Annotated in this window: 52 protein-coding genes, 2 rRNA genes and 1 pseudogene (2 of these 55 running past the window's edge); 19 read left to right on the forward strand and 36 right to left on the reverse strand. The window is 61.1% G+C overall.

Translation table 11 applies throughout. The annotated features are described in order from the left end of the window. Together ASF84_RS07865 and rrf are read left to right on the forward strand one after the other, a co-directional pair. Positions 1 to 2619 (forward strand): 23S ribosomal RNA (locus ASF84_RS07865) (it extends 274 nt beyond the left edge of the window). 134 nt (positions 2620 to 2753) lie between these two features. Further along, a 5S ribosomal RNA gene (gene rrf / locus ASF84_RS07870) occupies positions 2754 to 2869 on the forward strand. 215 nt (positions 2870 to 3084) lie between these two features. Here the strand turns inward: rrf and queD are convergent. Beyond that, the gene (queD, locus tag ASF84_RS28420) at positions 3085 to 3441 is read right to left on the reverse strand and encodes a 6-carboxytetrahydropterin synthase QueD (RefSeq protein ID WP_082481450.1); all 357 of its coding nucleotides are present in this window, start codon (positions 3439 to 3441) and stop codon (positions 3085 to 3087) included. A 183-nt stretch (positions 3442 to 3624) separates the two neighbouring features. Between queD and ASF84_RS07880 the strand changes: the two genes are divergently transcribed. From ASF84_RS07880 to ASF84_RS07905, 7 genes and pseudogenes are all read left to right on the forward strand, one after another. Beyond that, positions 3625 to 3933, forward strand: a complete 309-nt coding sequence (locus ASF84_RS07880) for a PepSY domain-containing protein (protein WP_056836972.1) — start codon at positions 3625 to 3627, stop codon at positions 3931 to 3933. After that, a complete protein-coding gene (locus ASF84_RS07885; RefSeq protein WP_056836974.1) occupies positions 3933 to 4241 on the forward strand; it encodes a PepSY domain-containing protein in 309 nt (102 codons plus the stop codon). The genes ASF84_RS07880 and ASF84_RS07885 overlap by 1 nt, the downstream gene beginning before the upstream one ends. Next, complete coding sequence (locus ASF84_RS07890; RefSeq protein WP_056836976.1) at positions 4241 to 4909, forward strand: response regulator transcription factor; 669 nt, start codon at positions 4241 to 4243, stop codon at positions 4907 to 4909. The genes ASF84_RS07885 and ASF84_RS07890 overlap by 1 nt, the downstream gene beginning before the upstream one ends. Beyond that, positions 4906 to 6228 carry a sensor histidine kinase gene (locus ASF84_RS07895; RefSeq protein WP_056836977.1) on the forward strand — a complete coding sequence of 441 codons (1323 nt, stop codon included), beginning with the start codon at positions 4906 to 4908 and terminating at the stop codon, positions 6226 to 6228. Before ASF84_RS07890 ends, ASF84_RS07895 begins: the two co-directional genes overlap by 4 nt. Before the next feature lie 114 nt (positions 6229 to 6342). Continuing rightward, positions 6343 to 7164: pseudogene (locus ASF84_RS30170) on the forward strand (cache domain-containing protein); the annotation flags it as partial. A 102-nt stretch (positions 7165 to 7266) separates the two neighbouring features. Then, entirely contained in the window at positions 7267 to 8022 is a 756-nt protein-coding gene (locus ASF84_RS30175) for a methyl-accepting chemotaxis protein (RefSeq protein WP_442963038.1), read from the forward strand. A 141-nt stretch (positions 8023 to 8163) separates the two neighbouring features. Next, the gene (locus ASF84_RS07905; RefSeq protein WP_056836979.1) at positions 8164 to 9228 is read left to right on the forward strand and encodes an AI-2E family transporter; all 1065 of its coding nucleotides are present in this window, start codon (positions 8164 to 8166) and stop codon (positions 9226 to 9228) included. Positions 9229 to 9289: 61 nt separating this feature from the next. Here the strand turns inward: ASF84_RS07905 and nuoN are convergent, their stop codons facing one another. From nuoN to ASF84_RS08015, 22 genes are all read right to left on the reverse strand, one after another. Next, positions 9290 to 10759 carry an NADH-quinone oxidoreductase subunit NuoN gene (gene nuoN, locus ASF84_RS07910; protein ID WP_056836980.1) on the reverse strand — a complete coding sequence of 490 codons (1470 nt, stop codon included), beginning with the start codon at positions 10757 to 10759 and terminating at the stop codon, positions 9290 to 9292. 7 nt (positions 10760 to 10766) lie between these two features. Further along, positions 10767 to 12299: an NADH-quinone oxidoreductase subunit M gene (nuoM, locus tag ASF84_RS07915; protein ID WP_056836982.1), complete on the reverse strand. Its 1533-nt coding sequence runs from the start codon at positions 12297 to 12299 to the stop codon at positions 10767 to 10769. Positions 12300 to 12338: 39 nt separating this feature from the next. Next, entirely contained in the window at positions 12339 to 14189 is a 1851-nt protein-coding gene (gene nuoL / locus ASF84_RS07920; protein WP_056836984.1) for an NADH-quinone oxidoreductase subunit L, read from the reverse strand. Next, the gene (gene nuoK / locus ASF84_RS07925; protein ID WP_056836985.1) at positions 14186 to 14494 is read right to left on the reverse strand and encodes an NADH-quinone oxidoreductase subunit NuoK; all 309 of its coding nucleotides are present in this window, start codon (positions 14492 to 14494) and stop codon (positions 14186 to 14188) included. Before nuoK ends, nuoL begins: the two co-directional genes overlap by 4 nt. After that, positions 14491 to 15006, reverse strand: coding sequence for an NADH-quinone oxidoreductase subunit J (gene nuoJ / locus ASF84_RS07930; protein WP_056836987.1), 516 nt, complete (start codon positions 15004 to 15006; stop codon positions 14491 to 14493). The genes nuoK and nuoJ overlap by 4 nt, the downstream gene beginning before the upstream one ends. A gap of 10 nt (positions 15007 to 15016) precedes the next feature. Beyond that, a complete protein-coding gene (gene nuoI, locus ASF84_RS07935; protein WP_056836988.1) occupies positions 15017 to 15565 on the reverse strand; it encodes an NADH-quinone oxidoreductase subunit NuoI in 549 nt (182 codons plus the stop codon). 11 nt (positions 15566 to 15576) lie between these two features. Then, the gene (nuoH, locus tag ASF84_RS07940) at positions 15577 to 16584 is read right to left on the reverse strand and encodes an NADH-quinone oxidoreductase subunit NuoH (protein WP_056836990.1); all 1008 of its coding nucleotides are present in this window, start codon (positions 16582 to 16584) and stop codon (positions 15577 to 15579) included. Further along, the gene (gene nuoG, locus ASF84_RS07945) at positions 16581 to 19307 is read right to left on the reverse strand and encodes an NADH-quinone oxidoreductase subunit NuoG (protein WP_056836992.1); all 2727 of its coding nucleotides are present in this window, start codon (positions 19305 to 19307) and stop codon (positions 16581 to 16583) included. Before nuoG ends, nuoH begins: the two co-directional genes overlap by 4 nt. Before the next feature lie 140 nt (positions 19308 to 19447). After that, a complete protein-coding gene (gene nuoF, locus ASF84_RS07950; protein WP_056836995.1) occupies positions 19448 to 20806 on the reverse strand; it encodes an NADH-quinone oxidoreductase subunit NuoF in 1359 nt (452 codons plus the stop codon). Beyond that, entirely contained in the window at positions 20803 to 21300 is a 498-nt protein-coding gene (nuoE, locus tag ASF84_RS07955; protein WP_056836998.1) for an NADH-quinone oxidoreductase subunit NuoE, read from the reverse strand. The genes nuoF and nuoE overlap by 4 nt, the downstream gene beginning before the upstream one ends. Before the next feature lie 2 nt (positions 21301 to 21302). Then, positions 21303 to 23084: an NADH-quinone oxidoreductase subunit C/D gene (gene nuoC / locus ASF84_RS07960; RefSeq protein ID WP_056837000.1), complete on the reverse strand. Its 1782-nt coding sequence runs from the start codon at positions 23082 to 23084 to the stop codon at positions 21303 to 21305. Between the two features lie 72 nt (positions 23085 to 23156). Further along, on the reverse strand, positions 23157 to 23831 hold the full coding sequence (locus ASF84_RS07965; protein ID WP_056837002.1) for a NuoB/complex I 20 kDa subunit family protein: 675 nt from the start codon (positions 23829 to 23831) through the stop codon (positions 23157 to 23159). A 10-nt stretch (positions 23832 to 23841) separates the two neighbouring features. Beyond that, entirely contained in the window at positions 23842 to 24255 is a 414-nt protein-coding gene (locus ASF84_RS07970; RefSeq protein WP_056837004.1) for an NADH-quinone oxidoreductase subunit A, read from the reverse strand. A 454-nt stretch (positions 24256 to 24709) separates the two neighbouring features. Next, entirely contained in the window at positions 24710 to 26035 is a 1326-nt protein-coding gene (aceA, locus tag ASF84_RS07975) for an isocitrate lyase (RefSeq protein ID WP_056837006.1), read from the reverse strand. Between the two features lie 593 nt (positions 26036 to 26628). After that, complete coding sequence (locus tag ASF84_RS07980; protein ID WP_056837009.1) at positions 26629 to 27369, reverse strand: secretin N-terminal domain-containing protein; 741 nt, start codon at positions 27367 to 27369, stop codon at positions 26629 to 26631. A 145-nt stretch (positions 27370 to 27514) separates the two neighbouring features. Next, a complete protein-coding gene (locus ASF84_RS07985; protein ID WP_056837011.1) occupies positions 27515 to 27940 on the reverse strand; it encodes a GNAT family N-acetyltransferase in 426 nt (141 codons plus the stop codon). Next, entirely contained in the window at positions 27933 to 29099 is a 1167-nt protein-coding gene (locus tag ASF84_RS07990) for a ribosomal protein uL16 3-hydroxylase (protein ID WP_056837012.1), read from the reverse strand. Before ASF84_RS07990 ends, ASF84_RS07985 begins: the two co-directional genes overlap by 8 nt. Before the next feature lie 61 nt (positions 29100 to 29160). Next, positions 29161 to 30531, reverse strand: coding sequence for an adenylosuccinate lyase (gene purB / locus ASF84_RS07995; RefSeq protein WP_056837014.1), 1371 nt, complete (start codon positions 30529 to 30531; stop codon positions 29161 to 29163). Between the two features lie 128 nt (positions 30532 to 30659). Beyond that, positions 30660 to 31280 (reverse strand): high frequency lysogenization protein HflD, encoded by a 621-nt coding sequence (gene hflD / locus ASF84_RS08000; RefSeq protein ID WP_056837016.1) that lies wholly within the window; start codon positions 31278 to 31280, stop codon positions 30660 to 30662. Further along, positions 31280 to 32410 carry a tRNA 2-thiouridine(34) synthase MnmA gene (gene mnmA / locus ASF84_RS08005; RefSeq protein WP_056837018.1) on the reverse strand — a complete coding sequence of 377 codons (1131 nt, stop codon included), beginning with the start codon at positions 32408 to 32410 and terminating at the stop codon, positions 31280 to 31282. The genes hflD and mnmA overlap by 1 nt, the downstream gene beginning before the upstream one ends. Positions 32411 to 32469: 59 nt before the next feature. Next, complete coding sequence (locus ASF84_RS08010) at positions 32470 to 32916, reverse strand: NUDIX hydrolase (protein ID WP_056837020.1); 447 nt, start codon at positions 32914 to 32916, stop codon at positions 32470 to 32472. A gap of 81 nt (positions 32917 to 32997) precedes the next feature. After that, a complete protein-coding gene (locus ASF84_RS08015; RefSeq protein ID WP_056837022.1) occupies positions 32998 to 35223 on the reverse strand; it encodes an NADP-dependent isocitrate dehydrogenase in 2226 nt (741 codons plus the stop codon). A gap of 459 nt (positions 35224 to 35682) precedes the next feature. Between ASF84_RS08015 and icd the strand changes: the two genes are divergently transcribed. Further along, positions 35683 to 36939, forward strand: a complete 1257-nt coding sequence (gene icd / locus ASF84_RS08020) for an NADP-dependent isocitrate dehydrogenase (RefSeq protein WP_056837024.1) — start codon at positions 35683 to 35685, stop codon at positions 36937 to 36939. A gap of 91 nt (positions 36940 to 37030) precedes the next feature. Here icd and cspD read toward each other — a convergent pair whose 3' ends face one another. Next, complete coding sequence (gene cspD / locus ASF84_RS08025; protein ID WP_056837941.1) at positions 37031 to 37300, reverse strand: cold shock domain-containing protein CspD; 270 nt, start codon at positions 37298 to 37300, stop codon at positions 37031 to 37033. 236 nt (positions 37301 to 37536) lie between these two features. Here cspD and clpS point away from each other — a divergent pair, with 236 nt between their 5' ends. Both clpS and clpA read left to right on the forward strand, forming a co-directional pair. Further along, positions 37537 to 37911 carry an ATP-dependent Clp protease adapter ClpS gene (gene clpS / locus ASF84_RS08030; protein WP_056837026.1) on the forward strand — a complete coding sequence of 125 codons (375 nt, stop codon included), beginning with the start codon at positions 37537 to 37539 and terminating at the stop codon, positions 37909 to 37911. Positions 37912 to 37941: 30 nt separating this feature from the next. Next, positions 37942 to 40215: an ATP-dependent Clp protease ATP-binding subunit ClpA gene (clpA, locus tag ASF84_RS08035; protein ID WP_056837028.1), complete on the forward strand. Its 2274-nt coding sequence runs from the start codon at positions 37942 to 37944 to the stop codon at positions 40213 to 40215. Positions 40216 to 40328: 113 nt separating this feature from the next. Here clpA and infA read toward each other — a convergent pair whose 3' ends face one another. The 3 genes from infA to aat all read right to left on the reverse strand — a co-directional run bounded on the left by infA (position 40329) and on the right by aat (position 42094). Next, positions 40329 to 40547: a translation initiation factor IF-1 gene (gene infA / locus ASF84_RS08040; RefSeq protein WP_002553999.1), complete on the reverse strand. Its 219-nt coding sequence runs from the start codon at positions 40545 to 40547 to the stop codon at positions 40329 to 40331. Between the two features lie 102 nt (positions 40548 to 40649). Continuing rightward, positions 40650 to 41357 (reverse strand): arginyltransferase, encoded by a 708-nt coding sequence (locus tag ASF84_RS08045; RefSeq protein WP_056837030.1) that lies wholly within the window; start codon positions 41355 to 41357, stop codon positions 40650 to 40652. Between the two features lie 47 nt (positions 41358 to 41404). After that, on the reverse strand, positions 41405 to 42094 hold the full coding sequence (aat, locus tag ASF84_RS08050; protein ID WP_056837032.1) for a leucyl/phenylalanyl-tRNA--protein transferase: 690 nt from the start codon (positions 42092 to 42094) through the stop codon (positions 41405 to 41407). A gap of 422 nt (positions 42095 to 42516) precedes the next feature. On the opposite strand from aat, the gene ASF84_RS08055 reads away from it, so the two are divergent. From ASF84_RS08055 to cysG, 6 genes are all read left to right on the forward strand, one after another. Continuing rightward, on the forward strand, positions 42517 to 45048 hold the full coding sequence (locus tag ASF84_RS08055) for a DNA translocase FtsK (protein WP_056837033.1): 2532 nt from the start codon (positions 42517 to 42519) through the stop codon (positions 45046 to 45048). Positions 45049 to 45118: 70 nt separating this feature from the next. After that, entirely contained in the window at positions 45119 to 45742 is a 624-nt protein-coding gene (lolA, locus tag ASF84_RS08060) for an outer membrane lipoprotein chaperone LolA (protein ID WP_056837035.1), read from the forward strand. Positions 45743 to 45761: 19 nt separating this feature from the next. Further along, positions 45762 to 47087, forward strand: a complete 1326-nt coding sequence (locus ASF84_RS08065; RefSeq protein ID WP_056837037.1) for a replication-associated recombination protein A — start codon at positions 45762 to 45764, stop codon at positions 47085 to 47087. Continuing rightward, entirely contained in the window at positions 47084 to 47458 is a 375-nt protein-coding gene (gene crcB, locus ASF84_RS08070; RefSeq protein ID WP_056837039.1) for a fluoride efflux transporter CrcB, read from the forward strand. The genes ASF84_RS08065 and crcB overlap by 4 nt, the downstream gene beginning before the upstream one ends. A 16-nt stretch (positions 47459 to 47474) precedes the next feature. Further along, positions 47475 to 48755: a serine--tRNA ligase gene (gene serS, locus ASF84_RS08075; RefSeq protein WP_056837041.1), complete on the forward strand. Its 1281-nt coding sequence runs from the start codon at positions 47475 to 47477 to the stop codon at positions 48753 to 48755. Continuing rightward, on the forward strand, positions 48756 to 50150 hold the full coding sequence (gene cysG / locus ASF84_RS08080) for a siroheme synthase CysG (RefSeq protein ID WP_056837043.1): 1395 nt from the start codon (positions 48756 to 48758) through the stop codon (positions 50148 to 50150). A gap of 172 nt (positions 50151 to 50322) precedes the next feature. Here the strand turns inward: cysG and ASF84_RS08085 are convergent, their stop codons facing one another. From ASF84_RS08085 to ASF84_RS08125, 9 genes are all read right to left on the reverse strand, one after another. Next, positions 50323 to 51324, reverse strand: a complete 1002-nt coding sequence (locus tag ASF84_RS08085) for a glutathione S-transferase family protein (RefSeq protein ID WP_056837045.1) — start codon at positions 51322 to 51324, stop codon at positions 50323 to 50325. A gap of 103 nt (positions 51325 to 51427) precedes the next feature. Then, complete coding sequence (locus tag ASF84_RS08090) at positions 51428 to 52429, reverse strand: glycosyl transferase family protein (protein ID WP_056837048.1); 1002 nt, start codon at positions 52427 to 52429, stop codon at positions 51428 to 51430. After that, positions 52426 to 52761: a TusE/DsrC/DsvC family sulfur relay protein gene (locus ASF84_RS08095; protein WP_056837050.1), complete on the reverse strand. Its 336-nt coding sequence runs from the start codon at positions 52759 to 52761 to the stop codon at positions 52426 to 52428. The genes ASF84_RS08090 and ASF84_RS08095 overlap by 4 nt, the downstream gene beginning before the upstream one ends. Continuing rightward, positions 52758 to 53042: a sulfurtransferase complex subunit TusB gene (tusB, locus tag ASF84_RS08100; protein ID WP_056837051.1), complete on the reverse strand. Its 285-nt coding sequence runs from the start codon at positions 53040 to 53042 to the stop codon at positions 52758 to 52760. The genes ASF84_RS08095 and tusB overlap by 4 nt, the downstream gene beginning before the upstream one ends. Then, positions 53042 to 53401 carry a sulfurtransferase complex subunit TusC gene (gene tusC / locus ASF84_RS08105; protein WP_056837052.1) on the reverse strand — a complete coding sequence of 120 codons (360 nt, stop codon included), beginning with the start codon at positions 53399 to 53401 and terminating at the stop codon, positions 53042 to 53044. Before tusC ends, tusB begins: the two co-directional genes overlap by 1 nt. A 1-nt stretch (position 53402) precedes the next feature. After that, positions 53403 to 53795: a sulfurtransferase complex subunit TusD gene (gene tusD, locus ASF84_RS08110; RefSeq protein WP_056837054.1), complete on the reverse strand. Its 393-nt coding sequence runs from the start codon at positions 53793 to 53795 to the stop codon at positions 53403 to 53405. Positions 53796 to 53932: 137 nt separating this feature from the next. Continuing rightward, the gene (locus ASF84_RS08115) at positions 53933 to 55288 is read right to left on the reverse strand and encodes a purine-cytosine permease family protein (RefSeq protein WP_056837056.1); all 1356 of its coding nucleotides are present in this window, start codon (positions 55286 to 55288) and stop codon (positions 53933 to 53935) included. A 2-nt stretch (positions 55289 to 55290) separates the two neighbouring features. Further along, positions 55291 to 55977 carry a cysteine hydrolase family protein gene (locus ASF84_RS08120; RefSeq protein ID WP_056837058.1) on the reverse strand — a complete coding sequence of 229 codons (687 nt, stop codon included), beginning with the start codon at positions 55975 to 55977 and terminating at the stop codon, positions 55291 to 55293. A 515-nt stretch (positions 55978 to 56492) separates the two neighbouring features. Beyond that, positions 56493 to 57083, reverse strand: coding sequence for a TetR/AcrR family transcriptional regulator (locus ASF84_RS08125; RefSeq protein WP_056837060.1), 591 nt, complete (start codon positions 57081 to 57083; stop codon positions 56493 to 56495). A 132-nt stretch (positions 57084 to 57215) separates the two neighbouring features. Here ASF84_RS08125 and ASF84_RS08130 point away from each other — a divergent pair, with 132 nt between their 5' ends. Beyond that, positions 57216 to 57671, forward strand: the beginning of a protein-coding gene (locus ASF84_RS08130; protein WP_056837062.1) for an MFS transporter. It continues 786 nt past the right edge of the window; 456 of the gene's 1242 nt are visible here — the first part of the coding sequence; it begins with the start codon at positions 57216 to 57218; its stop codon lies off the right edge, out of view.

Here is a 57671-nt window from a genome sequence, read left to right on the forward strand (position 1 = left end):
TTGGTTTGAGATTAGTGGAACGCTCTGGAAAGTGCGGCCGTAGTGGGTGATAGCCCTGTACACGAAAATCTCTTATCAATGAAATCGAGTAGGACGGGGCACGAGAAACCTTGTCTGAACATGGGGGGACCATCCTCCAAGGCTAAATACTACTGACTGACCGATAGTGAACCAGTACCGTGAGGGAAAGGCGAAAAGAACCCCGGAGAGGGGAGTGAAATAGATCCTGAAACCGTATGCGTACAAGCAGTGGGAGCCCACGTTGTTGGGTGACTGCGTACCTTTTGTATAATGGGTCAGCGACTTATATTCAGTGGCGAGCTTAACCGAATAGGGGAGGCGTAGCGAAAGCGAGTCTTAATAGGGCGACAGTCGCTGGGTATAGACCCGAAACCGGGCGATCTATCCATGGGCAGGTTGAAGGTTAGGTAACACTGACTGGAGGACCGAACCGACTACCGTTGAAAAGTTAGCGGATGACCTGTGGATCGGAGTGAAAGGCTAATCAAGCTCGGAGATAGCTGGTTCTCCTCGAAAGCTATTTAGGTAGCGCCTCATGTATCACTGTAGGGGGTAGAGCACTGTTTCGGCTAGGGGGTCATCCCGACTTACCAAACCGATGCAAACTCCGAATACCTACAAGTGCCGAGCATGGGAGACACACGGCGGGTGCTAACGTCCGTCGTGAAAAGGGAAACAACCCAGACCGTCAGCTAAGGTCCCAAAATCCTGGTTAAGTGGGAAACGATGTGGGAAGGCTTAGACAGCTAGGAGGTTGGCTTAGAAGCAGCCACCCTTTAAAGAAAGCGTAATAGCTCACTAGTCGAGTCGGCCTGCGCGGAAGATGTAACGGGGCTCAAACCAGGTACCGAAGCTACGGGTATCACCTTAGGGTGATGCGGTAGAGGAGCGTTCTGTAAGCCTGTGAAGGTGAGTTGAGAAGCTTGCTGGAGGTATCAGAAGTGCGAATGCTGACATGAGTAACGACAATGGGAGTGAAAAACTCCCACGCCGAAAGACCAAGGTTTCCTGCGCAACGTTAATCGACGCAGGGTTAGTCGGTCCCTAAGGCGAGGCTGAAAAGCGTAGTCGATGGAAAACAGGTTAATATTCCTGTACTTCTTGTTACTGCGATGGAGGGACGGAGAAGGCTAGGCCAGCCTGGCGTTGGTTGTCCAGGTTTAAGGTGGTAGGCTGGRATCTTAGGTAAATCCGGGATYCTAAGGCCGAGAGCTGATGACGAGTGTTCTTTCAGAACATGAAGTGGTTGATGCCATGCTTCCAGGAAAAGCTCCTAAGCTTCAGGTAACAAGGAACCGTACCCCAAACCGACACAGGTGGTTGGGTAGAGAATACCAAGGCGCTTGAGAGAACTCGGGTGAAGGAACTAGGCAAAATGGCACCGTAACTTCGGGAGAAGGTGCGCCGGTGAGGGTGAAGGACTTGCTCCGTAAGCTCATGCCGGTCGAAGATACCAGGCCGCTGCGACTGTTTATTAAAAACACAGCACTCTGCAAACACGAAAGTGGACGTATAGGGTGTGACGCCTGCCCGGTGCCGGAAGGTTAATTGATGGGGTTAGCGCAAGCGAAGCTCTTGATCGAAGCCCCGGTAAACGGCGGCCGTAACTATAACGGTCCTAAGGTAGCGAAATTCCTTGTCGGGTAAGTTCCGACCTGCACGAATGGCGTAACGATGGCGGCGCTGTCTCCACCCGAGACTCAGTGAAATTGAAATCGCTGTGAAGATGCAGTGTATCCGCGGCTAGACGGAAAGACCCCGTGAACCTTTACTATAGCTTTGCACTGGACTTTGAATTTGCTTGTGTAGGATAGGTGGGAGGCTATGAAGTGTGGACGCCAGTCTGCATGGAGCCATCCTTGAAATACCACCCTGGCAACTTTGAGGTTCTAACTCAGGTCCGTTATCCGGATCGAGGACAGTGTATGGTGGGTAGTTTGACTGGGGCGGTCTCCTCCCAAAGAGTAACGGAGGAGTACGAAGGTGCGCTCAGACCGGTCGGAAATCGGTCGTAGAGTATAAAGGCAAAAGCGCGCTTGACTGCGAGACCCACACGTCGAGCAGGTACGAAAGTAGGTCTTAGTGATCCGGTGGTTCTGTATGGAAGGGCCATCGCTCAACGGATAAAAGGTACTCCGGGGATAACAGGCTGATACCGCCCAAGAGTTCATATCGACGGCGGTGTTTGGCACCTCGATGTCGGCTCATCACATCCTGGGGCTGAAGCCGGTCCCAAGGGTATGGCTGTTCGCCATTTAAAGTGGTACGCGAGCTGGGTTTAGAACGTCGTGAGACAGTTCGGTCCCTATCTGCCGTGGACGTTTGAGATTTGAGAGGGGCTGCTCCTAGTACGAGAGGACCGGAGTGGACGAACCTCTGGTGTTCCGGTTGTCACGCCAGTGGCATTGCCGGGTAGCTATGTTCGGAAAAGATAACCGCTGAAAGCATCTAAGCGGGAAACTTGCCTCAAGATGAGATCTCACTGGRACCTTGAGTYCCCTGAAGGGCCGTCGAAGACTACGACGTTGATAGGTTGGGTGTGTAAGCGCTGTGAGGCGTTGAGCTAACCAATACTAATTGCCCGTGAGGCTTGACCATATAACACCCAAGTCATCTGCAGCGCAGTGGCGGTGTGTGAAGACGATTYAGCCGAAAGCTGTAGACACATTCATTTTGCTTGTCACAACCCCGAATTTGCCGAAACGCCGAAAGGCGCGTCGGCCACCGAATTTCTTGACGACCATAGAGCATTGGAACCACCTGATCCCATCCCGAACTCAGCAGTGAAACGATGCATCGCCGATGGTAGTGTGGAGCTTCTCCATGTGAGAGTAGGTCATCGTCAAGATTCAAACCCAGAACCCCTGATCGCCTGCATCGCCGATGGTAGTGTGGAGCTTCTCCATGTGAGAGTAGGTCATCGTCAAGATTCAAACCCAGAACCCCTGATCGCYYTGCGATCGGGGGTTTTGCTTTGCGCGAAGGAAAATATCCGCTCAGGTGGCAGTTTTTGTTGATACAAAAAAACCGCCTCAAGAGGCGGTCTTGTTACAAACGAACCACTCAATCACCACGATATTCGCAGCCGCTGGTGCAGGTTTCGTGGATTCTGATAGCGCTAAGCTCCGGCAGCAGTGGCTTGAGCTCAACCCATATCCACTTCGCCAGGTTTTCACTGGTCGGGTTTTCCAGACCGGGAATGTCATTGAGATAGTTGTGATCCAGGCGCTCATACAACGGCTTGAAGATCGCTTTTATCTCGGAAAAATCCCTGATCCAGCCGGTATGAGGATCAACCGGACCAGACAGATGGATGCCGACCCGGAACGAGTGCCCATGCAGGCGCCCGCACTTATGACCTTCAGGGACGTGGGGAAGGCGGTGTGCGGACTCGAAAGTAAATTCCTTGAAAATTTCCAAAATCTTGACTCTATAAACGAAATGCAGGAAGCGAGTTTAACAGCAAAGACCTGAAACACCATGAGCACCACGCGCACGTGCAGCTCCTGGTTGATGGCAGGTGGCCAGAACCATTCAGTTTGAGTTAAGTTGGCAGCGCTATCGTAGGACCCGTGAATAGCCATTCCACTCATGGAGCCAATGATGAAAACGTTTGCAACACGGCTGGTCATCCCTGTCCTGGCCATGACCGCCACACTCGCTGTCGCACATGACATCGGGCCGGACGAAGCGCTGAGGCTTCAAGGGACCGGTATCATTCAGTCGTTTGAAAAGCTCAACGCTGTAGCATTGGCAGCCCACCCGGGTGCCACCATTACCGACACCGAGCTGGAAAACGAATACGGTAAATATGTGTACCAACTCGACCTGCGTGATGCCAAGGGGGTCGATTGGGATCTGGAAATCGATGCCGCAACCGGCAAGATTCGCAAGAATCATCAGGATGACTAATGAGCTTCAACAAGCGTCACTTGGCCCTGTTCGGGCTGATTGCAGTGTGTACATGTGCACAAGCGCGGGATCTGGACCAGGACGAGGCCCTGCAACTGCGCCAGCGTGGCATTATCCTGCCGCTGGAACAGTTCATCGAGCAAGCTCTGGCGCGTCATCCTGGCTCGCGGCTGCTGGAGGCCGAACTGGAAGAGAAAAACGGAATCTACGTCTACGAATTCGAGCTGCTGACAACCCAGGGCATTGTTCGCGAACTCAAGTTCGATGCCCGCGATAGTCGACTGCTTAAAGATGAGGAAGATGACTGATGCGGTTGCTGCTGGTGGAAGACCATGTCCCGCTTGCCGATGAGCTTTTATCGACGTTGACACGACAAGGCTATGCAGTGGACTGGCTGGCTGATGGCCGGGATGCCCAGTACCAAGGCCTGAGCGAGCCCTACGACCTGATTGTGCTCGACCTTGGATTGCCTGGCGTACCCGGCCTGGAAGTCCTGGCGCATTGGCGTTCCAACGGCCTCGCCACGCCGGTCCTGGTACTCACCGCCCGCGGCTCGTGGTCGGAGCGTATCGAAGGGCTCAAGGCCGGGGCCGATGATTACCTGACCAAGCCTTTTCACCCTGAAGAGCTGCAACTGCGTATTCAGGGATTGCTGCGTCGTGCACGAGGCCTGGCCAATCAACCGAAACTGGAATCGGCAGGCTGGCATCTGGATGAAGGCCGGCAATCCGTATCGCGTGACGGCGTCGACATCCAGCTCACGTCCGCCGAGTTTCGCCTGTTGCGCTATTTCATGCTGCACCCCGAGCAGATCCTGTCCAAGAGCCATCTGTCCGAGCATCTCTACGATGGCGAGAACGAGCGCGACTCCAATGTCATTGAGGTGCACGTCAATCATCTGCGGCGCAAACTGGGCCGGGCCGTGATCGAAACCCGCCGTGGCCAGGGCTATCTGTTCGGCGGAACGGACGCTTGAGGTCGATCCAGCGTCGCCTGAGCCTTGGCCTGATCGCCGTCATGCTGGTGATTGGCTTGATTATGGCGCAGACCAGCCTGTGGCTGTTCGAGGTGGGCCTGCAGCGTTATCTGGAGTCCGGCTTACGTAATGAGAGTGAAAACCTGCTGGCCGCGCTGGTGCGTGGTCCGGCAGGCTTTCAGCTGGATGAGCAGCGGTTGTCGGGTGCCTATCACAGGCCTTTCTCCGGGCACTATTTTCGCGTCGATTTTGCCGATGGGCACTGGCGCTCGCGGTCATTGTGGGACTTTGAATTGCCACAGCCGCAAGCCAACGGCCTGCATGCCAATCTTGAGCTGGGTAATACCGGCCAGTCGCTGTTGATGCTGACGGCCGACTATCGCAAGTTCGGCCAGCCCATATCCATTACCGTGGCCCAGGACTACACGCCGGTACGCAAGAGCTTCCAGCGCATGCAGCAGATCGGCATGGGGCTGGGCCTGGCGGCATTGATCCTCGTGCTTATCCTGCAGCGCGTCACCGTGCGTCGGGCGCTGCGTCCGCTCAACGTCGTCCGCGAGCAGATTTCCCAACTGCAGCAAGGGCAACGCTCGCAACTGGATAACCAGGTGCCGCTGGAGCTTGCGCCTCTGGTCGACCAGATCAATCACCTGTTGATCCATACCGAAGACAGCCTCAAGCGCTCGCGTAACGCATTGGGCAATCTTGGCCATGCCCTCAAGACGCCTTTGGCGGTCATGCTCAGCCTGGCGTCCAGTCAGCAACTGGATACCCATCCCGCATTGCGCAAGACGCTGCGAGAGCAGCTTCAACAGATCCAGCAACGTCTTGAGCGTGAACTCAATCGTGCCCGCCTGTCTGGCGATGCCTTGCCGGGTGCCCGTTTCGACTGCGACCTGGAACTGCCGGGGCTGTTTTCCACCCTGCAGATGATTCACGGCGAACACCTGCAACTGACCTATGATGTACCCGCAGGGTTGTTTCTGCCCTGGGATCGCGAGGACCTGCTTGAGCTGCTCGGCAACCTGCTGGACAACGCTTGTAAATGGGCCGACAGTGAAGTACGCCTGGGCCTGGGCCAGAGCCCTCGGGGCACTTGGCTGCTGGTCGAGGACGATGGCCCGGGAATTCCCGAGTCGCGCCGCGAGGCGGTCTTCAGCCGCGGCACACGCCTGGATGAGCAGACCCGCGGGCACGGCCTGGGGCTGGGAATTGTGCGCGACATCGTCGAAGCCTGGGGGGGCACATTACAGTTGCTGGCAAGTCCGATGGGGGGCTTGCAAGTACGCATTGATCTGCCGGAGCGCCTTTCATCCTGAACACCTGCCATTGAGCGTTTTCAATCTTCAAATTCCTCAACCTGTCAGCACAGGAGCCGATAACCATTCAAGAGCTTGGGTTTTTACAACAACAATAACCACAAGGCATTTCTCATGCGTCTAAATCTCAAAGCCAAAGTGCTGTTACTGGCCGTCGTGCCTGTGCTGTTGTTCGCTCTGATCATCAGCGCTGCCACGGTCTATATTCTCCAGCAACAAGCCGAGCTGGAAGTCAGCGATACACGTGAGCGCCTGCTTGAAGAAGCCAAGACCAACCTCAAGGATCATGTGTCGATTGCCATCAGCGCCATCAAGCCGATGTACGACGCGGCAGCGCCGGGGGACGAGACCGCCAAGGCCAGCGCCATCAAGTTGTTCTCGGCCGTCAGCTACGGCAAGGATGGCTACCTGTTCGGCTACAACTCCGAGGTGATCCGCATCTTTCGAAGCAACAGCACCGATGGGCTGGGCAAAAGCTTCAATGATGTCCGCGATCCCAATGGCGTTTATCTGAATCGTGAACTGGTTGCCGTGGCCAAGAACGGCACTCACTACGTGCGCTACGCCTCCGCCCTGCCAGGCAAGACCGAACCGGTGCCGAAGGTGGGCTACACCGAATACCTGCCCAAATGGGATCTGGTCGTGGGCAGCGCGGTCAACCTGGACGGTATTGAAGCGCAGGTTGCTCAAGTCAGACAAAGCATCGAGGCCCGCTTGCAGGAAATGCTCTACAGCATTGTCGGCATCACCGTACTGCTGCTGGTGATCATCAGCATGGTGGGTGTCGTGGTAAGCGGCACGCTCTTGCGTCCTCTGCGGCTCATGAAAGCCAATCTGGACGATATTGCTGCCGGTGAGGGTGACCTGACCAAGCGCCTGAAAATCACCAGCCAGGACGAGTTGGGCGAACTGGCCGGCTCCTTCAACCGCTTCGTCGACAAGATTCATGGCCTGGTACGGCAGATGACCGAAGTGACCACGCAACTGACCGGGCTGGTGGCCGAGGTGTCATCGCAGGCGCAGCGTTCCGAGGTGGCCATGGACCGGCAGCGCTACGAAACCGACCAGGTGGCCACCGCCATCAACCAGATGTCCGCTGCCGCCCAGGAAGTCGCCAAGAGCGCGCAGAATGCCTCCACGGCAGCACAACAGACCGACGAGCAAGGCCGTGCGGCCAAGCGTGTGGTCGACGGCAGCATCGCGCAGATTCACTCGTTGGTCGATGACATCCGCAAGAGCGGTGTCTCACTCGACAGCCTGCAGCAGGATGTTTCCTCGATCGTCAGTGTACTCGGTGTCATTCGTTCCATTGCCGAGCAGACCAACCTGTTGGCCCTCAATGCGGCCATTGAAGCCGCGAGGGCAGGGGAGGCCGGGCGTGGCTTTGCAGTCGTGGCCGACGAAGTCCGGGCCCTGGCCAGTCGCACCCAGCAAAGCACCCAGGAAATCCAGGCGATGATTGCCCGTTTGCAGCAGGGCACTTCCGAGGCGGTCGGGGCCATGCGCCGCTCCAGTGAAGCCGGCGACGGCACCTCGGTGCAGGCCAATGAGGCCGGCCGTTCGCTGGTCACCATCGGTGAGCTGATCGCGACCATCAACGCGATGAATGCCCAGATCGCCAGTGCTGCCGAAGAACAGACAGCCGTGGCCGAAGAGATCAACCGCAGCGTGCACCAGATCGCCGTGGCCGTGGACAGTGTTGCCGATGAAACCCGTCAGGGTGCACAGACTTCGCGCAGCCTGGCCGAACTGGGCCAGCGCCTGGGTGCCCTGGCGACACAGTTCCGGGTCTGAATCCAACCGGTGCGGGTGCTCCGGCCCCCGCCGTTCCTGTTAAATCCAGCGAATTGCCATGACCTACGGCACTCGTATCTGTCCCGGCTGACTAAGGCTCTAGAGCGAGCATAGCGCCCGTCCTGACGACATGGATGAGACATGAACGAAACCAACCTGCAAAACAAGACCCTGCTGTTGTTAGTGACACTGGTCACCATTGCCTTTATCTGGATCCTGCTGCCGTTCTACGGTGCCGTATTCTGGGCCGTGATCCTGGGGATCATCTTTTCGCCCCTGCAACGGCGCCTGCAACTGCGCTTTGGCCGGTCGCGTAACCAGACCAGCCTGATTACCCTGACCATATGCCTGATCATTGCCATTTTGCCGGTCATCGTGATCAGCGCCATGCTGGTTCAGGAAGGGGCACTGCTCTACAAGAATATAGAAAGCGGCCAACTGGACATTGCCAGCTACCTGAACGAATTCAAGGGCATGCTGCCGGCGTCCGGGCAAAACCTGCTCGACCGCATGGGCATGGGCGATTTCAACGGCCTGCGTGACAAGATTGCCAAGGGCGCCATGCAAGGCAGCCAGTACCTGGCCACCCAGGCGTTCAGCTTTGGCCAGGGCACGTTCGATTTCGTGGTGGGCTTCTTCATCATGCTGTACCTGTTGTTTTTCTTCCTGCGCGATGGCCAGGAACTGGTGCGCAAGATCCGCAATGCCGTGCCTCTGGCCGAACAGCACAAGCGTCGCCTGCAACTGAAGTTCAACCGGGTGGTGCGTGCCACGGTCAAGGGCAATGTCCTGGTGGCGGTGACCCAAGGCGCCCTGGGCGGTCTGATCTTCTGGTTCCTGGACATTCCCAGCGCCTTGCTCTGGGCGGTGATCATGGCATTTCTGTCGCTGTTGCCAGCGGTCGGTGCAGGCATCGTCTGGGCACCTGTGGCGGTGTACTTCGTGGCCAGCGGGATGATCTGGCAAGGCGTGGTGCTGACATTGTTCGGTGTGCTGGTCATCGGCATGGTCGACAACGTGCTGCGCCCCGTGCTGGTCGGCAGGGATACCCGCATGCCCGACTACCTGATCCTGATCAGCACCCTGGGCGGCATGTCGGTATTCGGCCTCAATGGCTTTGTCATCGGTCCTTTGATCGCAGCACTGTTCATCTCGTGCTGGGCACTGTTTACCGAAACCAAGAAACGCGTGCAATTGCCTGGCTGAGCAATCTGGCGGCGAAAAAAAACCCTGCTTCGATAGCAGGGTTTTTTTATGCAGGGAACAATCAGCCCGGCACATGCAGCCCGGAGCTGATGACCAGATCCAGCAGTGGTTGCGGGTACACGCCCAGTACGAAGGTCATGATCGCCACGGCCAGCAGCATCACGCCACCGGTACGCTGTGCCCAGTTGAAGGCAGCATCGTGGCGCGGCATCTTGTTGTCCACCAGGTACATGGTGACCATCACCCGCAGGTAATAGAACACGCCGATGGCACTGCCCAGCACCAGTGCGCCCACCAGCCACCACAGCTGCGACTCGACGCCGCTGGCAATGATGTAGAACTTGCCGATAAAGCCTGCGGTGAGCGGGATACCGGCCAGCGACAGCATCATCAGGGTCATGACGGCGGTGAGGTACGGACGGCGCCAGAACAGGCCGCGGTATTCGAACATCGCATCGGCATCACGACCGCTGTAAGGCGAGGACATCATGGTGATCACACCGAAGCTGCCCAGCGACGTCAGCACGTAAGTGGTCAGGTACACGCCGATGGCTTCGACGGCCATGCCCTTGCTCGCCACTAGGGCGATCATCAGGTAACCGAAGTGGGCAATCGAGGAGTAACCCAGCAGACGCTTGAGGTTGTTCTGCACCAGGGCCAGCAGGTTGCCGACCAGGATCGAGGCAACGGCCACCACGGCCAGCACGGTTTCCAGCACACCGCTGCTGGCCACCGGTGAGATCTGGAACAAACGCACCAGCACCGCGAAGACCGCCACCTTGCTGGCCGTGGCCAGGAACGCGGCCACCGGCGCCGGGGCGCCTTCGTAGACGTCCGGCGTCCACAGGTGGAAAGGCACCAGCGACAGTTTGAAGGCCAGGCCCACGACCATCATGCCCAGGCCCAGGCTGGCGATCGGGCTTGGCAAGCCGGTGGCTGCCAGCGCCTTGCCGATGCCGTCGAAGCTCAGGCTGCCGGACTCGGCATACAGCAACGCCATGCCGAACAGCAGGAACGCAGAGCCGGCGGCCGAAAGCACCATGTACTTGATGCCGCCTTCCAGCGAGCGCTTGTTGAAGAAGGCGTAGGCCACCAGACCATAGACCGGCACCGACAGCAGCTCCAGGCCAATGAACAGACCTGCAAGGTGCTGTGCACAGACCAGCACCATGCCACCGGCGGCGGCCAGCAGGATCAGCAGGTACAGCTCTTCGCGGTTGCCTGGGTAGCCGACCTTGTCATCACCCAGATAGGCGTGAGCCATGGTCACGCAGGCCAGGGTAGAGGCCAGGATCAGTGCCATGTAGAAGCAGGCGAATGCGTCTACGTGCAGCAAGGGCGTGACCACCAGTGGTGCGACTTTCAGCGCCGGGTAGACCGACAGCAGTGCCAGGTTCAGGCCGGCCACGCTGAGCAGGAAGGTTTGCGAGTGATTGCGCCGCCATGCGATGGCCAGCATCACCACCACGATGGTGATACTGGTGATCAGCAGGGGGCCAAGCGCAATAAAGTGTTGAATCGTCAGGTCCATAGCGCTCTTACCGGGCCGAAGCGAGTTGAGTGAAGGCAGTGCCAAGCCATTGCTGCACGCCGTGCATGGTCGCCGCCGACGTGTCCAGGAACGGCTGCGGGTAGACCCCGAGCACGATCAGCAGGACGGCAAGCCCCAGCACCATGAGCATTTCCCGCGCATCCATGCCTTTGTAGACCTGTTCGGAACTGGAAGGACCGAAGTAAGCGCGGTGGATCATGATCAACGAATAGACTGAACCGAACACCAGGCCGGAGGTGGCAATGGCCGTGATCCATGGCGAATGCACGAAACTGCCCAGCAGGATCAGGAACTCACCAACGAAGTTGCCGGTGCCCGGCAGGCCCAGGGACGCGGCCGCAAAGAACAGGCTGATGGCCGGCAGGTAAGGGATACGCGACCACAAGCCACCCATCTGGCGCATGTCACGGGTATGCAGGCGCTCATACAGCTGACCGCTGAGGATAAACAGCGCCGCTGCCGACACGCCGTGGGCGATCATCTGGATCACCACGCCCTGCAGGGCCTGCTGGCTGCCCGAGTAAATACCGATCAGCACGAAACCCATGTGCGAGACGCTGGAGAACGCGATCAGGCGCTTGATATCGCTCTGCGCAAACGCCAGGAAGGCACCGTAGAAGATACCGATCAGGCCCAGGGTCATGGCGATCGGCGCAAACTCGGCCGAGGCGTTGGGGAACAACGGCAGTGCAAAACGCAACAGGCCATAGGCCGCGGTCTTCAACAGGATACCCGCCAGGTCGACAGAGCCTGCGGTCGGTGCCTGGGCGTGAGCGTCAGGCAGCCAGGAGTGCAGCGGCACCACCGGCAGCTTCACCGCGAAGGCGATGAAGAAGCCCAGCATCAGGATGTACTCGGTGCCGGGTGCCAGTTGGGTCTTGAGCAGCTCTGCATAGGCAAAGGTCAGGGTGCCGGTCTGGTTGTAATGCACCAGCACCAGGCCCAGGATCGCCACCAGCATGATCAGGCCACTGGCCTGGGTGAAAATGAAGAACTTGGTCGCCGCGTAGATCCGGGTCTTCTTGCCGTCCGACGAACTATGACCCCAGAGCGCGATGAGGAAGTACATCGGCACCAGCATCATTTCCCAGAAGAAGAAGAACAGGAACAGGTCGATGGCCAGGAACACGCCGACCACACCGCCCAGGATCCACATCAGGTTCAGGTGGAAGAAGCCGACCTTGCGCTGGATTTCCTTCCACGAGCACAGCACCGACAGGACGCCGAGCAGACCGGTGAGCAGGATCATCAGCAGCGACAGGCCATCCAGGGCCAGGTGCAGGCTGATGCCGAAGCGCGAGATCCAGTCGGCCTGGAACTCCAGGCTCCACTGGGGTGCCGCGCCGGGGGCCGGCGACAGGGTGTAGTTGCCGGTGGCCCACAACCACAGGCCGAGACCCAGCAGCAGGGACATGGTCGCCAGCGCGATCCAGCGTGGCAGTGTGGCGCTGACGCGCTCACACAACCAGCAGAGCAGGCCGCCGATAAAGGGGATCAGGATTAGCCAAGGCAGAATCATGACGGGCTCAATTCCTTTCGCAAATTCGCAAGGTTCATGTCAGACCGCAACCAGGACGGCGCCCAGGACCAGAACGGCTCCCACGGCGATCGAGGCGGCGTACCAACGAAGCTGGCCGGTTTCGGTACGGCTCATGGACACATGACCGCCTTTGACCAGACGCGGGATCAGACCAATGATGCGGTCGAACGGGTCGCTGCGCAGCATATGGCTGATCGCCAGGTAAGGCTTGACGAACAGTTTGTCGTAGATCCAGTCAAAGCCCCAGGCGGCGAACCACCAGGCCGAAAGCAGGCGCCCTATACCACTGTTGGCGATGGCCGTGACCAGCGTGCGCTTGCCCAGGAACAACACCGCTGCCAGCAGGATACCGGCGATGGCAATGGCTCCCGAGGCGATTTCCAGGCTGTGCTTGGCATCGCCGCCGGCATGGCCGACGCTTTGTGGCAGTACACCGGCCAGGGGTGGCGTGATCAAGGCGCCGACGAAGGTCGACAGCACGATCAGCACCGACAGGGGCAGCCAATGCGAAATGCCGTGGCCCGCATGCGCTTCGGTCTTGGCCTCGCCATGGAAGGCGATGAAGATCAGGCGGAAGGTGTAGATCGAGGTCATGAATGCACCCAGCAGGCCGGCATACAGCAAGCCGTTGTGACCGCTGGCGAAGGCTTCCCAGAGAATCTCGTCCTTGGAATAGAAACCGGCTGTCAGCAGCGGCAGGGCCGCCAGGGCGGCACCCCCGACGATGAAGCTGGCATAGGCCAGTGGCAGCTTCTTCCACAGGCCGCCCATCTTGAAGATGTTCTGCTCGTGATGGCAGGCCACGATCACCGCACCAGAGGCCAGGAACAGCAGGGCCTTGAAGAACGCGTGGGTCATCAGGTGGAAGATCGCGCCTTCCCAGGCACCTACGCCCAGGGCCAGGAACATATAGCCGATCTGGCTCATGGTCGAGTAGGCGAGAATCCGCTTGATGTCGGTCTGTACCAGGGCTGCAAAGCCGGCCATCACCAGGGTGACGCCACCGACAATACCGACCAGGTGCAGGACGTCCGGCGCCAGGACGAACAGGCCGTGGGTCCGGGCGATCAGGTACACGCCTGCGGTCACCATGGTCGCCGCGTGGATCAGTGCCGAAACCGGCGTCGGACCGGCCATGGCGTCCGCCAGCCAGGTCTGCAGCGGCAATTGCGCCGATTTACCGACCGCACCGCCCAGCAGCATCAGGGTGGCCAGCACGATCCAGAAGTCACCGGCCTTGAAGTGCTCCGGTGCCCGTACCAGCAGTTCCTGGATGTTCAGGGTGCCCAGTTGCTGGAACAGGATGAACAGGCCGATGGCCATGAAGACGTCACCGACACGGGTGACGATGAACGCCTTGAGTGCCGCATCGCCGTTCTTGCGATGGCTGTAGTAGAAGCCGATCAGCAGGTAACTGCACAGGCCCACGCCTTCCCAACCGAAGTAGATGAACAGCAGGTTGTCGCCCAGGATCAGGAACAACATGCTGGCAATGAACAGGTTGGTGTAGGAGAAGAAGCGCGAGTAGCCCTCTTCACCGCGCATGTACCACGAGGCGAACAGGTGGATCAGAAAGCCGACGCCGACCACCACGCCCAGCATGGTCACCGACAGGCCGTCCAGGTACAGCGCCAGGTTGGGGCTGAAGCCGTCGACGTCCATCCAGCGCCACAGCACCTGGGTGTAGTGACCGCCCTCCGGTGGTGCCACGTTGAACTGCCAGATGATCCAGGCGGTGACGATGGCCGACAGGCCGACCGAACCGACGCCGATCAGCGCCGAGAGGTTTTCCGAGAAGCGTCCACGCGAGAACGACAGCAGCAGGAAACCGATCAGGGGAAATACGAAAGTCAGGAAAAGAAGGTTCATCCGCGCATCTCGCTGGCAGCATCGATATCGAGAGTGTGGAAGCGGCGATACAGCTGCATCAGGATCGCCAGGCCAATACTGGCCTCGGCGGCCGCCAGGCTGATCACCAGAATGAACATCACTTGTCCATCCGGCTGGCCCCAACGGCTACCCGCCACCACAAATGCCAGGGCGGCTGCGTTCATCATCACTTCCAGGCTCATCAGCACGAAAAGGATGTTGCGCCGCACCATCAGGCCGACCAGGCCCAGGCAGAACAGGACACCGGCAACCGCCAGGCCATGTTCGAGAGGAATAGCATTCATGGCTTGGCTCCTTCTTCACGAGGCTCGTTGCGGCCCAGGTGGAATGCGGTCACGGCTGCTGCCAGCAACAGCATCGAGGCCAGTTCCACGACCAGCAGGTAAGGGCCGAACAGGCTGATGCCCACGGCCTTGGCGTCCACGGTGGTGTGGCCAAGGCCGGCACCGCTCGGGTTGCTGAACAGCACATACAGCAATTCGGCGAGCAGCAGGCCACCGAGAAACACCGGCCCTCCCCAGATGCCGGGTTTGAGCCAGGCGCGTTCCTGTTGGACCGAAGCCGGCCCAAGGTTGAGCATCATGACCACGAACACGAACAACACCATGATGGCGCCGGCGTAGGCGATGATTTCCAGCACGCCGGCGAAAGGTGCGCCGAGGCTGAAGAAAGTCATGGCCACGGCAATCAGCGAAATGATCAGGTAGAGCAGGGCATGCACCGGATTGGTGTTGGTGATGACCCGCAGGGTCGACACCACAGCAATACCGGATGCGAAATAGAAAGCGAATTCCATCTGTACTTCCTTATGGCAGCAAGCTCTTGACGTTGATCGGTTCGGCTTCATTCTGCGCGGAGCCCTTGGGCTTGCCGGCAATGGCCATGCCGGCAACGCGATAGAAGTTATAGTCGGGATTCTTGCCGGGGCCGGAAATCAACAGGTCTTCCTTCTCGTACACCAGGTCCTGACGCTTGAAGTCAGCCATTTCGAAATCCGGCGTAAGCTGGATCGCGGTGGTCGGGCAGGCTTCTTCACACAGGCCGCAGAAAATGCAGCGCGAGAAGTTGATGCGGAAGAACTCCGGGTACCAGCGACCGGCTTCATCCTCGGTCTTCTGCAACGAAATGCAGCCGACCGGGCACGCCACGGCGCACAGGTTGCAGGCCACACAGCGTTCTTCGCCGTCGGGGTCGCGGGTCAGGACGATGCGGCCGCGATAGCGCGGCGGCAGGTACACGGCTTCTTCCGGATATTGCAGGGTGTCACGCTTGCGGAAACCATGGCCGAAGACCATGACCAGGCTGCGCAACTGGGTACCGGTACCCTTAACGATGTTGCCAATATATTTGAACATGGATCAGTACCTCACTGAACCGAGCCTGCCGGCGTGTTGAGCAACACGACCGCGGCAGTCACCAGCAGATTGATCAGGGTCAGCGGCAGGCAGAATTTCCAGCTGAAATCCATCACCTGGTCATAGCGCGGGCGCGGAATCGAAGCGCGCAGCAGGATGAACAGCATGATGAAGAACGCGGTCTTCAAGACGAACCAGACGAAGGGGATCTGTGGCAGCAGGCCGAACGGGCCGTGCCAGCCACCGAAGAACAGGGTCACCAGCAGCGCCGAGATCAGCACGATGCCGATGTACTCGCCGACGAAGAACATGCCCCATTTCATGCCGGCATACTCGATGTGGTAACCGTCGGCCAGTTCCTGTTCCGCTTCCGGCTGGTCGAAGGGGTGACGGTGAGTCACGGCCACGCCGGCGATGAAGAAGGTACAGAAACCGAAGAACTGCGGAATGATGAACCACAGGTTCTGCGCCTGGTAATCGACGATGTCGCGCATGTTGAACGAGCCGACCTGTACCACGATGCCCATCAGCGCCAGGCCCATGAACACTTCGTAGGACACGGTCTGGGCCGAGGCCCGCAGGCTGCCGAGCAACGCGTACTTGTTGTTGCTCGACCAGCCGGCGAACAGCACCGCGTACACCGACAGGCCCGCCATGGCAAAGAAGAACAGCAAGCCGATGTTCAGGTCAGCCACACCCCAGGTCGGGGTGATGGGGATGACCGCGAAGGCGATCAGCAAGGCGCTCATGGCCACCACCGGTGCCAGGGTGAAGATCACCTTGTCGGCAAACGGTGGCATCCAGTCTTCCTTGAAGAACATCTTGAGCATGTCGGCGGCGATCTGGAACATGCCGAACGGGCCGACACGGTTCGGCCCGTAGCGGTCCTGCCACCAGCCCAGCAGGCGGCGCTCGACAAAGCTGAGCAGCGCGCCGCAGACCACCACGGCCAGCAGGATCACGATGGCCTTGACCACCGCGATGATTGCATCGATCACTTCAGGGGTGAACCAGCTCATTGCGCTGCCTCCTGCAGGCCGTCGACGGCCTGGCCGCTGAATGCCGGTGGAATACCGGCCAGGCCTGCCGGCAAGCCGACCAGACCCGTGCCCAGCTCTTCATTGATGCGCAGCGGCAGACGCAGGGTCTTGCCGGCTACGTTCAACGTCAGCAGAGCGCCTTCATTGACACCCAGGCGGTCGGCCTCGGCCTTGGCCAGGGCCACGTAGGCTGCTGGAATGCGCTCTTGTACCGGGGCGGCTTTCGAGGAGTTCTCCTCACTGCCGAACAAGTGGTAGAACGGCACGGCCTGCCAGGTGCCCTGGGCGGGCGAGAACGCACGCGGTACGCCGCCGAACCAGCTCAGGCGATCATCGCCATTGCTTTCGATCAGGCGCGTGCCCGGGTCACCGGCACGCAGATGGCCACCTACTTCATCCTGGAACTTGTTCCAGGCCTGCGGCGAGTTCCAGCCCGGCGACCAGGCAAACGGCACCTGCTGGCGCGGTTCGGCCGAGCCCGAGTAGCCTTCCATCGAGAACGCGAACGCGGTGTCCTTGTCCTGCGGCGTGCGCGGTTCATGCACGCTGATGTTGGCGCGCATGGCCGTACGACCGCTGTAGCGCAGTGGCTCGCGGGCCAGCTTCATGCCCTTGATGCGGAACGAAGCGGACGGCGCGGCGTTGATGATACCGGCCAGGCGCGGCGTGCTGTTGGCGCAGGCTTCAGTGACCTGGTCCAGTTGCGTCCAGTCCACCGGCTGGTTGAGCAGGGTCGAACGCAGCGCGTGCAGCCAGCGCCAGCCTTCGTGCACCAGGATGCTGGCGTCCAGGTAGGTCGGATCGAAGACCTGGAAGAAACGCTGGGCACGGCCTTCCAGACTGACCAGGGTGCCGTCGCCTTCGGCGAAGCTGGCGGCCGGCAGGACCAGGTGGGCGCGGTCGGTGGTGGCGGTTTTCTGGTGATCAGCCACGATCACCACCTTGGCGGCGCTCAGGGCGGCATCGACCAGGGCGGCATCGACACGGGTGTACAGGTCGTTTTCCAGTACGACGATGGCGTCGGCCTTGCCGTCGATCACCTGTTGCAGTGCGGCATTGACCGAGTCACCACCGAGCAGGGCCAGGCCCATGCTGTTGGCTTCCGGCACCACCAGGCTGATCGAGCCTGGCTTGTCGCGCAGCTTGAGCGCCTTGGCGATGTTGGCGGCGGCTTCGATCAGGGCCTTTGAGCCCAGCGAACCACCGGAGATGATCAGCGGACGCTTGGCGGCCAGCAGGGCATCGGCAATGCGCTGCACCAGCTCGCGCGCTTCAGGCTCCAGGCCTTCGACGGCCGGGGCGCTGGCGTCGATGGCATGGGCCACGGCAAAGCCCAGGCGGGCCAGGTCGTCTGGCGCTGCATGCACGCATTCGGCGGCCACGTCGTCCAGGCGGGTTTCGGCCAGGCTGGCAATGAACAGCGGGTTCAACTCGTCCTGGGCGATGTTGCGTACGGCCGCATCCAGCCACGGTTGCACTTTCATGGCCGCAGCCATGTCACGCGCCTTGCCCTTGACGGCCTGGCGCAGTGCCAGCGCCACACGGGCAGCGGTCTGGGTCAGGTCTTCGCCAAGCACGAAGACAGCATCGTGGTCTTCGATCTCGCGCAGATTCGGAATCGGCAGCGGACTGTCGTTCAGGACCTGCACGATCAGGCGCACGCGCTCCAGCTCACCGGCTTCCATGCCGCTGTAGAAGTGCTCGGCACCGACCAGTTCGCGCAGCGCGTAGTTGCCTTCCAGGCTGGCACGGGGCGAGCCGATGCCGACGATGTTGCGGCCACGCAGCAGATCGGCGGCGGTGTCCAGCGCCTCGTCCAGGCTCAGGCGCACCTGCTCCTGACCACGGCTCAGCAAGGGCTGGCGCGGGCGATCGGTGCGGTTGACGTAGCCATAGCCGAAGCGGCCACGGTCGCACAGGAAGTACTGGTTGACCGAACCGTTGAAGCGGTTCTCGATACGGCGCAGTTCGCCATAACGCTCGCCGGGGCTGATGTTGCAACCGCTGGAGCAGCCGTGGCAGATGCTCGGCGAGAACTGCATGTCCCATTTGCGGTTGTAGCGCTCGGAGTGAGTCTTGTCGGTGAACACACCGGTCGGGCAGACCTCGGTGAGGTTGCCGGAGAACTCGCTTTCCAGCGCACCGTCTTCGACGCGACCGAAGTACACGTTGTCGTGGGCGCCGTAGACACCCAGGTCAGTACCGCCGGCATAGTCCTTGTAATAGCGCACGCAGCGATAGCAGGCGATGCAGCGGTTCATTTCGTGGGAAATGAACGGCCCCAGCTGCTGGTTCTGGTGGGTGCGCTTGGTGAAGCGATAACGGCGCTCGTTGTGACCCGTCATCACGGTCATGTCTTGCAGGTGGCAGTGACCGCCTTCTTCGCAGACCGGGCAGTCGTGCGGGTGGTTGGTCATCAGCCATTCGACGACACTGGCGCGGAATGCCTTGGATTCGTCATCGTCGATGGAAATCCAGGTGTTGTCGGTGGCAGGCGTCATGCAGGACATGACGATACGACCACGGGTGTCGTTCTCGTCGTTGTACTGCTTGACCGCACACTGGCGACAGGCACCGACGCTACCAAGCGCGGGGTGCCAGCAGAAATACGGAATGTCGAGGCCCAGTGACAGACAAGCCTGTAGCAGGTTGTCCGCACCGTCGACTTCGAGCGCTTTGCCGTCTACGTGGATAGTGGCCATGGTTCAAAGTTCTTCGTTGGCCCGTTGTCAGCGGGCGTGGCTAATGGAATCTCGGTGGTACCCGCCTCGGTCAGCCCTGAGCAACAAGGGCGTCGGCCGGTACGAAACCGGCGGCCTGGGGCCGCCGGCCTTGTGTCTTGTTATGCCCCGACCACGGTCGGGATCTTGCCGGGCATCGGCAGGCCTGCGCTGGCAGGTGCCACACCGGCTTCGAATTCCGACCGGAAGTACTTGATCGCGCTGCCCAGAGGCTCCACTGCACCGGGTGCGTGAGCACAGAAGGTGCGGCCAGGGCCAAGGAAGTTGACCAGGCCCAGCAGGGTCTCGATGTCCTCGGCACGGCCCTGGCCTTTTTCCAGGGCGCGCAGCATCTTCACGCTCCAGGGCAGGCCGTCGCGGCACGGTGTGCAGAAGCCACAGGATTCCTGGGCGAAGAACTCTTCCATGTTGCGCAGCAGCGAGACCATGTTGACCTTGTCGTCGACGGCCATGGCCAGGCCCGTACCCATCCGCGTGCCGACCTTGGCGATGCCGCCGGCGTACATCTGCGCATCCAGGTGCTCGGGCAACAGGAAGCCGGTGCCGGCGCCGCCTGGCTGCCAGCACTTGAGCTTGAAGCCATCGCGCATGCCGCCGGCGTAGTCTTCGAACAGCTCACGGGCCTGCACGCCGAACGGCAGCTCCCACAGGCCGGGGTTCTTGACCTTGCCGGAGAAGCCCATCAGCTTGGTGCCGTGGTCTTCGCTGCCTTCGCGGGCCAGCGACTTGTACCAGTCGTTGCCGTTGTTGACGATGGCCGGCACGTTGCACAGGGTCTCGACGTTGTTCACGCACGTCGGCTTGCCCCACACGCCGACAGCGGCAGGAAAGGGCGGCTTGGAGCGCGGGTTGGCGCGGCGGCCTTCCAGGGAGTTGATCAGTGCAGTCTCTTCACCGCAGATATAACGCCCGGCGCCGGTGTGCACGAACAGCTCGAAATCGAAACCGCTGCCCAGGATGTTCTTGCCCAGCAGGCCGGCGGCCTTGGCCTCTTCAACCGCACGGTTGAGATGGCGGGCGGCCGTCACGTATTCGCCACGCAGGAAGATATAGCCACGGTAGGCTTTCAGCGCGCGGGCGCTGATCAGCATGCCTTCGATCAGCAGATGGGGCAGTTGCTCCATCAGCATGCGGTCTTTCCAGGTGTTGGGCTCCATCTCATCCGCATTGCACAGCAGGTAGCGGATGTTCATGGATTCGTCTTTGGGCATCAGGCCCCACTTCACGCCCGTGGGAAAGCCCGCGCCGCCGCGACCCTTGAGGCCGGAGTCCTTGACCGCCTGGACGATCTCGTCGGGCGACTGTTGGGTCAGCGCCTTGCGCGCCGCCGCGTAGCCATCCTTACTCTGGTATTCGTCGAGCCAGACCGGCTCSCCGTCGTCACGCAGACGCCAGGTCAGGGGGTGGGTCTCAGCCGTGCGCGCAATACGGTTGGCCGGGCCGAAGGAAGTCAGGGTCATGGGTAAGCCTCCAGCATCTGGGCGACGCCGCCGGGCTGCAGATTGCCGAAGGTGTCGTCATCGACCATCACCGCCGGCGCCTTGTCGCAGTTGCCCAGGCAGCACACCGGCAGCAGGGTGAAGCGGCCGTCGGCGGTGGTCTGGCCCGGGGCGATGCCCAGGGAGCTCTTGATCTCTTCGACGATCGACTCGTGACCGGCGATGAAGCACACCATGCTGTTGCACACGCGAATGATGTGGCGACCAACCGGCTGGCGGAAGATCTGGCTGTAGAACGTCGCCACGCCCTCTACATCGCTGGCCGGAATGCCAATGACTTCGCTGATCGCGTAGATCGCGCCATCCGGCACCCAGCCGCGATGCTTCTGCACGATCTTCAGGGCTTCGATGGACGCCGCGCGCGGGTCCTCGTAGTGATGCATCTCATGCTCGATGGCCGAGCGCTCGGTTTCGCTGAGGACGAAACGGTCAGTCTGGATAAGTGGGCTGTTCATGCTTAGCGGTCCACGTCGGCCATAACGAAATCGATACTACCCAGGTACGCAATCAAGTCGGCGACCATGCTGCCTTTGATCACCGAAGGGATCTGCTGCAGGTGCGGGTAGCTTGGAGTGCGGATCCGGGTACGGTAGCTCATGGTGCCGCCGTCGCTCGTCAGGTAATAGCTGTTGATACCCTTGGTCGCTTCGATCATCTGGAAGGATTCGTTGGCCGGCATGACCGGGCCCCACGAAACCTGCAGGAAGTGAGTGATCAAGGTTTCGATGTGCTGCAGGGTGCGCTCTTTGGGCGGCGGCGTGGTCAGCGGGTGATCCGCCTTGTACGGGCCTTCGGGCATGTTGCGCATGCACTGGTCGATGATGCGGATGCTCTGGCGCATTTCCTCGACGCGGACCATGCAGCGGTCGTAGGCATCGCCGTTGGCGGCCAGCGGCACTTCGAATTCGAAGTTCTCGTAGCCCGAATACGGACGCGCCTTGCGCAGGTCGAAATCACAGCCGGTGGAGCGCAGGCCGGCACCGGTGACGCCCCATTCCAGGGCTTCCTTGGTGTTGTAGGCGGCAACGCCGATGGTCCGGCCCTTGAGGATGCTGTTCTGCAGGGCGGCCTTGGTGTACTCGTCCAGGCGCTTGGGCAGCCAGTCGACGAAGTCCTTGACCAGTTTTTCCCAGCCGCGTGGCAGGTCGTGGGCGACGCCACCAATACGATACCAGGCCGGGTGCAGGCGGAAACCGGTAATGGCTTCGATCACCGTGTAGGCACGCTGGCGGTCGGTGAAGGTGAAGAACACCGGGGTCATGGCGCCCACGTCCTGGATATAGGTACCCAGGAACAGCAGGTGGCTGGTGATGCGGAAGAACTCGGCCATCATGATGCGGATGGTGTCGACCTTCTGCGGCACCTTGATGCCGGCCAGTTTCTCGACCGCCAGCACGTAGGGCAGGTTGTTCATCACCCCGCCCAGGTAATCGATGCGGTCGGTGTACGGAATGTAGCTGTGCCAGGACTGGCGCTCGCCCATCTTCTCGGCACCACGGTGGTGGTAGCCGATGTCCGGAACACAGTCGACGATTTCTTCGCCGTCGAGCTGCAGCACGATACGGAACGCACCGTGGGCCGAAGGGTGGTTGGGACCGAGGTTGAGGAACATGTAGTCCTCGTTCTCGGCCGAACGCTTCATGCCCCAGTCTTCGGGGTTGAAGCGCGCCGCTTCCTCTTCAAGCTGCTGCTTGGCCACGTTCAGGCTGTAGGGATCGAACTCGGTGGCGCGGGCCGGGAAGTCCTTGCGCAGCGGATGACCTTCCCAGGTCGGCGGCATCATGATGCGGGTCAGGTGCGGGTGGCCCGGGAAGTCGATCCCGAACATGTCCCACACTTCGCGCTCGTACCAGTTGGCGTTGGGCCAGATACCGGTCACGGTAGGCACGCTGAGGTCGCTCTCGGACAGGGCCACCTTGATCATTACGTCACTATTACGCTCTACCGACAACAGGTGGTAGAACACCGTGAAGTCGGCGCCCGGCAGGCCACGGCGATGGGTGCGCAGGCGCTCGTCAACGCCATGCAGGTCGTAGAGCATGGAGTAGGGCTTGGCGACCTGACGCAAAAAGGTCAGGACTTCGACCAGCCGGGCACGCTGGACCCACAGCACCGGCATGCCGGTACGGGTCGGCTGGGCAGTGAAGGCCTCGGCGCCAAAGCGGGTATTCAGTTCATTGACGACATCTTGGTCGTCAGCCTTGTACGGCGGGATGTACAGAGCGGTGTCTGCAGTCATAGGTCTCAATCACTTCGGTCAACGTACAGAGTCGACCCGCGTTCTCGTTTTGTTATGTAAGAACGGGGGGTGTCAGACTTCGTCGGGGCTGCGCAGGTTGGTGACCTGGATACGCTCTTCGCGACGCTGAACCTTCGTCGAGGGCATCTCGGCGCGATATACGCCTTGATCGCCGACAACCCAGGACAGCGGGCGCCGCTCTTTCCCGATCGACTCCTGCAACAGCATCAAGCCTTGCAGGAACGCTTCGGGGCGGGGCGGGCAGCCGGGCACATAGACATCCACGGGCAGGAACTTGTCCACGCCCTGAACCACCGAGTAGATGTCATACATGCCACCGGAGTTGGCGCACGAACCCATGGAAATGACCCATTTGGGCTCGAGCATTTGCTCGTAGAGACGCTGGATGATCGGCGCCATCTTGATGAAGCAGGTCCCGGCGATGACCATGAAATCCGCCTGGCGCGGCGAGGCCCTGATCACCTCGGCACCAAAGCGCGCGATGTCATGGGGCGCCGTGAAGGCGGTGGTCATTTCCACGTAGCAGCACGAAAGGCCGAAGTTATACGGCCACAGGGAGTTCTTGCGACCCCAGTTGACCGCATTGCTGAGCACATCTTCGAGCTTGCCCATGAAGATGTTCTTGTGGACCTGATCTTCTAGGGGGTCGGAAACGGTTTCCCGTTCACCGATCGGATACTGCTCGTTAGGCGCATCCGGGTTGATTCTGGTGAGATTGTATTGCATTGCCAAAGCCTCATTGTTTTAGCTTCGCCTGCCGTTTACGACGACCTTCGGGTGCCCAATCGAGCGCCCCCACCCGCCATAGATAAACAAGACCCGCCAACAGAATTGCTATGAAAACGAGCGCTTCGACGAATCCGGCCCAGCCGCTTTCGCGTACCGACACAGACCATGCAAAGAGAAAGAGGGCTTCGATATCGAAGATCACGAACAGCATCGCGACCAGATAGAATTTTGCGGAAAGACGCAGGCGGGCACTGCCGGTGGGCAGCATCCCGGACTCGAACGGTTCGTTCTTGCTGCGGCCCCAGGCGCGGCTGCCGAGCAGGCTCGACAGGCCGAGCATGAATGCACAGAGGCCAACGACACCCAAAAGGAAAATGGCGAAGCCCCAGTTGTGGGCAATCAGACCTGTCGATTCGGACATGCTGGCAATCCTTAGTCAGAGAACGGGCGTCTCTGAGTGCTTGAGAAATGGGTAGAGAGCAGTGACGAAATGTCGCAGCGAGATCAGTCCGCTGATTTTATGTGCAAATACAGTGCAAGTAAATTTTCTATATCAAATTTATTCTTTGAATCGATCGTTCATACCGTTTGCACCAGGCTGCAGGCCACGCAGACCGGGGATTTCAATGGATTCGACCCAGTATGTTTGGTTATTACGGAAAAGCAGAAAAGCAAAACAGAATGATAATTAATATCATTTGATAGGGTGTTTCATTAATACTGCCGAGTGTGCGCGCCGACCTGTTTAAAGCACTAATAAGTAACATCATGACAGATGTCGGGCATTGCTGTGCGTCAATGTCGCGCCACGTCGCTGCAAAACGCACAAGCCGCCCTGGTGGACGGCTTGTGCTGAGGCTGGGTGACGGCGTCTGTCAGTGGAACTGATCCTGCTCTGTCGAGCCGGTCAGGGCGGTCACCGATGAGGCGCCCCCCTGAATCACGGTGGTCATGTCATCGAAATAGCCGGTGCCCACTTCCTGCTGGTGCGCGACAAAGGTATAGCCCTTGGCGGCGTCGGCAAATTCCTGCTCCTGCAGCTTCACGTAGGCGGTCATGTCGTTGCGGGCGTAGTCGTGCGCCAGGCTGAACATGCCGTGCCACATGTTGTGAATGCCGGCCAGGGTAATGAACTGGTGCTTGTAGCCCATGGCCGAGAGCTCGCGCTGGAATTTGGCGATGGTGGCATCGTCGAGGTTCTTCTTCCAGTTGAAGGACGGCGAGCAGTTGTACGACAGCAACTGATCCGGGTACTCCTTCTTGATCGCCTCGGCAAAGCGCCGTGCTTCGTCCAGGTCCGGCTTGGCAGTCTCGCACCACACCAGGTCAGCGTACGGGGCGTAGGCCAGGCCGCGGGCAATGGCCTGGTCCAGGCCTGCGCGGACCTTGTAGAAACCTTCCGGGGTGCGGGCGCCGGTGACGAACGGCTGGTCGTACGGGTCGCAATCGGAGGTCAGCAGGTCGGCCGCGTTGGCGTCGGTGCGGGCCAGGATAATGGTCGGGACCCCGGCCACGTCGGCCGCCAGGCGTGCCGCCACCAGCTTCTGTACCGCTTCCTGAGTGGGGACCAGCACCTTGCCGCCCATGTGGCCGCATTTTTTCACCGAGGCCAACTGGTCTTCGAAGTGAACGCCGGCGGCACCCGCTTCGATCATGTTCTTCATCAGTTCATAGGCATTGAGCACGCCACCGAAGCCGGCCTCGGCATCGGCCACGATCGGCGCGAAGTAATCGATGTAGCCGTCATCGCCGGGGTTCTTGCCGGCTTTCCACTGGATCTGGTCGGCGCGGCTGAACGAGTTGTTGATACGACGCACGACGGTGGGCACCGAGTCGACCGGGTAGAGCGACTGGTCGGGGTACATGGACTCGGCCGAGTTGTTGTCGGCAGCCACTTGCCAGCCGGAAAGGTAGATGGCCTGGATGCCGGCCTTGACCTGTTGTACAGCCTGGCCGCCGGTCAGGGCGCCCATGCAGTTGACGAAATCCTTGTCGGGCCGGAAAGACGGCCTGGCGCCCTGGGTCACCAGATTCCAGAGTTTCTCGGCGCCCAGCTTTGCAAACGTGTGTTCCGGTTGAACCGAGCCACGCAGGCGGACGACATCAGCAGCAGAATAGGTTCGGGTCACGTTGGTCCAGCGCGGATTTTCAGCCCAGTCTTTTTCCAGAGCCGCTATTTGTTGTTCGCGTGTCAGTGCCATGTTGATAAACCTCATTTCCTGGGTTTTTCAGGCGTGAAAACGATCGCGCCAATTGCTCGCTATGTTTCAGGCCGCCTGATGCGGGGTATGTCCTGCTCCGCCAAAACGCCTCGTTTATCGAAGGCACGGGTGATGGCTGCTCACTGATCGGAAAACGTACTGCTGGTTGCGTTTGCATCGGATGGCGACAGATGAACGAATGGCTCAGGGTGATGAGCAGGCGTTACGGGCGTGGTCGAGAGGCGCCTCTGGCTCGTGGTTGCCGTGTGCGTCGCTCATTCCGGAATGCCTTTGTGCCTGACAGCGCTACCGTCCCTCGGGACAACTTCGTTCCAGTCGCAACCTCGTCAAACTGCCTTGTGGGCGGTCAGGACACGAAGCGGCCCGCACGGTAAGTATGGGCGCGCCCCGGAAGCGCATGAAGGCTTCTGATCAGCGGGAGCGAGGCCATCATGCCGTGGTGTTTTTGACCCGTCAAACGTTTTGTAGTGCTTTTTTGGTGTCACTACATCTTTGGTCTAATATGACCGCCGGGTCACTGCAAGGCCCGCCGGTTCTGGGTCGGGCACCCTGAAGCCGGTTATCCGGCGCCCTTACTCGAGCGCATCGACCTTGACGCGCAGCAGCATGTCGTCACGCCCCTGGGTCGAGTAGTAACGGGCATTGGCCTGACGATCGGCCACCGACTGGTTCTGGCTGCCCGCCAGGGTGATCCATTCGCCCAGGCGACCGCTGACCGTGCTGTCGGTGCTCTGCACCTTGATGGCGTCGGGCCGTTCCTGGCTCACGCGGTCCCGGTTGGTGCTGATGGTCAGGTGCACGATGTCGCCTGTCACGCTGGCCGTGACGTAGAAGCCCTGCGTCACGTTGCGGTACTGGGTCTCGCTTTGCGAATAACCGTAGCTGTCGGTGCGCGAGGTGGTCAGCGGAATACTCTGGCCGGTCTGGATCAGGGCCGGGCTGCCTTCGGTGGTCTGGATCTGTTGCAAGGCGCCTTCGCGGCTGTCGGTGCCGTAGCTGATGACGCGCCCGCCGCCGGCGCTGTTGTGATTCTGCGCGGCCTGGTCACTGGTATCGACGCTGATCAACAAACGTTTCGGGGCGGTGTCGAGTTGCGAGAGCAGGGCGCGAAGTTCGTCGATCTTGCGCGATTCAGCATTGACGATCAACTGATTGCCATGGGCGTTGACCGAGCCTTCCTGGCCCAGGAAATTACGCGCCACCGGCAGCAGTTCGTCACTGGTTCGGTAGTTGAGCGGCACGATTTCAGTGGCGGCCAGCGTCCAGGTGCTCGACAACAGCAGCAGTGAAGTCAACAAGGGGCGTATGAACATGTCCTTTACTCCGCGAGAGCGTATCCAGGCCTTGAGTGTGTCACTTTGTCAGCCGATAGCAAAACGCCCCGACTCCCTTGGCTGGCGCTTGCACGCAGGCCATGGGAGGCGGGGCGTTGCTTATGTAGTGCTTGTGTAGGGATGCCTACACAGTCTCGCGGCGCATATCGACATGCGGCAGGCCTGCTTCGAGAAACTCGTCGCTGACCACATGAAAGCCAAAGCGTTCGTAGAACGCCGCAGCCTGCACCTGGGCACTGAGCTTCTGCTGCGTGAGACCGCGTTTCTCGGCCTCCAGCAGCACGGCGCCGAGCAGGGCTTCACCGACTTTCAGGCCGCGCCAGTCCTTGAGCACCGACAGGCGTCCGATTTCGCCGTCAGGCAACAGACGCGCGGTGCCGATCGGGTAATCGCCTTCAAAGGCGAGGAAGTGGGCGGCGTCGGCATCCTCTGCATCCCACTCCAGCTCCGGCGGCACCGCTTGCTCGGCGATAAAGACGCTTTCACGAATGCGCCGGATGGCAGCATTGTCCTTGTGCCAGTCTGCAACCGATACACTGATTTTATTCATCGGCAAATCCCAGGCTTCCTTGTTTGAGCAATTCGCAGAGCAATGTCCGTCCGTCCTCGTCTGCCAGCCACGGACCGAGGTTCTCGATATGCAGGGCGTCGGCCGCGCAGACCAGCTTCAGCAGGTCGCGCAACTTGCCAGGCAGCAGGCGGCTCTGACCGCTGGCGAACAGTAACAGATCGTCATCGACATTCGACCAGGCCATGCGCGCGCTCGGGTTGCGAATGATGATCGCGCCCTGTTCCAGGCTGTCGAGCAGGTCAGTCTCTTCCAGTTCTTCACCGCTGACCAGTTCAGGGTAGCGCGGCTCGGTCATGAACTGGCCGAACCAGGTCAGCAGCAGGCGCTCGTCGCTCATGTGCTCGGCCAGCAGGCCCTTGAGGCGGGCCAGTGCGTCGTGCTGGATCTGGTGCGGATCGCTCACGGGCTGGGCATCGGCGTCAGTGTAGCGCTCCTCGTCAGGAATGAACTGACTGAGGAAATCGGTGAAATGCGTCAGTACTTCGGCAGCGCTCGGGGCGCGGAAGCCCACCGAATAGGTCAGGCACTCGTCCACGGCAACGCCCCAATGGGCCAGGCGCGGCGGCAGGTAAAGCATGTCGCCCGGCTCCAGGGTCCATTCCTCGGTGCCTTCGAACTCGGCCAGGATGCGCAGGTCAGCGTGCTTGATCAGGGGGCTGTCGCTGTCGCACATCTGGCCGATCTTCCAGTGCCGCTGGCCGTGGCCTTGCAGCAGGAATACATCGTAGTTGTCGAAGTGCGGGCCGACGCTGCCGCCAGGTGCGGCGTAGCTGACCATGACGTCGTCAATGCGCCAGCTGGGCAGGAAGCGGAAGTTTTCCAGCAGTTCGCCCACTTCCGGGACGAATTGATCGACGGCCTGGACCAGCAAGGTCCACTCGCGCTCGGGCAGGGTGCTGAAGGCATCTTCGGCAAACGGGCCGCGACGCAGTTCCCACGGGCGCTCGCCCTGTTCGATGACCAGGCGCGATTCGACCTCTTCTTCCAGAGCCAGGCCTGCCAGCTCGTCCGGATCGATCGGGCTCTGGAAGTCCGGCAGGGCCTGGCGGATCAGCAGGGGCTTTTTCTGCCAGTAATCACGCAGAAAAACACGCGCGCTCATGCCGCCCAGAAGTTGAAGAGGAGTATCAGGATTCATTTGTAAGCCCTTGAAATGAAAACGCCCGGCACAGCCGGGCGTGTGCAGAAGTTGTTGCGGTTCAGATACGCTTGGCTTGTGCCACGGCGTTACCGATGTAGTTGGCCGGGGTCAGCTGCTTCAGCTCGACCTTGGCCTGCGCCGGCATGTCCAGGCCATCGATGAAGGTCAGCAGTGCTTCAGGGCTGATGCCTTTGCCGCGTGTCAGCTCCTTGAGCTTCTCGTACGGGTTCTCGATGTTGTAGCGGCGCATGACGGTCTGGATCGGCTCGGCCAGCACTTCCCAGCAGGCGTCCAGGTCGGCGGCGATGCGTTGCTCGTTCAGCTCCAGCTTGCTGATGCCCTTGAGGCTGGCCTCGTAGGCGATCACGCTGTGCGCAAAGCCCACGCCCAGGTTGCGCAGCACGGTGGAGTCGGTCAGGTCGCGCTGCCAGCGCGAGATCGGCAGCTTGCTGGCCAGGTGCTGGAACAGCGCGTTGGCGATGCCCAGGTTGCCTTCGGAGTTCTCGAAGTCGATCGGGTTGACCTTGTGCGGCATGGTCGAGGAACCGATTTCGCCAGCGACAGTGCGCTGCTTGAAGTAGCCCAGCGAGATGTAGCCCCAGATGTCGCGGTCGAAGTCGATCAGGATGGTGTTGAAGCGGGCAATGGCGTCGAACAGCTCGGCGATGTAGTCGTGCGGTTCGATCTGCGTGGTGTACGGGTTGAACACCAGGCCCAGCTCGTCTTCGATGAAGGCGCGGGCGTTGGCTTCCCAGTCGATGTCCGGGTAGGCCGACAGGTGGGCGTTGTAGTTGCCCACGGCGCCGTTGATCTTGCCCAGCAGTGGCACGGCGGCCACCTGGGCGATCTGGCGCTCCAGGCGGTAGACCACGTTGGCCAGCTCCTTGCCCAGGGTGGTCGGCGAAGCCGGCTGGCCATGGGTGCGCGACAGCATTGGCACGTCGGCAAAGCGCTGGGCCAGTTCGCGGATGGCCTCGGCGATCTGGCGCATCAGCGGCAGCACCACGTTGTCGCGACCTTCGCGCAGCATCAGGGCGTGGGACAGGTTGTTGATGTCCTCGCTGGTGCAGGCAAAGTGAATGAATTCGCTGACCGCATTCAGTTCAGGCAGCTTGGCGGCCTGTTCCTTGAGCAGGTATTCCACAGCCTTGACGTCGTGGTTGGTGGTGCGCTCGATCTCTTTGACGCGCTCGGCGTGCTCGATTGCAAAATTGTCGGCCAGTGCGTCGAGAATGGCGTTGGCTTCGGCCGAGAAGGCTGGCACTTCGGCGATTTGCGGATGGGCTGCCAGGCGCTGCAGCCAGCGTACTTCCACCAGGACGCGGAAGCGGACCAGGCCGTATTCGCTGAAGATAGGGCGCAAGGCCTGGGTCTTGCCGGCATAGCGGCCGTCAACAGGGGAAACCGCGGTGAGCGAAGAAAGCTGCATGGGGTGCTCTCGGACAGTCGGCTTTGAAAAGGGCGCATATCATACATGAAATTGCCGGCCGACTGGGGACAGTCGACCAGCGTAGATAGCGTCGAGCCTGAAGGTTGAAAAAGGAGAGGCGCGGCGTTTCAGCCGTGCATCAACGTGTAGAGTTCTTTCAGTAGCTTGCGACGGCTGAACACCAGTTGCCAGCGATGGCCGCCAACTTGTCGCCACAGGCGTGCCGAGCGAATGCCGGCCAGCAGCAGGGCGCGAATGCGCGAGGCATTGCTGGGTTGCTGCAGGTTGCGCATGTCGCCATGCACCTGGATGCGCTGGCGCAAGGTGCTCAAGGTGTCCTGATACAAGGCCCCGGCGGCGGCGATCACATTCTCGTGAGCGATGCCGAAATGCTCGACCTGTGACTGGATCTGCGGCAAGCGCTTGCCGATCACGCCCAGCATGTCGTCGCGCTTGGCCAACTGGCGCTCAAGGCCCAGCATCGACAAGGCATAGCGCAACGGTTCGCGCTGCAGGGTGCCCGGGTCGCGCTCCAGGGCGCTGGCCAGGGCGCGGTAGCCCTCGCGCAGGCACTGGTCATTGCCGCCGTATACATCCAGGGTGTCCTTGGGGTCGAGCACCAGCAGGCTGCCGAGCATGCAGCCCAGGTCCGCCTCGCTGACCTGGCCGGTCTTGGCCAGGCGGTCGACCAGGATGGCGGCCTGGAAGACGCCGCCCAGGGCGATCAGTTGTTCCTGAATCGGGGTCATCAAGGCTTGTCCTTGCTGTTCCAGGGTTCGGCCGTTTCGATCACGCCGCCGCCCAGGCAGATTTCGCCATCATAGAACACCACCGATTGTCCGGGGGTCACGGCGCGTTGAGGTTCATCGAAGAGCGCGCGGTAGCCGCCAGCGGTCTTTTCCAGGGTGCAGCCCTGGTCGCCCTGGCGGTAGCGCACCTTGGCCGTCAGGCGGCGCGGGCTGTCGAGGTCGACCGGGTTGACCCAGTAGATCTGCGAGGCCAGCAATGCGCGGGAGAACAGCCATGGATGGTCATTGCCCTGGCCGACGATCAGCTCGTTGGTCTCCAGGTCCTTTTCCAGCACATACCAGGGCTCGTCGCCGGCATCCTTCAGGCCGCCGATACCCAGGCCCTGGCGCTGACCGATGGTGTGGTACATCAGGCCGCTGTGGCGGCCGATGACTTCACCTTCGGTGGTCTTGATCTCGCCGGGCTGGGCGGGCAGGTACTGGCGCAGGAAATCGGTGAAGCGCCGCTCGCCGATAAAGCAGATGCCGGTGGAGTCCTTTTTGCGCGCCGTGGCCAGGCCGTGTTGCTCGGCAATGGCGCGTACTTCGGGTTTTTCCAGTTCGCCGACCGGGAATAGGGTGCGGGCAATCTGTTCGCCGCCCACGGCATGCAGGAAGTAGCTCTGGTCCTTGTTCGGGTCCAGGCCCTTGAGCAGCTCGGTGCGCCCGTCGATGTCGCGCCGGCGCACATAATGGCCGGTGGCAATCAGGTCGGCGCCCAGGCTCAGGGCGTAGTCGAGGAAGGCCTTGAACTTGATTTCCCGGTTGCAGAGGATATCCGGATTGGGCGTGCGGCCGGCCTTGTACTCTTCCAGGAAATGCTCGAATACATGGTCCCAGTATTCGGCGGCGAAGTTGGCCGTGTGCAGCTTGATGCCGATCCGGTCACACACGGCCTGGGCATCGGCCAGGTCTTCGCGGGCGGTGCAGTATTCCGTGCCGTCGTCTTCTTCCCAGTTCTTCATGAACAGGCCTTCCACCTGATAGCCCTGCTGCAGCAGCAGGACGGCGGAAACGGAAGAGTCCACGCCGCCGGACATGCCAACAATGACGCGTGGTTTTTCAGTGTTCGAAAGGGCTGGATCAGACATGAGCGTTCAACGGCTATGGTGAAAAGGACGCGATTCTATCAGGCCGCAAGTGTCGCGTCTCACGCCTTGTCGCGCAGCAGGGCGAGACTGAAGCGTTCGCCGGTCAGGTAATCGTCCACGCAGCGCAGCACCAGTTCACTGCGCCAGCGTGGCTGTTGCTCGAGCAATTGCTCGCGGCTCAGCCATACCGGGCCGATGATGCCTTCGTCCAGGCGATAGTCGGGATGATGGCGCAGCGCCCTGGCGGCAAAGCAGATACGCTGGTAGGTCACGCCATTGCTGGGGGCGGTGTACAGGTAGATGCCGACCACGCCGGTCAGCTCCACATCCCAGCCGGTTTCTTCCAGCGTCTCGCGCACGGCGGCCTGTTGCAGGCTTTCGTTCGGGTCCAGGTGGCCGGCGGGCTGGTTGAGCACCGGCTGGCCTTGTTGCAGTTCCTCGACAAACAGGAAGCGTCCCTGATCTTCGATGACGGTGGCAACGGTGACATGGGCTTGCCAATTCATGGGCCTTTCTCCAGAAGCAATGGCGGTAAAAACAACAACCCCGGCACGTGGGCCGGGGTTGTTGTGTATCAGTGTTGCACCTTACAGCGCGGCGATGGCTGCGTTGAAGGTCTCGCTAGGGCGCATGGCCTTGCTGGCCAGCTCTGGCTTGGCGAAGTAGTAACCGCCAATTTCAACCGGCTTGCCTTGTACCGCATTGAGCTCGGCAACGATTTTTTCTTCGTTGTCGGTCAGGGTCTTGGCCAGGGGAGCGAACTGCGCCTTGAGGGCGGCGTCGTCATCCTGGGCAGCCAGTGCCTGGGCCCAGAACAGGGTCAGGTAGAAGTGGCTGCCGCGGTTGTCGATGCTGCCGACCTTGCGCGAAGGCGACTTGTTGCGGTCCAGGAACTCGCCAGTGGCCTGGTCGAGGGTCTTGGCCAGCACCAGTGCCTTGGGGTTGTTGTAGGCGTGGCCCAGGTGTTCCAGGGAAGCGGCCAGGGCCAGGAATTCACCCAGCGAATCCCAGCGCAGGAAGTTCTCTTCGACAAACTGCTGCACGTGCTTGGGGGCCGAGCCGCCGGCGCCGGTTTCGAACAGGCCGCCACCATTCATCAGTGGCACGATCGACAGCATCTTGGCGCTGGTGCCCAGTTCCATGATCGGGAACAGGTCGGTCAGGTAGTCGCGCAGCACGTTGCCGGTGACCGAGATGGTGTCCTGGCCGGCGCGGGTGCGCTCCAGGGTCAGCTTCATGGCGTCGACCGGGGTCAGGATCTGGATGTCCAGGCCTGCGGTGTCGTGGTCGCGCAGGTACTTCTGCACTTTCTCGATCATCACGCCGTCGTGGGCGCGAGCCGGGTCGAGCCAGAAGATCGCCGGGGTATTGCTGGCGCGCGAGCGGTTGACCGCCAGCTTGACCCAATCCTGGATCGGTGCGTCCTTGGCCTGGCACATGCGCCAGATATCGCCGGCTTCGACGTTCTGTTCCATCACGGTATTGCCCTGGGCGTCGCTGACGCGCACCACACCGGCCGTCTTGATCTGGAAGGTCTTGTCGTGCGAGCCGTATTCTTCGGCTTTCTGCGCCATCAGGCCCACGTTCGGCACGCTGCCCATGGTGGTCGGATCGAAGGCGCCGTGTTTCTTGCAGTCTTCGATTACGGCCTGGTAGATGGTGGCGTAGCTGCGGTCCGGGATGACGGCCTTGGCGTCGTGCAACTGGCCATCGGTGCCCCACATCTTGCCCGAGTCACGGATCATCGCTGGCATCGAGGCGTCGACGATCACGTCGCTCGGCACGTGCAGGTTGGTGATGCCCTTGTCGGAGTTGACCATCGCCAGTTGTGGGCGGGCAGCATAGACCGCCTGGATATCGGCCTTGATTTCAGCCTGCTTGTCGGCTGGCAGGCTGGCGATGCGCTCGTACAGGTCGCCGATGCCGTTGTTCAGGTTGAAGCCGATTTCCTTGAGCACGTCGGCGTGCTTGGTCAGCGCGTCCTGATAGAACTCTTCGACGATCTGTCCGAACATGATCGGATCGGAGATCTTCATCATGGTGGCTTTCAAGTGCACCGAGAACAGTACGCCTTGCTTCTTGGCGTCTTCGATTTCGGCGGCGATGAAGCTGCGCAGGGCTTTCTTGCTCATGACCGAGCAGTCGATCACTTCACCGGCCTTGACGGCGGTTTTTTCCTTCAGGACGGTGGCGGTGCCGTCCTGGGCGATCAGTTCGATCTTCAGGCTGTTGTCGGCCTCGACCAGGGCGGCTTTTTCGCTGCCGTAGAAGTCGCCGCTGCTCATGTGCGCGACGTGGGCCTTGGAGTCGCTGCTCCAGGCACCCATCTTGTGCGGGTGCTTGCGTGCGTAGTTCTTGACCGACAGCGGGGCGCGGCGGTCGGAGTTGCCTTCGCGCAGGACCGGGTTCACGGCGCTGCCCTTGACCTTGTCGTAGCGGGCGCGGACGTCTTTTTCCGCGTCAGTCGATGGGTTTTCCGGGTAGTCAGGGATGGCGTAGCCCTGGTCCTGCAGTTCTTTGACAGTGGCCTTCAGTTGCGGAACCGAAGCACTGATGTTGGGCAGTTTGATGATGTTGGCTTCTGGCGTGGTCGCCAGTTTGCCCAGCTCGGCAAGATGATCCGCAATTTGCTGGTCGGCGCGAAGCGCTTCGGGGAAGCTGGCCAGTACCCGGCCTGCCAGCGAAATGTCACGGGTCTCGACGTCGATGTCGGAAGACGCGGTGAACGCTTCGATGATGGGCAGCAGCGAGTAGGTGGCCAGGGCCGGGGCTTCGTCAGTAAAGGTGTAGATGATCTTCGAGCGGTCGGACATTCGTATTAACTCTCTGTTTTGCTGAGCATGCACAAAATCCCGATGCGCGCCGTATGGGCACTCTGCCCATGCTTGCGTCATGAGCCCGGGTCGGGATTGCTTCGCGGTGATGGTGGGTGCATCAGTCGAGCGTCAAGCAGTCGGGCACCTGTGTCCCGACGCAGATCGGAGCGGGTGTCATGCATCCGGACGGCCCCGCACCAGTGATTCGAGTTCCATGACTCGGCAGTCACGCCGGGGAGTATATCAAACCCTGAATCCCAAGCATTAATGCTATGCGGCCAATTGGCGCATGCCAATACGGCCTTGGTCGAACGCAAGCGCTCTGGAACAGGGGTTTTGGCGAATTTTAAAAGTCCTTGGGCGATGCCGTGCTGAGCGGTATTTGTCAGTCTGCCAAGGCGTGACTAGGCTTTATGGCGGTCAGGCTGTCCAATCAACTGCGTATTGGAGCTCAGCATGCAATACAAGAACGTTACAATTCCCCCTGCCGGCGAGCGCATCACGCTCAACCCCGATCACTCCCTGAATGTCCCCGATCGACCGATCATTCCTTATATGGAAGGTGATGGTATCGGTGTGGATATCACTCCGGTCATGCTCAAGGTCGTGGAGGCTGCTGTCGAAAAAGCCTACGGCGGCGTGCGCCAGATTGCCTGGATGGAAGTCTATGCGGGCGAAAAGGCCACGCGCATCTACAGTCCGGACACCTGGCTGCCCGACGAAACCCTGCAGGCGGTCAGGGACTTCGTGGTGTCGATCAAGGGTCCCCTGACCACGCCGGTCGGTGGCGGCATCCGCTCGCTCAATGTCGCCTTGCGTCAGCAACTGGACCTGTACGTGTGCCTGCGGCCTGTGCGCTGGTTCGCCGGGGTGCCCAGCCCCGTCATCAGGCCGGGCGAGGTCGACATGGTGATCTTTCGCGAAAACTCCGAAGACATCTATGCCGGTATCGAGTGGCAGGCCGGCTCGGTGCAGGCCGACAAGGTCATCCGGTTTCTCAAGGAGGAAATGGGCGTGCACCGGCTGCGGTTCGATCATGAATGCGGCATAGGCATCAAGCCGGTGTCCCGTGAGGGCACGGTGCGCCTGGTGCGCAAGGCCCTGCAATATGCCGTTGATCATGATCGACGTTCAGTCACGATCGTGCACAAGGGCAACATCATGAAATACACCGAAGGTGCCTTCAAGGAGTGGGCCTGCGAAGTGGCCGTTGGCGAGTTCGGTGCGACCCTGCTTGAAGGTGGGCCCTGGATGCGCTTTACCAATCCAAAGACCGGGCGCGAGATCATCGTCAAGGACGTGATTGCCGATGCCATGTTGCAACAGGTGCTGCTGCGACCGGCCGACTATGATGTGATCGCCACGCTGAATCTCAATGGCGATTACCTCTCCGATGCCCTGGCCGCCCAGGTCGGCGGGATCGGTATTGCACCGGGTGCCAATCTGGCCGATGACGTCGCCATGTTCGAGGCCACCCACGGCACGGCCCCGCGCTATGCAGGCAAGGACCAGGTCAATCCGGGATCGTTGATTCTGTCGGCAGAAATGATGCTGCGCCATCTGGGCTGGGAGGAGGCGGCGGATCTTGTGATCAAGGGGCTTGAGGGGGCGATCTTGGCCCGAACCGTCACCTATGACTTCGAGCGGCTGATGGACGGCGCCACGCGTGTGTCGTGCTCGGGATTTGGCGAGGCGATCATCTCGCACATGTGACCGATAGAGGGATCAAGGCCGGATGGCCGGTTCAAGCATCTGGACCGGCCATCCGGCAGTCTGGCATGACTGGCGTTTGTGGTGGTTCGCCTCAGGCAGGCACGTTTGAAGCCTTGACGGTTGCACTCGATGTTTCGACCGATTTGTCAGCACTGGCTGTCGCGGGCGAAATCTCTACAGCGTGCAAGCCCTTGGGCCCCTGGATAATCTCAAATTGCACTGGTTGCCCGGCCTTGAGCGTCTTGTAACCATCCATTTTAATAGCTGAATAATGTGCGAACAGGTCTTCATCCCGGCCGTCGGCAAGGATAAATCCATAGCCTTTTGCATTATTGAACCACTTGACTTTACCACTGAGCATAGCCATATCCCTCTGCAAAGGACTCCGTCTGGAGTATCATCCACCTCAATCCGCCTGACCTGAAAAATTTTGGTTGACTGCGCGGACCCTTTTTACCCAATGTGGGCTCTATTGTTTGTAACACCGTTTAGCTGATAGTCAAGGTCATGCGGCAGTCCATGTCATGAAAGCCGGTTCGACAGCGGCCACTTGCTATTGGTTCAATCCGACTTTTTCGAAATGAACATTCTTTCCCCATGCATGCAATCAGCAAGATTCGACTAACATTCAATCAGGATGGTCCTCGGTCAAACGAGGGCGCGCACGAGGACGATGCGTCGGGCGTAGCGGTACAGGACGCCAAGCCGACTCTGCAGGCGCCACCGATGTATAAGGTGATTTTGTTCAACGATGATTACACCCCGATGGATTTCGTTGTCGAAGTGCTGGAGGTGTTTTTCAACCTGAATCGTGAGCTGGCCACCAAGATCATGCTGGCCGTCCATACAGAGGGACGGGCAGTCTGCGGATTGTTTACCCGCGACATCGCCGAGACCAAGGCCATGCAGGTCAACCAATACGCCAGGGAGAGCCAGCATCCACTACTCTGTGAGATCGAGAAGGACGGTTAAACGCCGACCACTTGGGTATGAGGTGAAGCTATGTTAAACCGTGAACTCGAAGTCACCCTCAATCTGGCCTTCAAGGAAGCGCGTTCCAAGCGTCATGAGTTCATGACCGTCGAACACCTTCTGCTGGCCTTGTTGGACAACGAGGCTGCAGCCACCGTCTTGCGTGCCTGCGGCGCAAACCTCGATAAGCTCAAGCGTGATCTGCAGGAGTTCATCGACTCCACCACACCCCTGATCCCGGTTCATGACGAGGATCGTGAGACCCAGCCTACGCTCGGGTTCCAGCGCGTGCTGCAACGCGCCGTATTCCATGTGCAAAGCTCCGGCAAGCGCGAAGTCACCGGTGCCAACGTACTGGTAGCGATCTTCAGCGAACAGGAAAGCCAGGCCGTGTTTCTGCTCAAGCAGCAGAGCGTGGCCCGGATCGATGTCGTCAACTACATTGCCCACGGAATCTCCAAGGTTCCCGGGCACGGCGAACACTCTTCCGAAGGTGAGCAAGATATGCAGGACGACGAGGGCGGTGAGGCTTCTTCCTCGGGCAATCCTCTGGATGCCTATGCCAGCAACCTGAACGAGCAGGCGCGCCAGGGGCGTATCGACCCGCTGGTCGGCCGCGAGTCCGAGGTCGAGCGCGTGGCGCAGATCCTCGCCCGTCGTCGCAAGAACAACCCTTTGCTGGTCGGTGAGGCCGGTGTCGGCAAGACCGCCATCGCCGAGGGCCTGGCCAAGCGCATCGTCGACAATCAGGTGCCCGACCTGCTGGCCAACAGTGTCGTCTATTCCCTTGATCTGGGTGCGCTGCTGGCAGGCACCAAGTACCGCGGCGACTTCGAGAAACGCTTCAAGGCGCTGCTCAACGAGTTGCGCAAGCGCCCGCATGCCATTCTGTTCATCGATGAAATCCACACCATCATCGGTGCCGGTGCGGCCTCGGGTGGCGTGATGGACGCCTCCAACCTGCTCAAGCCGCTCTTGTCCTCGGGTGATATCCGCTGCATCGGCTCGACCACGTTCCAGGAATTTCGCGGCATCTTCGAGAAGGACCGTGCGCTGGCCCGGCGCTTCCAGAAGGTCGACGTCTCGGAGCCGTCGGTCGAGGACACCATCGGCATCCTCAGGGGGCTCAAGGGGCGCTTCGAGCAGCATCACGACATCGAGTACAGCGACGAGGCCCTACGTGCCGCAGCCGAGCTGGCCTCGCGCTACATCAATGACCGGCACATGCCGGACAAGGCCATTGATGTTATCGACGAGGCGGGCGCCTATCAGCGCCTGCAGCCGGTCGAGAAACGCGTCAAGCGCATCGAGGTCCTGCATGTCGAAGACATCGTGGCCAAGATCGCGCGGATTCCGCCCAAGCATGTCAACAGCTCCGACAAGGAGCTGCTGCGCAACCTGGAACGTGACCTCAAGCTCACCGTGTTCGGGCAGGATGCGGCCATCGACTCGCTGTCCACGGCCATCAAGCTGTCCCGTGCCGGCCTGAAGTCACCCGACAAGCCTGTGGGTTCGTTCCTGTTTGCAGGTCCCACCGGCGTCGGCAAGACCGAGGCGGCGCGTCAGCTCGCCAAGGCCCTGGGTGTGGAGCTGGTGCGCTTCGACATGTCCGAATACATGGAGCGGCATACCGTTTCGCGGCTGATCGGTGCGCCGCCAGGCTATGTCGGTTTCGATCAGGGTGGTCTGCTCACCGAGGCCATTACCAAGCAGCCACATTGCGTGCTGTTGCTCGATGAGATCGAAAAGGCGCACCCCGAGGTCTTCAACCTGCTGCTGCAGGTCATGGACCACGGTACGCTGACCGACAACAACGGGCGCAAGGCGGACTTCCGCAATGTGATCCTGATCATGACCACCAACGCCGGTGCCGAGACCGCCTCGCGGGCCTCGATCGGTTTCACTCATCAGGATCACTCCTCCGATGCCATGGAAGTGATCAAGAAGAGCTTCACGCCCGAGTTCCGCAACCGCCTGGACACCATCATCCAGTTCGGCCGGCTCAGTCATGAGGTCATCAAGAGTGTGGTGGACAAGTTCCTCACCGAGCTGCAGGCGCAACTGGAAGACAAGCGGGTCCTGCTCGAGGTCTCCGATGCAGCGCGCAGCTGGCTGGCGCAGGGTGGCTACGACGCGGCGATGGGTGCAAGGCCGATGGCGCGTCTGATTCAGGACCGGATCAAGCGTCCGCTGGCCGAAGAGATCCTGTTCGGTGAGTTGTCCGATCATGGCGGTGTGGTGCATATCGACATCAAGGATGGCGAGATCACCTTCGACTACGAAACCACTGCAGAAATGGCCTGACGGTATGGCCCGTCCCGCGAGGGGCGGGTCATGTGCAGGCGGTGTTTGATGAGCGTGCTCCAGAAACGACAAAGCCCGGCAATGCCGGGCTTTTTCGTCTGAGGCAACCGTGCTTAACGAGCGCGGTAGGTGATGCGGCCCTTGCTCAGATCGTAAGGCGTCAATTCAACGCGCACCTTGTCACCGGTCAGAATGCGGATGTAGTTTTTGCGCATCTTGCCGGAGATGTGCGCAGTTACGACGTGCCCATTTTCCAACTCCACGCGAAACATGGTGTTGGGCAGGGTGTCGACGACAGTGCCTTCCATTTCGAAGCTGTCTTCTTTCGACATGCAGTAAAGCCCTCGGGTATCAAATTGAGTGGCCCGGTGCAAGTGGCGCCAGGCAAAAGCGGCGTGCATTGTGCCCGAAAAATGCCTGCTACGCCAAGGACTTCAGTACAGAGTGACCCATCTTTGATTTGTCAGCAGCTCGATGGGGCGGTATTGGGTCTTGTAATTCATCTTCTTGCAGTTCTTTATCCAGTAGCCCAGGTACACCGCATGCAGGTTCAGGCGCGCAGTTTCGGCAATCTGCCAGAGGATGGCATAGCGCCCCAGGCTGCGGCGTTCTTCACCAGGCTCGTAGAAGGTATACACCGCGGACAGTCCGTTGGGCAGCATGTCGGTGGCGGCCACTGCCAGCAACCGGCCCTCGGCACGGAATTCGTAGAAGCGCGAAAATGGCAGGTCGCGCACCAGGAAAGTGATGAACTGATCGCGGCTGGGCGGATACATGTCGCCGTCGGCGTGGCGCTGCTCGATGTAGCGCTGGTAGAGGTCGAAGTATTCCTGGGTGAAGGTCGGCTTGACGCCGCGCACCTGCAGGTCGGCGTTACGCTTGATGATGCGCTTCTGCTGGCGATCCGGTACGAACAGGTCCACCGGAATACGTGCCGGTATGCAGGCACTGCAGTTCTGGCAGTGCGGCCGGTAAAGATGATCGCCGCTGCGACGAAACCCCATGTCCGACAGGTCGGCATACACCTGCACATCCATCGGCTGACTGGGGTCCAGAAACAGGGTGGTGGCCTGTTCGTCGGGCAGGTAGCTGCAGGCGTGGGGTTGCGTGGCATAAAACTTCAGCCGCGCCAGGTCGGTCATGTTGCCCCCATTGTTGAAAACCGTTGAGTAGAGTGTAAGCCAGCCTGTCAAACTCGCCTAGGCAACCAGTCAGCGTTATTTTCGGCGTCCAGGTGCGTGTGCAGGTAATCGGCAAAGGCCTGGCGCGAAATCGAACGAGCGCCCAGGCTTTGCAGGTGAGCGGTCGGCATCTGGCAGTCGATCAGCACAAAGCCCCAGGCCTTGAGATGCTCCACCAGTGTGGCAAAACCGACCTTGGAGGCGTTGTCGGCCCGGCTGAACATCGATTCGCCAAAAAACAGCTGCCCCATGGCCAGGCCATACAGGCCGCCGACCAGCACGTCGTCCTCCCATACCTCGACGCTGTGGGCATGACCACGTGCATGCAGCTGCCGGTAGGCGTCCTGCATCTTGCCGGTGATCCAGGTTTCCTGTGCGTAGCTGCGCGGTTCGGCGCAGGCCTGGATGACGGCCGCGAAATCCTGATCGAACGTCACCCGGTAGCGCTGCTGGCGCAGCACCTTGGACAGGCTGCGCGAGACATGCAGCTCTTCAGGGAACAGTACGGTGCGCGGATCGGGCGACCACCACAGGATCGGCTGGCCCTCCTGGAACCACGGAAAGCAGCCGTGCCGGTAAGCCCGTACCAGGCGCTCTGCCGACAGATCGCCACCGGCTGCCAGCAGGCCGTCCGGGTCGCGCAGGGCCTTGCTCAAAGGCGGAAAGTCCAGGCTGTTGCGTTGTAACCAGGTCAACATGGCGTCAGGGATTCTCACGAGGGAAGGGGAGGGCAGAGCACTGGATGCAACTCCAGGCGTCCGCCATGGTCACAGTCAGGTTGCCACGCACAGGCCCGGCAAGGTGCGGGCAGGTCATACCGGTTGAACGGTGTGTCATAAGCCTTTGTCACGAAACACAATGCATGCTCAAATTAGGCCCTCTCGACGGTGCTTGAATATGCACGACCGCCGCGCCAGACTTGTGGCGCTGCGTGCAGTGCCAGTACAGACCCGCAGGCAGGCAAAGCCGTACAATGCCCACTTTGCGCGTTATCATTCAAGTCGGCGTTACATCGGGATACTCATCAGGTCCCGGATGTCACCGGCGTACCCCTTGAGTCGCCGTCGTTCGTGATCGTTCAACAGAGTTGTTCGCGCCCCAGCGCAGGAAATAAAGCGTTTTGAAGAAATCCACTCCAGCACCCGCACCTGTACCCCTCTGGCGGCAGCAGTTGCACTATCGGCTCAAGGAAGGGGCATTGATCGCCTTCGGCTTCCTGTGCCTGTACCTGATGATGTCGTTGCTGACCTACGACCAGAGCGACCCTGGCTGGAGCCATACCAGCAGCAATGCCACCGAGGTGCAGAACGCCGCAGGCCGTGCCGGCGCCTTCAGTGCCGACATCCTGTTCATGGTCCTGGGGTATTTCGCCTACATTTTCCCCTTGCTGCTGGCAATCAAGGCCTGGCAAGTCTTCCGGCAACGGCACGAGCCGTGGCAATGGAGCGGCTGGCTGTTTTCCTGGCGCACCATCGGCCTGGTGTTCCTGGTGCTTGCCGGTGCCGCACTGGCCCATCTGCACTTTCATTTCGCGTCAGGCTTTCCAGGCTCGGCCGGCGGTGTACTGGGTCAAGTGCTGGGCGACCTGGCCAGGCACGCGCTGAACATCCAGGGCAGCACGCTGTTGTTCATTGCCCTGTTCCTGTTCGGCCTGACGGTGTTCACCGACCTGTCGTGGTTCAAGGTCATGGACATGACCGGCAAGATCACCCTGGACCTGTTCGAGTTGCTGCAAGGCATCGTCAGTCGCTGGTGGGCCGAGCGCGCCGAGCGCAAGCAGATGGTCGCCAAGCTGCGCGAGGCCGACCTGCGCGAGTTCCAGCGCCCGGCCGGCGTGGTCGAACGCCGTGAACCGCGCGTGGTGGCACGCGACAAGGTGGTCGAGCCTGAACCACCGGTCAGCCGTCCTGTACCGCCGGTGTCCATGCCTGTAACGACGCCTGCCAGGGCAGCGTCCGCCAGCGTGCCTGCCGCCGCAGTTGCCGCAGCACCGATCATGGCGCCTGTACCGCCGCCGGCGCCGGCACCGGCCCAGTCTCTGGTTGCCGAGCGCGCCAAGCCGGCCCCGGCCATTATTCCGCCGGCCCCGGCCAAGCCACCAGAGCCTGTGCGCCTGGCAAAACCTGCGCCGTCGTTCATCGACAGCGCAGTCGAGGGCACGCTGCCGCCGCTGTCGATTCTCGACCCGGTGGAAAAGAAGCCGCTCAATTATTCACCCGAGTCCCTGGACGCCGTCGGCCGGTTGCTGGAAATCAAGCTCAAGGAATTTGGCGTCGAGGTCACCGTCGACTCCATCCATCCGGGCCCGGTGATCACCCGCTACGAAATCCAGCCGGCTGCCGGCGTCAAGGTCAGTCGCATCGCCAACCTGGCCAAGGACCTGGCGCGCTCGCTGGCCGTGACCAGCGTGCGCGTGGTCGAAGTCATTCCGGGCAAGACCACCGTGGGCATCGAGATTCCCAACGAAGACCGGCAGATGGTGCGCTTCTCCGAAGTGCTGTCCTCGCCCGAGTTCGCGGCGGCCACGTCACCGGTGCCCCTGGCCCTGGGCCATGACATCGGCGGGCGTCCGGTGATCACCGACCTGGCCAAGATGCCGCACCTGCTGGTGGCCGGTACTACCGGCTCCGGCAAGTCGGTGGGCGTCAACGCCATGATCCTGTCGATCCTGTTCAAGTCCGGTCCCAAGGACGCCAAGCTGATCATGATCGACCCGAAAATGCTTGAACTGTCGATCTACGAAGGCATCCCGCACCTGTTATGCCCGGTGGTCACCGACATGAAGGACGCCGCCAATGCCCTGCGCTGGAGCGTTGCCGAGATGGAGCGGCGCTACAAGCTGATGGCGGCCATGGGCGTGCGTAACCTCGCCGGCTTCAACCGCAAGGTCCGTGACGCCGAAGAAGCCGGCACGCCGATCAGCGACCCGCTGTACCGCCGTGAAAGCATGCACGACGAAGCGCCGTTGCTCGACACCCTGCCGACCATCGTGGTGGTGGTCGACGAATTTGCCGACATGATGATGATCGTCGGCAAGAAGGTCGAAGAGCTGATCGCCCGTATCGCCCAGAAAGCCCGTGCCGCCGGTATCCACCTGATCCTGGCCACGCAGCGACCGTCGGTGGATGTGATCACCGGCCTGATCAAGGCCAACATCCCGACCCGCATGGCGTTTCAGGTGTCGAGCAAGATCGACTCGCGTACCATCATCGACCAGGGTGGCGCCGAGCAATTGCTGGGTCACGGTGACATGCTGTACATGCCGCCGGGCACCAGCCTGCCGATTCGCGTGCACGGCGCCTTCGTCTCCGACGAGGAAGTCCATCGCGTGGTCGAGGCCTGGAAAATGCGTGGCACCCCGGACTACAACGAAGATATTCTGGCCGGCGTCGAAGAGGCCGGCAGCGGCTTCGAAGGCGGCGGTGGCGGTGGCGATGGCGACGACAGTGAAAGCGATGCGCTGTATGACGAAGCGGTCAAGTTCGTGCTCGAAAGCCGCCGCGCCTCGATTTCAGCGGTGCAGCGCAAGCTCAAGATCGGTTACAACCGCGCGGCACGCATGATCGAGACCATGGAAAATGCCGGCGTCGTCACCCCCATGAACACCAACGGCTCCCGCGAAGTCATCGCGCCGGCGCCGATGCGCGACTGACCAACAGCCTTACCCTCGACAGCATGCCGGTCATGCTGTCGCCCTTTCAGCGAATCCAACGAGGAATTCCATGCGTCTTATCCGCCTGTTACTGGCCACCGCCCTGACGCTCTCCACCGTGGCGGCGCATGCCGACAGCAAGGACGTGGCGCGCCTGACCCAGTTGCTGGAAAAATCCCAGACCCTGACCGGTCGCTTCTCGCAGATGACCCTGGACGGCAGCGGCACCCAACTGCAGGAAACCACCGGCGAAATGACCCTTCAGCGTCCTGGCCAGTTCAACTGGCACACCGATGCGCCACAGGAACAACTGATGGTCTCCGACGGCAAGAAAGTCTCGCTGTGGGACCCGGACCTGCAGCAGGTGACCATCAAGACCCTCGACCAGCGCCTGACCCAGACTCCGGCCCTGTTGCTGTCCGGTGACGTGTCGAAAATCAGCGAAAGCTTTGACATTACTGCCAGGGAAGCCGGCGGCGTGCTGGACTTTACCCTCAAGCCCAAGAGCAAGGACACGCTGTTCGACAACCTGCGCCTGTCGTTTCGCAATGGCCTGATCAACGACATGCAACTGGTCGATAACGTTGGCCAGCGCACCAATATTCTGTTCACCGGCGTCAAGGCCAATGAGCCGGTGCCGGCCGGCAAGTTCCAGTTCCAGGTGCCCAAGGGCGCTGACGTCATTCAGGAATAAGAGGCGCTGACCCCGGACCATGGACCTGTTCAGTCGTGAACCCATCGCCCAGCCCCTGGCCGCCCGCTTGCGGGCGACCAACCTGGACGAGTATGTGGGCCAGGAGCACGTGCTGGCCCATGGCAAGCCCCTGCGCGAAGCACTGGAGCAGGGCGCGCTGCATTCCATGATCTTCTGGGGCCCGCCCGGGGTGGGCAAGACCACCCTGGCGCGGCTGCTGGCCAAGGTGTCGGACGCGCATTTCGAAACCGTCTCGGCCGTGCTGGCCGGGGTCAAGGAAATCCGCCAGGCCGTCGAGGTCGCCAAACAACAGGCGGCGCAATACGGCCGGCGCACCATCCTGTTCGTTGATGAAGTGCACCGGTTCAACAAGTCCCAGCAGGATGCCTTCCTGCCGTATGTCGAAGACGGCACGCTGATCTTTATCGGCGCGACCACGGAAAACCCCTCGTTCGAACTCAATAATGCCTTGCTGTCGCGGGCGCGGGTCTATGTGCTCAAGAGCCTGGACGAGGCGGCCCTGCGCAAGCTGGTGCAGCGCGCCCTGAGCGAGGACCGCGGGCTGGGCCAGCGGCACCTGCGCCTGAGCGACGAAGGCTTTGCCACGCTGATGGCGGCGGCCGACGGCGATGGCCGGCGCATGCTCAACCTGCTGGAGAATGCCTCGGACCTGGCCGAAGACGGCAGCGAGATCGGCAATGCGCTGCTGCAAAGCCTGCTCGGCGACAGCCGGCGGCGTTTCGACAAGGGCGGCGAGGCGTTCTACGACCAGATCTCGGCGCTGCACAAGTCGATTCGCGGTTCCAGCCCCGATGCGGCGCTGTACTGGTTCGCCCGCATGATCGACGGCGGCTGCGACCCGTTGTACCTGGCACGGCGCGTGGTGCGCATGGCCAGTGAAGACATCGGCAACGCCGACCCACGCGCCTTGCCGTTGTGCATGTCGGCCTGGGACGTTCAGGAGCGACTGGGCAGCCCGGAAGGCGAACTGGCGGTGGCCCAGGCCATTGTCTACCTGGCCTGCGCGCCCAAGAGCAATGCGGTGTACATGGCCTTCAAGGCGGCCATGCGTGACGTAGCCGAGAATGGCTCGATGGAAGTGCCGCTGCACCTGCGCAACGCGCCGACCAAGCTGATGAAGCAATTGGGCTATGGCGACGAATACCGCTACGCCCATGACGAACCGGACGCCTATGCCGCCGGCGAGGACTACTTTCCCGATGAGCTGGAGCCGCGCCAGTACTACGCGCCGGTGCCGCGTGGCCTGGAACTGAAGATCGGCGAAAAGCTGCGTCATTTGCAGGCGCTGGACGCTGCCAGCCCCCGGCAGCGGAGAAAGTCATGATTCAGACCATTCTTGCGGTGTCGATTGCCGGCATCGCTGGTACATTATTGCGCTTCGCAACCGGCAACTGGGTCAGCGCCCACTGGCCGCGGCACTTCTACACAGCCACCCTGGCCGTCAATCTGGCCGGGTGCCTGATCATCGGCGTGCTGTATGGCCTGTTCCTGCTGCGCCCTGAGGTGCCGGTCGAGATTCGCACCGGCCTGATCGTCGGTTTTGTAGGGGGTCTGACGACCTTTTCATCCTTTTCACTGGACACGCTGCGCCTGCTTGAAAGCGGGCAAGTGCCGCTGGCGCTGGGCTATGCCGGCATCAGCGTGTTCGGCGGGCTGCTCGCGACCTGGGTTGGCCTGTCCCTGACCAGACTTTGATAGACGAGAGAACGATATGCTCGATTCCAAACTGTTACGTACCCACCTTCAGGACGTAGCGGATCGCCTGGCGTCCCGCGGCTTCACGCTGGATGTAGCCCGTATTGAAGCGCTGGAAGCCCGCCGCAAGGTCGTCCAGACCCAGACCGAACAGCTGCAGGCCGAGCGTAATGCCCGTTCCAAGTCCATCGGTCAGGCCAAGCAGCGTGGCGAAGACATCGCGCCGCTGATGGCTGACGTCGAGCGCATGGGCACCGAGCTGAGCGAAGGCAAGGTCGAGCTGGACGCCATCCAGGCCGAGCTCGACGGCCTGCTGCTGACCATTCCCAACCTGCCTGACGCGTCGGTGCCGGTGGGCGAGGACGAAGACGGCAACGTCGAAGTGCGTCGCTGGGGCACCCCGGCCAGCTTCGATTTCCAGGTCCAGGACCACGTCGCCCTGGGCGAGAAATTCGGCTGGCTGGATTTCGAAACCGCCGCCAAATTGTCCGGCGCCCGTTTCGCCCTGCTGCGCGGTCCGATTGCCCGCCTGCACCGCGCCTTGGCGCAGTTCATGATCAACCTGCACATCAACGAACACGGCTACGAGGAAACCTACACCCCGTACCTGGTCCAGGCACCTGCTCTGCAAGGCACCGGCCAGTTGCCCAAGTTCGAAGAAGACCTGTTCAAGATCAGCCGCGACGGCGAAGCCGACCTGTACCTGATTCCCACGGCCGAAGTGTCGCTGACCAACATCGTGGCCGGGCAGATCCTGGACAGCAAGCAACTGCCGCTCAAGTTCGTGGCCCACACGCCGTGTTTCCGCAGTGAGGCCGGTGCTTCTGGGCGTGACACCCGTGGCATGATCCGCCAGCACCAGTTCGACAAGGTCGAAATGGTCAAGGTGGTGGCCCCCGAGCAGTCGATGGACGAACTCGAGTCGCTGACCGCCAACGCCGAACGCGTCCTGCAACTGCTGGAACTGCCGTACCGCGTCCTGGCGTTGTGCACCGGCGACATGGGCTTCAGCGCGGTCAAGACCTACGACCTGGAAGTCTGGGTACCGAGCCAGGACAAATACCGCGAAATCTCCTCGTGCTCCAATTGCGGCGACTTCCAGGCCCGGCGCATGCAGGCCCGCTGGCGCAACCCGGAAACCGGCAAGCCCGAGCTGGTGCACACCCTGAACGGTTCCGGCCTGGCCGTTGGTCGTACCCTGGTGGCGGTGCTGGAGAACTACCAGCAGGCTGACGGTTCGATTCGTGTACCCGAAGTGCTCAAGCCCTACATGGGCGGCCTTGAGGTCATCGGCTAAATGGAATTTCTGCCCCTGTTTCACAACCTGCGTGGCCGCTGGGTGCTGGTGGTCGGCGGCGGCGAGATTGCCTTGCGCAAATCTCGCCTGCTGGCCGATGCCGGTGCGCTGTTGCGCGTCGTAGCCCCTGAAATCGAGACCCAGTTGCGCGAGCTGGTCGAACACAGTGGCGCAGAAATCCGCCTGCGCGGCTACGAGCCGGGCGACATGGACGGTTGCGTGCTGGTCATTGCCGCCACCGACGACGAGCCCCTCAACGCCCAGGTTTCGCAAGACGCCCGCCAGCGTGGCATGCCGGTCAACGTGGTCGATGCGCCGGCCTTGTGCAGCGTGATCTTCCCGGCCATCGTCGACCGCTCGCCACTGGTCATTGCCGTGTCCAGCGGCGGTGACGCACCGGTGCTGGCGCGCCTGATCCGCGCCAAGCTGGAAACCTGGATTCCGTCCACCTATGGTCAACTGGCCGGCCTGGCGGCGCGCTTTCGCCATCAGGTCAAGCAGCTCTACCCGGATGTCCAGCAACGCCGGGCTTTCTGGGAAGAGGTGTTTCAGGGACCGATTGCCGACCGGCAACTGGCCGGGCAGGGCGCCGAAGCCGAGCGTTTGCTGCATGCCAAGGTCAATGGCGCACCGCCGCACGCGCCGGGTGAGGTCTACCTGGTGGGAGCCGGCCCAGGCGATCCGGACCTGCTGACCTTCAAGGCCTTGCGCCTGATGCAGCAGGCCGACGTGGTGCTGTACGACCGCCTGGTCGCCCCGGCGATCCTGGATCTGTGCCGTCGGGATGCCGAGCGCGTCTACGTTGGCAAGCGCCGCAGCGAGCACGCCTTGCCGCAGGAGCAGATCAACCAGCAACTGGTCAACCTGGCCAGGCAAGGCAAGCGCGTGGTACGCCTCAAGGGCGGCGACCCGTTTATCTTCGGTCGCGGCGGTGAAGAGATCGAAGAACTGGCTGCCCACGGCATCCCGTTCCAGGTCGTGCCAGGCATTACGGCAGCCAGCGGTTGTGCCGCGTATGCCGGGATTCCGTTGACCCACCGTGACTACGCGCAATCGGTGCGCTTCATCACCGGGCACCTGAAGAACGGCACCACCGATTTGCCCTGGCAAGACCTGGTCGCGCCAGCGCAGACTCTGGTGTTCTACATGGGGCTGGTGGGGCTGCCGACCATCTGTGAGCAATTGATTGCCCACGGTCGCGCCGCCGATACCCCGGCGGCCCTGGTGCAGCAAGGCACCACGGTCACCCAGCGGGTCTTCACCGGCACCCTGGCCAACCTGCCGCAACTGGTGGCCGACCACGAAGTCCACGCGCCAACCCTGGTGATCGTGGGCGAAGTGGTGGTGCTGCGCGAAAAACTCGCCTGGTTCGAAGGCGCACAGGGCACCCTCTGACCCTGGTAGGAGCGCGCTTGCCCGCGACCGAGTGCGTAGCGCTCGCAAAATCTGCGAAACGCCACAAATTTGCGGTTGTGAACACATTCAAAATCTGCGAAACGCCACAAATTTACGGCTGCTGACGCAGCCGGTCGCGGGCAAGCGCGCTCCTACCGAAGGCCAATAACGATCAGGTGTCCTGCCAGATACCTTGGCCCGGCAACCGGTCCCGGTCATGCACCACCGCGAAATCCTGCTTCGGCCCCTTGGGCACGATGCCGGTGGGGTTGATGGTGCGGTGGCTGGCGTAGTAGTGGTGCTTGATGTGCTGGAAGTCCACGGTCTGCGCCACGCCCGGCCACTGGTACAGCTCGCGCAGCCAGTGGCTGAGGTTCGGGTAGTCGCTCAGGCGTCGCAGGTTGCACTTGAAATGCCCGTGGTACACCGCATCGAAGCGCACCAGCGTGGTAAACAACCGTACATCCGCCTCGGTCAGGTAGTCGCCGACCAGATAGCGCTTCTCGCCCAGCAGGCACTCCAGTTCATCAAGCTTGGCAAACACCTCATCGAACGCCTGTTCGTAAGCGCTTTGTGACGTGGCAAAGCCTGCGCGGTACACGCCATTGTTGACGGCCGGATAGATCTGCTCGTTGAGCGCGTCGATCTCGCCACGCAACGGCTCGGGATACAGGTCCAGGTGGTTGCCGGTCAGGTCGTTGAAGGCCGAGTTGAACATGCGGATGATTTCCGCCGACTCGTTGCTGACGATGCGTTTGAGCTGTTTGTCCCACAACAGCGGCACGGTCACCCGTCCGGTGTACTGTGGGTCATCCTCGGTGTAGCGCTGGTGCAGAAAGTCCAGATTATCCAGCGCATCGCCACTGGAGCCGGTGGCCTTGTCGAAGGTCCAGCCGTTTTCCAGCATCAGCCAGCTGACCACCGACACATTGATCAACGCTTCCAGGCCCTTGAGCTGGCGCACGATCAGGGTGCGGTGCGCCCACGGGCAGGCCAGCGAGACATACAAGTGATAACGCCCGGCCTCGGCCTTGAAGCCGCCATCGCCGCTGGGGCCGGGTGCGCCGTCCTGGGTGATCCAGCTGCGACGCTGGGCGTTCTCGCGCTGGAACGCGCCGTCCTTGCTGCTTTCATACCACTGGTCATGCCAGCGTCCGTCGATGAGCAGGCCCATGATTGGCTCCCTGTCTGTAAGTGAACATTGGAGCCAGTCTATCGACACAGGTTCGAACTAAAAGCGCAAATAGCCGCCGTTAATCATCGAATAACACGATGGGTCACAGCGACCGGTCACGGTTGTCCCAGAACTGCCGGGCCTGCTCGAAGGCGGCCTCACGCTCGACCCCCAGGCCACGCAGGGCCAGGGCAATGGTCGACAGCAAGGCCAACTGGCCGTAGCTGTCTTCGACCTCGCCACGCCAGAACGCCACCAGATGCGCCGGTTCCAGGCTGGCCGGCTTGACGTGCCGACGCTCGGCCAGGGCCGGCCATTCTTCATCCCAGTCCTGGCCGGCCGTGGTGCCGTACAAATGGCTGATCGTGTCGGGGTTGACCTCGATTTCCCCGCCATCACCCTTGACCACAATGGCATGATCGCCCAACAGACGGCTGGCCTCGCGATGCACGCTCTGGTAGCCAGGGTGAAAGATGCTCTGCAAGCCGCAGCGTGCCTTGAGCGGGTTGAGCACCCGGGCCAGGGAGTGGATCGGCGAGCGCAGCCCCAGCGTATTGCGCAGGTCGATCATGCGCTGCAACTGCGGCGCCCAGTCGGCCAGCGGAATGAACGCCAACTGACGCGCTTGCAGGGCGCTGCCCACCGCCGTCCAGCTGCGGCACAGCGGGATATTCAACACACCGAGCAACTGCTCGGTGTACAAGCGGCCGGCGGTGTGCGCGCCGCCGCCGTGCAACAGCACGCGCACGCCGTTGTTGGCCAGGCACTTGGCGGCCAGCAGAAACCACGGCAGGTGACGCTTCTTGCCGGCATAGCTGGGCCAGTCGATATCGACCTCGATGGCCGGTGCATCCAGGCGCTCGCGCAGCGCTTCGGTAAAGCCGGCCAGCTCTTCGGGGCTTTCTTCCTTGTGCCGCAGCAGCATCAGGAACGCGCCCAGCTGGGTGTCCTCGACCTGTTCGTCAAGCAGCATGCCCATCGCCTGCCGGGCTTCTTCACGGCTCAGGCCGCGGGCACCGCGCTTGCCTTTGCCAAGGATGCGCACAAATTGGGCGAACGGGTGTTCGGCCGGGGTTTCGGTCACCAGTGGGCTGTAGTCGGTCATATGCAATTCGTCGGTTTGGGCAGGCCTGCCAGGCGGGCCGCCAGTTTGGCGGGCCGCCCGTTGAACAGGCGGTTGAGGTGCGGGCTGTTGCCTTTTTCCGGGCCCAGCTTGAGGGCCGTGTACTTGATCAAGGGGCGGGTGGCCGGTGACAGCTGGAACTCGGCGTAGAACGCGCGCAGCACCAACAGCACCTCTTCATGCTCGGGGCCGAAGTCGATGCCTTCCTCGACGGCCAGCGCCCGGGCTACGTCCAGCGACCAGTCGTTGAGGTCCGCCAGAAAGCCATCCTGGTCCAGAGCGACAGTACGGTCTGCAACGATCAGATCGGTCATGACCAGGTGTTCACTCTGTCAAAACGCACGCAAAGCTCGACAAAGCCCGGATAGTCCACTGCGCCAGCGCTGGCCGGTACTGTCAGTCCCCGGGCCTGGGCGTCTTCGTCCAGCACGAACACGCGCTCGCCCAGTGCCGCCAGGGCCGGGTCTTCACGGCGCAGCGCGTAGGTCGCATCGCCGCACAGCAGTATGGCGTCATCCGCACCCAGTATCCGCAGACAGCTGTCCAGACGGGTATCGGTGAACGGGGAGTGGGAAACAACGTGCAAGGTCGCCATCAGATCGTGATCACCTGGTCGTAACGGTCAAAAAGTGCGGCGATGTCAGCACCGCAGGCCAGGACCTGGAGGCCTTCATCCAGCGCGTCGGTGGCGATGGCGCGTTGTTGCAGGCTATGGCCGCAGGCATACAGCTCGTCGACGCCGAACATCGGCAAGGCCTTGAGGTTGGCCGTCACATCCTTTTGCTGCACCGCCGCGGCCTGGCCGGCCTGCAACTGGAACACGCCATCGTCGAGAAACAGCAGACCCACCGGCAAATCGAAGGCGCCGCCGGCCAGCACGATATCCAGTGCCTCACGGGCACCAGGGCCGGACCAGGGCGCCTGACGGCTGACAATCAACAGGGATTTACTCATCTTAAGGTCCTCCAAAGCAGATCACCCGATCAGCGCTCTGCGCCGCATCGTGCAACTGACCCAGGCCGGACAGTTCCCACGGCGCCTGCAAACTGGCGGCATCACGCTGGTAGCGTACCGCTTCTTCGGCATTGAGCACGCCCCGGCGCAAGGCGGCGGCAATGCACACCACGCCATCCAGGCCCTGTTCGATGATGAATGCACGCCACTGCGCCGGCAGGTCCTGCTCGTCCTGAGGCGTGACGACACTGTGCGACGCACTGTGTACGCCATCCTGGTAAAAGAACAGGCGCACGATCTCATGCCCGCCGGCCAGCACTGCCTGGGCAAATCGCAAGGCGCGTCGGGACGAAGGCGCATGAGGCGCAGATAACAGGCAAATGGCGAATTTCATGAGCGGCTCGTTCAGCGAAACAGCCGCAATGATAAAGAATTCACAGGCGAGTGTGGTGAATCACGAGCGCACAAGGCCTGGTCAGGCCTTGTGCGCTCGTCAGGCAGTGTCGATGCCACGCCTGGCGCAACGAAGGATCAGGTCGTTGCGGCCTTGACGTTTGTGGGCGTGCGCATCAGCACGTAATACGCCAGTGCCGGAAATATCAGCCCTGCCAGCCATGAAAGATCAATGCCCTCCAGAAGGGCAGGCACAGGCCCCACGTACAAGGCCGTGTTCATGAAAGGCACTTCAAGCGCAATGGTTGCCAGAAAGATCCCGATCGCTTTCTTATTGATACGGCCATAGATGCCCCGTGGATCGAAGATGTCGGCGATCCGGTACTCGCCCTTGCGGATCACGTAGTAGTCCACCAGGTTGATGGCGGTCCATGGGATCAGGAAGTAACTCATGAAGAAAATGAAGTTCAGGAAGAACTGGATGAATCCCTCCTGGGCCAGGGTGCACAACCCTGTGGCCAGCGCACAGATGACCAACATGAAGGCGGTGCGCACCGAAGGCGTCACTTTCAGGTTCAGGCAAGGCTCCAGCACGGTGACCGTGGACATGAATGCGCCATACAGGTTGAACACGTTGATGGCTATCTGGCCGTAGATCAGAAACAGGCACACCAGCAAGCCGGCGCTGCCGAACAGGCCACTCAGGTGCAGGCCGATATTGTCAGCCAGACCGCTTATCGAGACCGACAGGACAGCGCCCAGCACCATCATCCAGGTGCCGCCTGTGACGGTCCCCAGATAGCTGTACCAGAACACCTGTTTGGTTGAGGTGGCCGTAGGCAGGTAGCGTGAGTAGTCGGCCACATAAGGCGCGTAGGACAACTGCCAGGTCACCGCAATGCTGACCGATGCCAGAAAGGCTGGCAGCGAGAAACCCTGCAACGACCAGGCTTGAGCAGCAATGGGCAGGTTCAGTGCCACGAATGTGGCGACCCCGAAGACGGCGATCGACAGAATGGACAACACTTTCTGCAAACGATGGATCAGGCGATAACCATACAACGCCACCACAAAGCACACACCCCCCAGCACACAGATATTGGCGTTCAGACTGAGGGGGCTCACCGTCGTCATCACCTGGGCCGCCAGCAGGGTGTTACTCACGAAAAAGCCCAAGTAGATCAGCATCACGAACAGCAACGGCAATATGGCGCCGTAAACCCCGAACTGCGCGCGGCTCTGGATCATCTGCGGGATACCCAGTTTCGGCCCCTGGGCAGAGTGCGAGGCCATGAACAGGGCACCGATCACCGAACCCAGCAGGATGGATACGGCACTCCACAGCAGATTCAGGCCCAGGCTGACGGGCAAGACGCCCGCTGCAATCGTGGTGATGTTCATGTTGGCGCCGAACCAGACATAGAACAGCGATTGTGGCCGGCCCAGACGCTCGTTTTCCGGAATGAAGTCGATGCTTCTTTTCTCGATCTGCATGATCAACTCCAGGACGAAGGTTGGCTGTTGAGGGCGGTTTCAAGCCGCTCGATGGTCGGCACGAACGCCTCGGGCTGGAATGCAAAGTGATCCGGGACCTGGGTGGCCAGGTGCACGCTCGCTTGCCGGCTCCATTGCTTGAGCAGCTCGGCGCTCGAAAAGAGGCTCAATCCGTAGATCCAGTTCGTCAGGATCAGCAGCGCCGAGTAGTGGGCGGCCAGCGTGGTCGCCGTGCAGGCGTCAGCCACCACGACCACTTCATAGTTGTGCTGGTAAGCGTCAAACACCGTGGTCATGACACACACGTCGGTCAGCACACCGATGACCACCAGCGTCCTGATGTTCTGCTTCTTGAGCGCTGCATCAAGGTCGGTGCCATGAAAGGCGCTGTAGCGATGCTTGTCGATCACCGTGTCGCCCGACGCTGGCGCCAACACCTCGAGGATTTCCACAGCGGGGGTGCCTGCCCGATATGAGGTCGGGCGTCCTGCCTCGTCCACCGGTTCCGAGCCTGCCAGGTTCTGGCCTTCGGCGTCATTGACGTGCCGGGTGTAGAGCAGCGGGATGTTCAGTTGGCGAGCGGCGTCAATCACAGAGCGGGCATTGCTGACCACCTCATCAATGCGCTCAAGATGAAAGCCTGCCTCTTTTTGCAAGTCGATCACCAGCACGGCGGTTTGCGTCGTCATAAAAGTACCCAAGGCACAGTGATGGCCACGCCTTGAACGGCGCGCATCAGGCTGTGCCTGAATCAATCGGCAATAGGGTGCCTTGCCTGCACAGGGCAGAAAGGCGACTTATGGGCGAAGGGAGACTCGTCGAGTCTTCAGTGAGCGATCTGCCAGAAACCGTTCTGCTTGGCAGCCACTGAAGGCCGAAGACGTTTGAGGACAACGCGGGACGGCGATGATGATCGCCGCAGGTAACAGCGCCTGGCGCCTTGTCGCAACCGCACGCACGACCCTGCAGCCCCAGGAAAGGGCTTGATAGCAGCGATGGCGGTGAGTCGACAGGTCATTTCAGACACCGGACAGAGGGGGGGCTCGATAACCCGAAGCAAATGTCGAGCCAGCCCTCCTGTCAATGCTTGCAAGCGCTCTGGTTCAGGCATCTGCATGATTCTGTATTTTGGTATGCCGTAATACTGTGTTACGGCATGTAGCACAAAGAGGCCGAGTGCACCGTGTCGATGCTTCCCATCGGCTCAGTCATAGGTGACCTGCAATCCACGCAATAGCACATCCGCTGCCGCCAGGGCATGGTTGAGCCTGACATGGCCTTCATCGGCCTCGGCAATCCAGAACGCCGCCTCGGTCAGGCTGCCATAGAGCAGCCGTGCCAGCGCCTGCGGGTCGGCAGGTGTGACGGTGCCTTGTTCGATCAAGCGCTCGATCAGCGCCTGCAACGAGCCAATGCAATGACGTTGCGCCTGTGGCGATGCCATGCCCAGTACCGCACGCGCATCGCGCAGCACGATGCGCTGGATCTCGGGTTCCAGTGCCATGTGCAGGTAGCTGCGGCAACGCTCGCGCAGACCCTGCCAGGTCCCGTCATGAGCATCGGAAACGGCTTGTAGCCGTGTATCCATTTCGGCGTCGATCTGCTCGACTACGGCCGCCAGCAGGCCTTTCTTGTCGGTGAAGTGGTGATACAGCGCCCCACGGGTCAGGCCGGCCTGTGCGGTCAGATCATCCATTGACGTGTCGGCATAGCCGCGCTCTGCAAAGACCTGGCGGGCGGTGTCCAGCAAGGTGTTACGCGTCTGTTCCATATCGGCGCGGGTGCGACGAACCATCGGGCTCTCCTTACATACATTACGTATGTATATTTACATACGGTCCGTATGAATGTACGGTTTATACATACGAGACGTATGTATTGTTCGCGCCCTGCGCCATTCTGGCAAGCGCCTGTTCTGGAGAGTCACATGGCCAACCCTTATCGAGCACTGTTCGAGGTGCCTGGCGCCAAAGCTTTTATCGTTGCCGGCCTGATTGGCCGGCTGGCCTTGCCGATGATGGGGATCGGCATCATCACCTTGTTGGCTCAGTTGCGCGGCAGTTATACGCTGGCCGGGGCGGTATCAGGCACCTTCGTGCTGACCTACGCACTGCTGTCGCCGCAGATTTCAAAAGGGGTCGACCGGCTGGGGCAAGATCGCGTTTTGCCGGTGGCCACCGTGATCAGCGTGACGGGCGTGGCGATCCTGTTGCTGGCGACCTGGTGGCCGGCGCCTGACTGGACGCTGTTCCTTGGCGCCTGGCTGACCGGGTTCATGCCCAGCCTGCCAGCCATGGTGCGTGCGCGCTGGACGACGCTGCTTCGTGGGCAACAGCGCCTGCAAACGGCGTATGCGCTGGAAACGGTACTCGATGAAATGAGC

It is taken from the genome of Pseudomonas sp. Leaf127 (genome assembly GCF_001423155.1).
Taxonomy (GTDB): domain Bacteria; phylum Pseudomonadota; class Gammaproteobacteria; order Pseudomonadales; family Pseudomonadaceae; genus Aquipseudomonas; species Aquipseudomonas ovata.

Coding starts and splice junctions, on each gene's coding strand:
- crcB (WP_056837039.1), top strand. CDS start 47,084: ATGATTCAGACCATTCTTGCGGTGTCGATTGCCGGCATCGCTGGTACA.
- ASF84_RS07890 (WP_056836976.1), top strand. CDS start 4,241: ATGCGGTTGCTGCTGGTGGAAGACCATGTCCCGCTTGCCGATGAGCTT.
- nuoG (WP_056836992.1), bottom strand. CDS start 19,307: ATGGCCACTATCCACGTAGACGGCAAAGCGCTCGAAGTCGACGGTGCG.
- tusB (WP_056837051.1), bottom strand. CDS start 53,042: ATGGCGACCTTGCACGTTGTTTCCCACTCCCCGTTCACCGATACCCGT.
- ASF84_RS08085 (WP_056837045.1), bottom strand. CDS start 51,324: ATGGGCCTGCTCATCGACGGACGCTGGCATGACCAGTGGTATGAAAGC.
- ASF84_RS07985 (WP_056837011.1), bottom strand. CDS start 27,940: ATGAATAAAATCAGTGTATCGGTTGCAGACTGGCACAAGGACAATGCT.
- ASF84_RS08015 (WP_056837022.1), bottom strand. CDS start 35,223: ATGTCCGACCGCTCGAAGATCATCTACACCTTTACTGACGAAGCCCCG.
- ASF84_RS07980 (WP_056837009.1), bottom strand. CDS start 27,369: ATGTTCATACGCCCCTTGTTGACTTCACTGCTGCTGTTGTCGAGCACC.
- icd (WP_056837024.1), top strand. CDS start 35,683: ATGCAATACAAGAACGTTACAATTCCCCCTGCCGGCGAGCGCATCACG.
- ASF84_RS07965 (WP_056837002.1), bottom strand. CDS start 23,831: ATGCAATACAATCTCACCAGAATCAACCCGGATGCGCCTAACGAGCAG.
- ASF84_RS08010 (WP_056837020.1), bottom strand. CDS start 32,916: ATGAATTGGCAAGCCCATGTCACCGTTGCCACCGTCATCGAAGATCAG.
- ASF84_RS07970 (WP_056837004.1), bottom strand. CDS start 24,255: ATGTCCGAATCGACAGGTCTGATTGCCCACAACTGGGGCTTCGCCATT.
- cspD (WP_056837941.1), bottom strand. CDS start 37,300: ATGCTCAGTGGTAAAGTCAAGTGGTTCAATAATGCAAAAGGCTATGGA.
- nuoM (WP_056836982.1), bottom strand. CDS start 12,299: ATGATTCTGCCTTGGCTAATCCTGATCCCCTTTATCGGCGGCCTGCTC.
- nuoJ (WP_056836987.1), bottom strand. CDS start 15,006: ATGGAATTCGCTTTCTATTTCGCATCCGGTATTGCTGTGGTGTCGACC.
- aceA (WP_056837006.1), bottom strand. CDS start 26,035: ATGGCACTGACACGCGAACAACAAATAGCGGCTCTGGAAAAAGACTGG.
- aat (WP_056837032.1), bottom strand. CDS start 42,094: ATGTTGACCTGGTTACAACGCAACAGCCTGGACTTTCCGCCTTTGAGC.
- nuoE (WP_056836998.1), bottom strand. CDS start 21,300: ATGAACAGCCCACTTATCCAGACTGACCGTTTCGTCCTCAGCGAAACC.
- nuoC (WP_056837000.1), bottom strand. CDS start 23,084: ATGACTGCAGACACCGCTCTGTACATCCCGCCGTACAAGGCTGACGAC.
- purB (WP_056837014.1), bottom strand. CDS start 30,531: ATGCAGCTTTCTTCGCTCACCGCGGTTTCCCCTGTTGACGGCCGCTAT.
- ASF84_RS08125 (WP_056837060.1), bottom strand. CDS start 57,083: ATGGTTCGTCGCACCCGCGCCGATATGGAACAGACGCGTAACACCTTG.
- ASF84_RS08115 (WP_056837056.1), bottom strand. CDS start 55,288: ATGCAGATCGAGAAAAGAAGCATCGACTTCATTCCGGAAAACGAGCGT.
- ASF84_RS07885 (WP_056836974.1), top strand. CDS start 3,933: ATGAGCTTCAACAAGCGTCACTTGGCCCTGTTCGGGCTGATTGCAGTG.
- infA (WP_002553999.1), bottom strand. CDS start 40,547: ATGTCGAAAGAAGACAGCTTCGAAATGGAAGGCACTGTCGTCGACACC.
- clpS (WP_056837026.1), top strand. CDS start 37,537: ATGCATGCAATCAGCAAGATTCGACTAACATTCAATCAGGATGGTCCT.
- ASF84_RS08090 (WP_056837048.1), bottom strand. CDS start 52,429: ATGACCGACTACAGCCCACTGGTGACCGAAACCCCGGCCGAACACCCG.
- nuoL (WP_056836984.1), bottom strand. CDS start 14,189: ATGAACCTTCTTTTCCTGACTTTCGTATTTCCCCTGATCGGTTTCCTG.
- nuoH (WP_056836990.1), bottom strand. CDS start 16,584: ATGAGCTGGTTCACCCCTGAAGTGATCGATGCAATCATCGCGGTGGTC.
- nuoI (WP_056836988.1), bottom strand. CDS start 15,565: ATGTTCAAATATATTGGCAACATCGTTAAGGGTACCGGTACCCAGTTG.
- clpA (WP_056837028.1), top strand. CDS start 37,942: ATGTTAAACCGTGAACTCGAAGTCACCCTCAATCTGGCCTTCAAGGAA.
- lolA (WP_056837035.1), top strand. CDS start 45,119: ATGCGTCTTATCCGCCTGTTACTGGCCACCGCCCTGACGCTCTCCACC.
- mnmA (WP_056837018.1), bottom strand. CDS start 32,410: ATGTCTGATCCAGCCCTTTCGAACACTGAAAAACCACGCGTCATTGTT.
- ASF84_RS07880 (WP_056836972.1), top strand. CDS start 3,625: ATGAAAACGTTTGCAACACGGCTGGTCATCCCTGTCCTGGCCATGACC.
- ASF84_RS08120 (WP_056837058.1), bottom strand. CDS start 55,977: ATGACGACGCAAACCGCCGTGCTGGTGATCGACTTGCAAAAAGAGGCA.
- tusC (WP_056837052.1), bottom strand. CDS start 53,401: ATGAGTAAATCCCTGTTGATTGTCAGCCGTCAGGCGCCCTGGTCCGGC.
- serS (WP_056837041.1), top strand. CDS start 47,475: ATGCTCGATTCCAAACTGTTACGTACCCACCTTCAGGACGTAGCGGAT.
- hflD (WP_056837016.1), bottom strand. CDS start 31,280: ATGACCCCGATTCAGGAACAACTGATCGCCCTGGGCGGCGTCTTCCAG.
- tusD (WP_056837054.1), bottom strand. CDS start 53,795: ATGAAATTCGCCATTTGCCTGTTATCTGCGCCTCATGCGCCTTCGTCC.
- ASF84_RS07990 (WP_056837012.1), bottom strand. CDS start 29,099: ATGAATCCTGATACTCCTCTTCAACTTCTGGGCGGCATGAGCGCGCGT.
- cysG (WP_056837043.1), top strand. CDS start 48,756: ATGGAATTTCTGCCCCTGTTTCACAACCTGCGTGGCCGCTGGGTGCTG.
- ASF84_RS08045 (WP_056837030.1), bottom strand. CDS start 41,357: ATGACCGACCTGGCGCGGCTGAAGTTTTATGCCACGCAACCCCACGCC.
- ASF84_RS08095 (WP_056837050.1), bottom strand. CDS start 52,761: ATGACCGATCTGATCGTTGCAGACCGTACTGTCGCTCTGGACCAGGAT.
- nuoK (WP_056836985.1), bottom strand. CDS start 14,494: ATGAATGCTATTCCTCTCGAACATGGCCTGGCGGTTGCCGGTGTCCTG.
- nuoN (WP_056836980.1), bottom strand. CDS start 10,759: ATGGACCTGACGATTCAACACTTTATTGCGCTTGGCCCCCTGCTGATC.
- ASF84_RS07905 (WP_056836979.1), top strand. CDS start 8,164: ATGAACGAAACCAACCTGCAAAACAAGACCCTGCTGTTGTTAGTGACA.
- ASF84_RS08065 (WP_056837037.1), top strand. CDS start 45,762: ATGGACCTGTTCAGTCGTGAACCCATCGCCCAGCCCCTGGCCGCCCGC.
- ASF84_RS30175 (WP_442963038.1), top strand. CDS start 7,267: ATGGACCGGCAGCGCTACGAAACCGACCAGGTGGCCACCGCCATCAAC.